The sequence below is a fragment of the Nonomuraea sp. NPDC005983 genome (assembly GCF_040614375.1).
In the GTDB taxonomy this organism is placed as follows: Bacteria; Actinomycetota; Actinomycetes; order Streptosporangiales; family Streptosporangiaceae; genus Nonomuraea.
Window position 1 is genome coordinate 1 of record NZ_JBEXUP010000048.1, and the last position, 56,510, is coordinate 56,510.

51 protein-coding genes and 4 tRNA genes (1 of these 55 running past the window's edge) are annotated in these 56,510 nt (G+C 70.2%); 32 read left to right on the forward strand and 23 right to left on the reverse strand.

Features of this window, described 5'->3' with window-relative positions; all coding sequences use genetic code 11:
• The 12 genes from ABZ297_RS21565 to ABZ297_RS21620 form a co-directional block, all read left to right on the forward strand.
• On the forward strand, positions 1 to 1,460 hold a 1,460-nt coding region (locus ABZ297_RS21565; protein ID WP_355348792.1), incomplete at its 5' end, for a peptidoglycan recognition family protein.
• A 100-nt stretch (positions 1,461 to 1,560) separates the two neighbouring features.
• Positions 1,561 to 1,632: transfer RNA gene (locus ABZ297_RS21570), tRNA-Gly, on the forward strand.
• A 17-nt stretch (positions 1,633 to 1,649) separates the two neighbouring features.
• Positions 1,650 to 1,720: transfer RNA gene (locus ABZ297_RS21575), tRNA-Cys, on the forward strand.
• A gap of 51 nt (positions 1,721 to 1,771) precedes the next feature.
• A tRNA-Gly gene (locus tag ABZ297_RS21580) sits at positions 1,772 to 1,843 on the forward strand.
• A gap of 20 nt (positions 1,844 to 1,863) precedes the next feature.
• Positions 1,864 to 1,938: transfer RNA gene (locus ABZ297_RS21585), tRNA-Val, on the forward strand.
• A gap of 571 nt (positions 1,939 to 2,509) precedes the next feature.
• Positions 2,510 to 3,085 (forward strand): XRE family transcriptional regulator, encoded by a 576-nt coding sequence (locus ABZ297_RS21590; RefSeq protein WP_355348795.1) that lies wholly within the window; start codon positions 2,510 to 2,512, stop codon positions 3,083 to 3,085.
• A 34-nt stretch (positions 3,086 to 3,119) separates the two neighbouring features.
• Complete coding sequence (locus tag ABZ297_RS21595) at positions 3,120 to 4,238, forward strand: ABC transporter substrate-binding protein (RefSeq protein WP_355348798.1); 1,119 nt, start codon at positions 3,120 to 3,122, stop codon at positions 4,236 to 4,238.
• A 6-nt stretch (positions 4,239 to 4,244) separates the two neighbouring features.
• A complete protein-coding gene (locus ABZ297_RS21600; RefSeq protein ID WP_355348801.1) occupies positions 4,245 to 5,117 on the forward strand; it encodes an ABC transporter permease in 873 nt (290 codons plus the stop codon).
• Positions 5,114 to 5,905: an ABC transporter permease gene (locus ABZ297_RS21605; RefSeq protein ID WP_355348804.1), complete on the forward strand. Its 792-nt coding sequence runs from the start codon at positions 5,114 to 5,116 to the stop codon at positions 5,903 to 5,905. The genes ABZ297_RS21600 and ABZ297_RS21605 overlap by 4 nt, the downstream gene beginning before the upstream one ends.
• On the forward strand, positions 5,895 to 6,977 hold the full coding sequence (locus ABZ297_RS21610; RefSeq protein ID WP_355348807.1) for an ABC transporter ATP-binding protein: 1,083 nt from the start codon (positions 5,895 to 5,897) through the stop codon (positions 6,975 to 6,977). The genes ABZ297_RS21605 and ABZ297_RS21610 overlap by 11 nt, the downstream gene beginning before the upstream one ends.
• Positions 6,974 to 8,392: an FAD-binding oxidoreductase gene (locus ABZ297_RS21615; protein WP_355348810.1), complete on the forward strand. Its 1,419-nt coding sequence runs from the start codon at positions 6,974 to 6,976 to the stop codon at positions 8,390 to 8,392. The genes ABZ297_RS21610 and ABZ297_RS21615 overlap by 4 nt, the downstream gene beginning before the upstream one ends.
• Before the next feature lie 28 nt (positions 8,393 to 8,420).
• Entirely contained in the window at positions 8,421 to 8,771 is a 351-nt protein-coding gene (locus ABZ297_RS21620) for a cupin domain-containing protein (RefSeq protein ID WP_355348813.1), read from the forward strand.
• Positions 8,772 to 8,927: 156 nt separating this feature from the next.
• Here ABZ297_RS21620 and ligD read toward each other — a convergent pair whose 3' ends face one another.
• The 3 genes from ligD to ABZ297_RS21635 form a co-directional block, all read right to left on the reverse strand.
• Positions 8,928 to 10,112: a non-homologous end-joining DNA ligase gene (ligD, locus tag ABZ297_RS21625; protein ID WP_355348816.1), complete on the reverse strand. Its 1,185-nt coding sequence runs from the start codon at positions 10,110 to 10,112 to the stop codon at positions 8,928 to 8,930.
• Between the two features lie 160 nt (positions 10,113 to 10,272).
• On the reverse strand, positions 10,273 to 11,013 hold the full coding sequence (locus ABZ297_RS21630) for a crotonase/enoyl-CoA hydratase family protein (RefSeq protein ID WP_355348819.1): 741 nt from the start codon (positions 11,011 to 11,013) through the stop codon (positions 10,273 to 10,275).
• 207 nt (positions 11,014 to 11,220) lie between these two features.
• Positions 11,221 to 12,918 carry an acyl-CoA dehydrogenase family protein gene (locus tag ABZ297_RS21635; protein ID WP_355348822.1) on the reverse strand — a complete coding sequence of 566 codons (1,698 nt, stop codon included), beginning with the start codon at positions 12,916 to 12,918 and terminating at the stop codon, positions 11,221 to 11,223.
• Between the two features lie 31 nt (positions 12,919 to 12,949).
• Between ABZ297_RS21635 and ABZ297_RS21640 the strand changes: the two genes are divergently transcribed.
• On the forward strand, positions 12,950 to 13,666 hold the full coding sequence (locus ABZ297_RS21640; protein WP_355348825.1) for a PaaX family transcriptional regulator C-terminal domain-containing protein: 717 nt from the start codon (positions 12,950 to 12,952) through the stop codon (positions 13,664 to 13,666).
• 12 nt (positions 13,667 to 13,678) lie between these two features.
• On the opposite strand, the gene ABZ297_RS21645 is transcribed toward ABZ297_RS21640, so the two are convergent.
• The 3 genes from ABZ297_RS21645 to ABZ297_RS21655 all read right to left on the reverse strand — a co-directional run bounded on the left by ABZ297_RS21645 (position 13,679) and on the right by ABZ297_RS21655 (position 16,927).
• Complete coding sequence (locus tag ABZ297_RS21645) at positions 13,679 to 14,698, reverse strand: hypothetical protein (protein WP_355348828.1); 1,020 nt, start codon at positions 14,696 to 14,698, stop codon at positions 13,679 to 13,681.
• A 76-nt stretch (positions 14,699 to 14,774) separates the two neighbouring features.
• Positions 14,775 to 16,184, reverse strand: coding sequence for a glutamate--cysteine ligase (locus tag ABZ297_RS21650; protein WP_355348831.1), 1,410 nt, complete (start codon positions 16,182 to 16,184; stop codon positions 14,775 to 14,777).
• A 35-nt stretch (positions 16,185 to 16,219) separates the two neighbouring features.
• The gene (locus ABZ297_RS21655) at positions 16,220 to 16,927 is read right to left on the reverse strand and encodes an SDR family oxidoreductase (protein ID WP_355348834.1); all 708 of its coding nucleotides are present in this window, start codon (positions 16,925 to 16,927) and stop codon (positions 16,220 to 16,222) included.
• A 102-nt stretch (positions 16,928 to 17,029) separates the two neighbouring features.
• Between ABZ297_RS21655 and ABZ297_RS21660 the strand changes: the two genes are divergently transcribed.
• The 8 genes from ABZ297_RS21660 (at position 17,030) to ABZ297_RS21695 (ending at position 27,131) form a co-directional block, all read left to right on the forward strand.
• Positions 17,030 to 17,860 (forward strand): helix-turn-helix transcriptional regulator, encoded by an 831-nt coding sequence (locus tag ABZ297_RS21660; protein ID WP_355348837.1) that lies wholly within the window; start codon positions 17,030 to 17,032, stop codon positions 17,858 to 17,860.
• 1 nt (position 17,861) lies between these two features.
• The gene (locus ABZ297_RS21665) at positions 17,862 to 18,899 is read left to right on the forward strand and encodes a zinc-dependent alcohol dehydrogenase family protein (RefSeq protein WP_355348840.1); all 1,038 of its coding nucleotides are present in this window, start codon (positions 17,862 to 17,864) and stop codon (positions 18,897 to 18,899) included.
• 81 nt (positions 18,900 to 18,980) lie between these two features.
• Positions 18,981 to 19,952 (forward strand): aldo/keto reductase, encoded by a 972-nt coding sequence (locus ABZ297_RS21670; RefSeq protein WP_355348843.1) that lies wholly within the window; start codon positions 18,981 to 18,983, stop codon positions 19,950 to 19,952.
• A 133-nt stretch (positions 19,953 to 20,085) separates the two neighbouring features.
• Entirely contained in the window at positions 20,086 to 21,480 is a 1,395-nt protein-coding gene (locus tag ABZ297_RS21675) for an alkaline phosphatase PhoX (protein WP_355348846.1), read from the forward strand.
• A 142-nt stretch (positions 21,481 to 21,622) separates the two neighbouring features.
• On the forward strand, positions 21,623 to 23,302 hold the full coding sequence (gene polX / locus ABZ297_RS21680) for a DNA polymerase/3'-5' exonuclease PolX (protein WP_355348849.1): 1,680 nt from the start codon (positions 21,623 to 21,625) through the stop codon (positions 23,300 to 23,302).
• 170 nt (positions 23,303 to 23,472) lie between these two features.
• Complete coding sequence (locus tag ABZ297_RS21685; RefSeq protein WP_355348852.1) at positions 23,473 to 24,225, forward strand: hypothetical protein; 753 nt, start codon at positions 23,473 to 23,475, stop codon at positions 24,223 to 24,225.
• 236 nt (positions 24,226 to 24,461) lie between these two features.
• Positions 24,462 to 25,508: a sulfite oxidase gene (locus tag ABZ297_RS21690; RefSeq protein ID WP_355348853.1), complete on the forward strand. Its 1,047-nt coding sequence runs from the start codon at positions 24,462 to 24,464 to the stop codon at positions 25,506 to 25,508.
• 144 nt (positions 25,509 to 25,652) lie between these two features.
• A complete protein-coding gene (locus ABZ297_RS21695) occupies positions 25,653 to 27,131 on the forward strand; it encodes a wax ester/triacylglycerol synthase family O-acyltransferase (protein WP_355348856.1) in 1,479 nt (492 codons plus the stop codon).
• On the opposite strand, the gene ABZ297_RS21700 is transcribed toward ABZ297_RS21695, so the two are convergent.
• Entirely contained in the window at positions 27,069 to 27,611 is a 543-nt protein-coding gene (locus ABZ297_RS21700; RefSeq protein ID WP_350809934.1) for a TetR/AcrR family transcriptional regulator, read from the reverse strand. The genes ABZ297_RS21695 and ABZ297_RS21700 overlap by 63 nt on opposite strands.
• A gap of 124 nt (positions 27,612 to 27,735) precedes the next feature.
• Between ABZ297_RS21700 and ABZ297_RS21705 the strand changes: the two genes are divergently transcribed.
• Genes ABZ297_RS21705 through ABZ297_RS21715 form a run of 3 tightly spaced genes read left to right on the forward strand, consistent with a single transcriptional unit; the run spans position 27,736 to position 30,802 of the window.
• The gene (locus ABZ297_RS21705; protein WP_355348859.1) at positions 27,736 to 28,305 is read left to right on the forward strand and encodes a TetR/AcrR family transcriptional regulator; all 570 of its coding nucleotides are present in this window, start codon (positions 27,736 to 27,738) and stop codon (positions 28,303 to 28,305) included.
• Positions 28,302 to 29,837, forward strand: coding sequence for an MFS transporter (locus ABZ297_RS21710; RefSeq protein ID WP_355348862.1), 1,536 nt, complete (start codon positions 28,302 to 28,304; stop codon positions 29,835 to 29,837). The genes ABZ297_RS21705 and ABZ297_RS21710 overlap by 4 nt, the downstream gene beginning before the upstream one ends.
• Positions 29,838 to 29,872: 35 nt before the next feature.
• Positions 29,873 to 30,802 carry an aldo/keto reductase gene (locus ABZ297_RS21715; RefSeq protein ID WP_355348865.1) on the forward strand — a complete coding sequence of 310 codons (930 nt, stop codon included), beginning with the start codon at positions 29,873 to 29,875 and terminating at the stop codon, positions 30,800 to 30,802.
• An 81-nt stretch (positions 30,803 to 30,883) separates the two neighbouring features.
• Here the strand turns inward: ABZ297_RS21715 and ABZ297_RS21720 are convergent, their stop codons facing one another.
• Complete coding sequence (locus tag ABZ297_RS21720; protein ID WP_355348868.1) at positions 30,884 to 31,858, reverse strand: polyprenyl synthetase family protein; 975 nt, start codon at positions 31,856 to 31,858, stop codon at positions 30,884 to 30,886.
• 625 nt (positions 31,859 to 32,483) lie between these two features.
• On the opposite strand from ABZ297_RS21720, the gene ABZ297_RS21725 reads away from it, so the two are divergent.
• Entirely contained in the window at positions 32,484 to 33,851 is a 1,368-nt protein-coding gene (locus ABZ297_RS21725; RefSeq protein WP_355348871.1) for a cytochrome P450, read from the forward strand.
• Positions 33,852 to 33,907: 56 nt separating this feature from the next.
• Complete coding sequence (locus ABZ297_RS21730; protein ID WP_355348874.1) at positions 33,908 to 35,452, forward strand: prenyltransferase/squalene oxidase repeat-containing protein; 1,545 nt, start codon at positions 33,908 to 33,910, stop codon at positions 35,450 to 35,452.
• Here the strand turns inward: ABZ297_RS21730 and ABZ297_RS21735 are convergent.
• Positions 35,440 to 36,483, reverse strand: coding sequence for a terpene synthase family protein (locus ABZ297_RS21735; RefSeq protein ID WP_355348877.1), 1,044 nt, complete (start codon positions 36,481 to 36,483; stop codon positions 35,440 to 35,442). The two genes, ABZ297_RS21730 and ABZ297_RS21735, sit on opposite strands and share 13 nt — an antisense overlap.
• 245 nt (positions 36,484 to 36,728) lie before the next feature.
• Here ABZ297_RS21735 and ABZ297_RS21740 point away from each other — a divergent pair, with 245 nt between their 5' ends.
• Genes ABZ297_RS21740 through ABZ297_RS21755 form a run of 4 tightly spaced genes read left to right on the forward strand, consistent with a single transcriptional unit; the run spans position 36,729 to position 40,306 of the window.
• The gene (locus tag ABZ297_RS21740; protein WP_355348880.1) at positions 36,729 to 38,954 is read left to right on the forward strand and encodes a nitrate- and nitrite sensing domain-containing protein; all 2,226 of its coding nucleotides are present in this window, start codon (positions 36,729 to 36,731) and stop codon (positions 38,952 to 38,954) included.
• Entirely contained in the window at positions 38,951 to 39,364 is a 414-nt protein-coding gene (locus tag ABZ297_RS21745) for a roadblock/LC7 domain-containing protein (RefSeq protein WP_355348883.1), read from the forward strand. Before ABZ297_RS21740 ends, ABZ297_RS21745 begins: the two co-directional genes overlap by 4 nt.
• Positions 39,361 to 39,738, forward strand: a complete 378-nt coding sequence (locus tag ABZ297_RS21750) for a DUF742 domain-containing protein (protein ID WP_355348886.1) — start codon at positions 39,361 to 39,363, stop codon at positions 39,736 to 39,738. Before ABZ297_RS21745 ends, ABZ297_RS21750 begins: the two co-directional genes overlap by 4 nt.
• Complete coding sequence (locus tag ABZ297_RS21755) at positions 39,719 to 40,306, forward strand: ATP/GTP-binding protein (RefSeq protein ID WP_355348889.1); 588 nt, start codon at positions 39,719 to 39,721, stop codon at positions 40,304 to 40,306. Before ABZ297_RS21750 ends, ABZ297_RS21755 begins: the two co-directional genes overlap by 20 nt.
• 65 nt (positions 40,307 to 40,371) lie before the next feature.
• On the opposite strand, the gene ABZ297_RS21760 is transcribed toward ABZ297_RS21755, so the two are convergent.
• The 8 genes from ABZ297_RS21760 to ABZ297_RS21795 all read right to left on the reverse strand — a co-directional run bounded on the left by ABZ297_RS21760 (position 40,372) and on the right by ABZ297_RS21795 (position 49,314).
• Positions 40,372 to 42,012 (reverse strand): cation acetate symporter, encoded by a 1,641-nt coding sequence (locus ABZ297_RS21760; RefSeq protein WP_355348892.1) that lies wholly within the window; start codon positions 42,010 to 42,012, stop codon positions 40,372 to 40,374.
• Positions 42,009 to 42,338 carry a DUF485 domain-containing protein gene (locus tag ABZ297_RS21765; RefSeq protein WP_355348895.1) on the reverse strand — a complete coding sequence of 110 codons (330 nt, stop codon included), beginning with the start codon at positions 42,336 to 42,338 and terminating at the stop codon, positions 42,009 to 42,011. The genes ABZ297_RS21760 and ABZ297_RS21765 overlap by 4 nt, the downstream gene beginning before the upstream one ends.
• Before the next feature lie 202 nt (positions 42,339 to 42,540).
• Entirely contained in the window at positions 42,541 to 44,838 is a 2,298-nt protein-coding gene (locus ABZ297_RS21770) for a glycoside hydrolase family 95-like protein (protein ID WP_355348898.1), read from the reverse strand.
• Between the two features lie 71 nt (positions 44,839 to 44,909).
• Positions 44,910 to 45,017 (reverse strand): twin-arginine translocation signal domain-containing protein, encoded by a 108-nt coding sequence (locus tag ABZ297_RS21775; protein WP_355348901.1) that lies wholly within the window; start codon positions 45,015 to 45,017, stop codon positions 44,910 to 44,912.
• An 88-nt stretch (positions 45,018 to 45,105) separates the two neighbouring features.
• The gene (locus ABZ297_RS21780; protein ID WP_355348904.1) at positions 45,106 to 45,921 is read right to left on the reverse strand and encodes a carbohydrate ABC transporter permease; all 816 of its coding nucleotides are present in this window, start codon (positions 45,919 to 45,921) and stop codon (positions 45,106 to 45,108) included.
• A gap of 45 nt (positions 45,922 to 45,966) precedes the next feature.
• The gene (locus ABZ297_RS21785) at positions 45,967 to 46,857 is read right to left on the reverse strand and encodes a sugar ABC transporter permease (protein ID WP_355348907.1); all 891 of its coding nucleotides are present in this window, start codon (positions 46,855 to 46,857) and stop codon (positions 45,967 to 45,969) included.
• Positions 46,854 to 48,110: a sugar ABC transporter substrate-binding protein gene (locus ABZ297_RS21790; RefSeq protein ID WP_355348910.1), complete on the reverse strand. Its 1,257-nt coding sequence runs from the start codon at positions 48,108 to 48,110 to the stop codon at positions 46,854 to 46,856. The genes ABZ297_RS21785 and ABZ297_RS21790 overlap by 4 nt, the downstream gene beginning before the upstream one ends.
• A 40-nt stretch (positions 48,111 to 48,150) precedes the next feature.
• The gene (locus ABZ297_RS21795; protein ID WP_355348913.1) at positions 48,151 to 49,314 is read right to left on the reverse strand and encodes a PLP-dependent aspartate aminotransferase family protein; all 1,164 of its coding nucleotides are present in this window, start codon (positions 49,312 to 49,314) and stop codon (positions 48,151 to 48,153) included.
• Between the two features lie 11 nt (positions 49,315 to 49,325).
• Between ABZ297_RS21795 and ABZ297_RS21800 the strand changes: the two genes are divergently transcribed.
• Entirely contained in the window at positions 49,326 to 50,333 is a 1,008-nt protein-coding gene (locus ABZ297_RS21800) for a LacI family DNA-binding transcriptional regulator (protein WP_355348916.1), read from the forward strand.
• Between the two features lie 6 nt (positions 50,334 to 50,339).
• Here ABZ297_RS21800 and ABZ297_RS21805 read toward each other — a convergent pair whose 3' ends face one another.
• The 6 genes from ABZ297_RS21805 to ABZ297_RS21830 form a co-directional block, all read right to left on the reverse strand.
• The gene (locus ABZ297_RS21805) at positions 50,340 to 51,833 is read right to left on the reverse strand and encodes a cation acetate symporter (RefSeq protein ID WP_355348919.1); all 1,494 of its coding nucleotides are present in this window, start codon (positions 51,831 to 51,833) and stop codon (positions 50,340 to 50,342) included.
• Positions 51,830 to 52,279 (reverse strand): hypothetical protein, encoded by a 450-nt coding sequence (locus ABZ297_RS21810; RefSeq protein WP_355348922.1) that lies wholly within the window; start codon positions 52,277 to 52,279, stop codon positions 51,830 to 51,832. The genes ABZ297_RS21805 and ABZ297_RS21810 overlap by 4 nt, the downstream gene beginning before the upstream one ends.
• Complete coding sequence (locus ABZ297_RS21815; RefSeq protein WP_355348925.1) at positions 52,276 to 53,025, reverse strand: LytTR family DNA-binding domain-containing protein; 750 nt, start codon at positions 53,023 to 53,025, stop codon at positions 52,276 to 52,278. The genes ABZ297_RS21810 and ABZ297_RS21815 overlap by 4 nt, the downstream gene beginning before the upstream one ends.
• Before the next feature lie 33 nt (positions 53,026 to 53,058).
• Positions 53,059 to 54,237, reverse strand: coding sequence for a histidine kinase (locus tag ABZ297_RS21820; RefSeq protein ID WP_350809958.1), 1,179 nt, complete (start codon positions 54,235 to 54,237; stop codon positions 53,059 to 53,061).
• Between the two features lie 121 nt (positions 54,238 to 54,358).
• On the reverse strand, positions 54,359 to 54,772 hold the full coding sequence (locus ABZ297_RS21825; protein WP_355348928.1) for an HIT family protein: 414 nt from the start codon (positions 54,770 to 54,772) through the stop codon (positions 54,359 to 54,361).
• A complete protein-coding gene (locus tag ABZ297_RS21830) occupies positions 54,769 to 55,476 on the reverse strand; it encodes a DUF1838 family protein (protein WP_355348931.1) in 708 nt (235 codons plus the stop codon). Before ABZ297_RS21830 ends, ABZ297_RS21825 begins: the two co-directional genes overlap by 4 nt.
• A gap of 62 nt (positions 55,477 to 55,538) precedes the next feature.
• Here ABZ297_RS21830 and ABZ297_RS21835 point away from each other — a divergent pair, with 62 nt between their 5' ends.
• A protein-coding gene (locus ABZ297_RS21835) for an MFS transporter (RefSeq protein ID WP_355348934.1) crosses the window boundary here: on the forward strand, positions 55,539 to 56,510 show its 5' portion. 591 nt of this gene lie beyond the right edge of the window; 972 of the gene's 1,563 nt are visible here — the first part of the coding sequence; the start codon lies at positions 55,539 to 55,541; its stop codon lies beyond the right edge, outside the window.

Below are 56,510 nucleotides of genomic sequence, written 5' to 3' on the forward strand. Positions count from 1 at the left end.
ACCACCCGCGCCGGGGCCTTGGACAGGACCACCACCCGGTCACCCACGTACACGCTCTCGTCGATGCCGCGGGTTACCCGCCCCCACGGGGCCGGACGGCAAGCGAGGGCGCCGCCGAGTGCCCGGCCTCCCTGGCCTGCCAGTGGATGCCCGCCGCCTACCGGCGCTTCGACCACCGGACGGACTACGGCAACCACGACAGGGTCAGCGAGTCCCGGCGGATCGACTACATCGTGATCCACGACACCGAAGGCACCTACCAGGGCATCCGGTCGATGGTCCACGACCCCGAGTACGTGAGCTGGCACTACACGATCCGCTCCCGCGACGGACACATCGCCCAGCACGTACGGACCAAGGACATCGCCTGGCACGCCGGCAACTGGGACTTCAACGCCCGTTCGATCGGGATCGAGCACGAGGGCTACCTGGCCAAGGGCGGCACGTGGTACACCGAGGCGATGTACCGGGCGTCGGCGGAGCTGGTGAAGTACCTCGCGGCGAAGTACGACATCCCGCTCGACCGGGCGCACATCCTCGGCCATGACAACGTCCCGGGCTCGACGCCGGAGACCCTGCCGGGCATGCACGAGGACCCCGGGCCCTACTGGGACTGGGCGCACTACTTCGACCTGCTGGGCAGCCCGTTCGAAGGGACCGGACGCGCGGCGACGGAGTCGGTCGACGACACCGGAGAGGGAGGCGACGAGGAAGCGTCGACGCAGGAAGCCCGACGCGGAACCGCCGCACCGATCAAGGGCGCGCAGCACGGGACGTCCGTGCAGGCCGTGGAGCCGCTGCGCGGGACGTCCGGCCGGGAGGGCGGGGCGCAGCGTCCGGCGTCCGTGCTGATCCTGCCCGACTACGCCGAGAACCGGCCGCACTTCACGGGCTGCTCGGCGAAGCGGCCCTGTGCTGATCAGGGCGCGTCCACGGTGTGGCTGCGCACCGAGCCGCGCGAGGACGCGCCGCTGGTGGACGACGTCGGCAAGCGGGTCGGCAAGCCCAGCACCCGCAGCGTCTACGACCACAGCGCGCGCGCCTCGACGGGCCAGCGGTTCGCCGTGGCGGGGACGCAGGGCGACTGGACGGCCATCTGGTACCTGGGTCTCAAGGCCTGGTTCTACAACCCGCCCGCGCAGCCGACGGCCGCACCCGTGAAGGGCCCGCTGGTCACTCCGCTGAAGTCCGGCGTCAGGGTGTACGGCCGCGCCTATCCCGAAAAATCCGCCTATCGCGGTAAGGGAGTCACCTATCAGGCCCTGACCCCGCTCCCCTACGTGCTCCAGCCCGGCCAGCTCTACTCGCTCGGCTTCACCCTGCCGGCCTCCTACTACTCGGCCAACTCCTACAGCCCCGCCAGGCACGTCATGGTCCGAAGCAGCCTGCGCTACCACCAGATCCAGCTCGGGCACCGCGTCGCGTTCGTCAAGGCCGAGGACGTGCGGGTGATCCGCTGAATTCCGCACCCGGATTTCCCGCCGCCGGACGTTCGCTGCGCACGGGCACTCCGCGAAGACGATATGGTTTTCTCGTGGACCGGTACATCACCGGAAACACGCGGAAGTGGCTCAGTGGTAGAGCATCACCTTGCCAAGGTGAGGGTCGCGGGTTCGAATCCCGTCTTCCGCTCGGAGGTTCAATCTCCTGGTGGAGTGGCCGAGAGGCGAGGCAGCGGCCTGCAAAGCCGTCTACACGGGTTCAAATCCCGTCTCCACCTCGGCCCTGGCGGGATAACCGCCAGGATCCGCTAAAGTAGGTCAAGCGCCACGCGGAAGTGGCTCAGTGGTAGAGCATCACCTTGCCAAGGTGAGGGTCGCGGGTTCGAATCCCGTCTTCCGCTCTGAGTTTTCAACTCAATACGGACGATTAGCTCAGCGGGAGAGCGCTTCCCTGACACGGAAGAGGTCACTGGTTCAATCCCAGTATCGTCCACCACGCTCCACAGCAGACCTGTGATGGTCTGACCAGGCCCCAGCGCACGGCAGATGCCGGGCGTATGGGGCTTCTTTGTTCCGGGTTTGATCACGACAGTTGTCGGCGCCGCTGACATGGTGGGCGACCGGTCGCCGAATTCCACCCGGCGGGCAATTCCCCTGGGGCGAGGCGGAGCGCGGACGGTCACCCAGCAGGGGCAGCGGGTGGGGCTCGGCAGCCCCAGCGGGCCTTCGTGGAACCTACCGGCCCGAGCTCGCCGGCAGTGGCGACGCGGGAGGCGGTGCCCTGCCCTGCCCGGTACGCCGAGCGGGCCGGCCGGGCGCTCGGCGGTGCGGTCGCGGGGCCGTCCGCGCCGCCCACGGCGTGGAGCCGAACGACCGGATCCGCAAGGAGATGGACGCCTTCCCGGCCTCCCGTGCCTGGTGAACGCAGGGGCCGGACCTCACCGCACCCTGGCCCATTGGTTACCCATTCGTTATGTAATGCCCCCTTGCTGGGGTTTCTTATGCGTATATACGGTCCCTTCATTGCCACTTAACAACTTGTTCAGTGCAGCCAACCGAGAGGTTCGATGACCGAGTCGGAGACCGCCCGTTTGGGTGCGCGCATCAGGGCCTACCGGAACATGCGTCACATGACAGTGCGCGGCCTGGCAGGCGAGGCCAAGGCGAGCGCGAGCTTCATCAGCCAGTTGGAGCGCGGGCAGACCAGCGCGAGCATCGGGATGCTCCGGCGGATCGCCGGGGCTCTCGGCATCACGGTGGCCGACCTGTTCAACGAGGACGACGAGGTGGGACACCGGGTCGTACGCCGCTCAGAACGTCCCGAGCTGCATACGGCGCCAGGTACCCGCAAGTATCTGATCTCCCAGCGCCCGCTCCAGAACCTGGAGATGTACGCGGGAGAGTTCGACCCCGGCGCTTCCACAGGAGACGAGCCGTACACCCACGGCGACTCCCAGGAGATCTTCCTCGTACTCCGCGGCCAGGCCACGCTCTGGCTCGGCCCCGCCGAGTCGGCGACCCCGCGGGTGCTCGCGCCCGGCGACAGCGTGGAATACCGCACCTCGATCCCCCACCGTGTCGTCAACGACGGTGACGAGACCACCGAGGTGCTCTGGGTGGTCAGCCCACCCACCCCAGCCTGAACAACACTCAATCCCGCTACCAGATGGGGTAACCATGCTGAAGCACCCCAAGCGACTGGCCGGTATGGCCGGCCTCGCCGCATCCCTGCTTCTCTCCGCCGCCTGCGGCGCCGGAGCCGGCGCGCCCGCCGACATCGACCTCGGTTCCGGCCCCGCCAAGTCCGGCACCATCAAGAAGGACGCCCTGAGCGGCCTCAACATGACGTTCGTCTCCTACGGCGGCGCCTACCAGGAGGGCCAGCAGAAGGCGGCGGTCGACCCGTTCGCCCAGGAGTCGGGCGCGAAGATCCTCCAGGACGGCCCCACCGACTACGCCAAGATCAAGGCCCAGGTCGACTCGTCGAACGTCACCTGGGACGTCATCGACAGCGACTCCATCTGGGCCGAGGCGCAGTGCGGCAAGCTGCTCCAGCCGCTCGACTACTCCATCATCGACAAGTCGAAGGTGCCCGAGGGGCTCGCCACCCAGTGCAGCGTCCCCGCCATGCAGTACGGGATGGTCCTCGTCTACAACAAGAACAAGTTCGGCGCGAACCCGCCCACGGGCTGGAAGGACTTCTTCGACACGGCGAAGTTCCCCGGCAAGCGCGGCATCTCCGGCAACCCGGGCGACTCGGCGCCGGGCCCGTTCGAGGGCGCGCTGATCGCCGACGGTGTCGCCCCCGACAAGCTCTACCCGCTGGACGTCGACAGGGCGACCAAGAAGCTCCAGTCCATCCGTCCGAACCTGGTCTTCTGGAAGACCGGCGCGGAGTCGCAGCAGCTCCTGGAGTCGGGCGAGGTGGACATGGCGATGATGTGGAGCGGCCGTGCGTACGCGGCCGTCAAGAACGGCGCCCCGTACGAGGTGACGTTCGACCAGTGGATGCCGATCATGGACTCGCTGGCCGTGCCGAAGAACGCCAAGAACCCCAAGGCGTCCATGGCGCTGATCAACTACTACCTCGGCGCGCAGCAGCAGGCCAAGCTCACCGAGCTGACCTCGTACTCGCCGATCAACACCGACGCCAAGCCCAACCTGGACGCGAAGGCGCAGTCGTTCCTGACGACCAGGCCCGATGCCGCACAGAAAGCCCTCAAGATCGACTCGAAGTGGTGGGCGGAGCACCAGACCGAGATGATCGAGAAGTGGTCTGCCTGGCTCGGGGGCTGATCCGCGATGGCCTCGACGCTGCAAGCGGTCTCCCTGCCCACGACCACGGGCAGGGAGGCCGGTGACCGGCGCCCGGCACTGCTCCTGCTGCCGGCGCTGGTCGTGCTCGCCGTCTTCTTCCTCTTTCCGCTGATCTCCATGGTGGTCAGCGCGTTCACCGACCCCGCCCCCGGGCTGGGCAACTTCACCTGGTTCTTCGGCGAGCCGCAGAACCTGAGGGTGCTCGGCCGGACGTTCACGACCGGGCTGTGGGTGACGGTGGTCGCGCTGGTCGTCTCCTACCCGTACGCGTACGCGATGACGATCGCCGGGCCGCGCGCCAGGGCCGTGCTGACGCTGCTGGTGCTGCTGCCGTTCTGGACCAGCCTGATGGTGCGCACGTTCGCCTGGGTGATCCTGCTGCAGGACACCGGCGTGGTGAACGGCGCGCTGCAGGCGATCGGGCTGGGCCCGTTCAACCTGATCCGCACCCAGACGGGCGTCGTCATCGGGATGGTGCAGCTGCTGATGCCGTTCATGGTGCTGCCGCTCTACGCGGTGATGAGCGGGATCGACCGGCGGCTGCTCACGGCGGCGGGCAGCCTGGGCGCGCATCCGGTCAAGGCGTTCGCCAAGGTGTACGTGCCGCTGTCGCTGCCCGGCGTCTCCGCCGGCTGCCTGACCGTCTTCATCAGCGCGCTCGGCTTCTACGTCACGCCCGCGCTGCTGGGCTCCCCCACCGACGCGCTCATCTCGCAGCAGATCTTCACACAGGTGAACGGCCTGCTCAAGTGGGGACGCGGCGGCGCGATGGGCGTGGTGCTGCTCGGGCTGACGCTGGCCATGATCGCGCTGCTGGCGCTCACGCTGCGCCGCACCGGGAAGAAGGTGACGGGATGACCGCCCGTCTCGGACGCGGCCTGCTGTGGGCGTTCTGCGCGCTGGTCGGTCTGTGGCTGGTCGCCCCGGCGCTGATCGTGGTGCCGCTCAGCCTCACCTCGAAGGCGTCGCTGAAGTTCCCGCCCGACGGCTACTCGACCCGCTGGTACGAGCACTTCTTCAGCGACCCGGCCTGGACGTCGGCGCTGTGGACGTCGATCGAGGTGGCGCTGCTGGTCACGGTCGTGGCCACGGTGCTCGGCACCGCCGCCGCGCTCGGCCTGACCAGGGCGCGGATGCGCGGGCTCGCGCTGGCGCAGGGGTGGATGCTGGCGCCGATGATCGTGCCCGGCGTGGTCCTGGCCGTCGGCACCTACGCGGTGTTCCTGAAGCTGCAACTCGTCGGGACGCTGGCCGGGTTCGTCATGGCGCACACCGTGCTGGCGCTGCCGTTCGTGATGATCCCGGTGACCGCGTCGCTGCGCGGGTTCGACCGGCGGCTGGAGAGCGCGGCGGCCAGCCTGGGCGCCGGGCGCCTGGCCGCCTTCCGCAGCGTGACGCTCCCGCTGGTCGCGCCGGGCGTCGCCTCGGGCGCCCTGTTCGCCTTCGTCACCAGCTTCGACGAGGTGGTCGTCTCGCTGTTCATCCAGAGCCCCTACCTGCAGACCCTGCCGGTCAAGATGTACGCGAGCGTCACCCGCGAGACCGACCCGACCATCGCCGCCGCAGCCACGATGATCATCGTGCTGACCACCTCCCTCGTCCTCGTCGCCACCTTCTTCGTCGCCAGGAGGTCCCGTGCCAAGTAGCATCGAGCTCACTCGGCTCACCAAGCGCTACGGCGACTTCGTCGCCGTAGACGACGTCTCGCTCACCATCGAGCCGGGCGAGTTCATGACCCTGCTCGGCCCCAGCGGCTCGGGCAAGACGACCACGCTCAACATCATCGCCGGGTTCGTCAGGCAGACCGGCGGCGAGCTGACCCTCGACGGGAACCCGCTCGGCTCCACCCCCGCTCACAAGCGCGACATGGGCATGGTCTTCCAGCACTACGCCCTGTTCCCGCACATGACGGTCGCCGAGAACATCGCCTTCCCGCTGAGGCAGCGCAAGGTGCCCAAGTCGCAGCGGGCCGAGCTGGTCGAGGCCGCGCTGGCCACCGTCCACCTGGGCGAGTACGGCCACCGCTACCCGCGCGAGCTGTCCGGTGGTCAGCAGCAGCGCGTCGCGGTGGCCCGCGCGATCGTCTACAACCCGCGCGTGCTGCTGATGGACGAGCCGCTCGGCGCCCTGGACAAGAAGCTGCGCGACTGGCTCCAGCTGGAGATCAAGCGCATCCACGGCGAGCTCGGCACCACGTTCGTCTACGTCACGCACGACCAGGACGAGGCGCTGGTGCTGTCGGACCGCATCGCCGTGTTCAACAACGGCCGCATCGAGCAGGTGGGCCCCGCCGACGAGCTGTACGAGCGGCCCGCCACCCTGTTCGTCGCGCGCTTCCTCGGCGAGTCGACGATCCTGCGCGGCGACGTCTCGGCCGGTGGCCTCGGCGTCTGCGCCCGGCTGGTGAAGGCCCCCGGCTCCGTTGACGGCGGGCCGGGCGCGCTCGTCGTCCGTCCGGAGCGGCTGACCGTGCGGCAGGCCGAGCACGAGCCGCAGGACGGCTGGAACGCGCTGCCCGCCACCGTGACGGGCGAGATCTACCTGGGCTCCAGCAGGAAACTGGAGCTGAAGTTGCCGGACGGGTCGCCCGCACTGGTGCGCGAGCAGGCGGGTAGCCTCAGCGACGCCCGGCGCGGCGACGAGGTCACGCTGACCTGGCGCGTGGCCGATTCCGTCCTTCTCCCTGATGAGCCCGATGTGGAGGCTGTGCTTACGTGAAAGGCATCCCGCTGACCGGAGACTTCGCCAACGGCGGCGTCTCGTTCTGGTACCGGCAGATCGGCATCCCCGACCGCCGTGCGGGGCTGCCCGGCTCCCGCGAGTACGACGTGGCCATCGTCGGCGGCGGCTACACCGGGCTGTGGACCGCGTACTACCTGAAGAAGGCCCAGCCCGATCTGCGGATCGCGATCCTGGAGAAGGAGTTCGCCGGGTTCGGCGCGTCCGGGCGCAACGGTGGGTGGCTGTCGGCCGAGTTCGCCGGGTCGCGCAAGCGGCACGCCAAGGCCCGCGGCCGGCAGGCGATGATCGACCTCCAGCACGCCATGTTCAAGTCGGTGGACGAGGTCATCGGCGTGGCCCGCGAGGAGGGCATCGACGCCGACATCCACAAGGGCGGGCTGGTCCACGTCGCCACCAACCCGGCCCAGCGCCGCCGCCTGCGCGCGGAGCTGGAGGACCTGCGCACCTGGGGCTACGGCGACGACGACCTCAGGCTGATGGACCGCGACGAGCAGCGCGAACGCGTGCAGGTCGCGGGCACCCTGGAGGCCACGTACTCGCCGCACTGCGCCCGCATCCAGCCCGCCAAGCTGGCCGTCGGGCTCGCCTCGGCGGTCGCCGCGCTCGGCGTGGACATCTTCGAGAACACCACCGTGACCGAGATCCGCCCCCGGCAGGGCGGCGGCAGCGCGTCCGCTGTCACCACGCGCGGCGTCGTGTCGGCCGAGTACGTCATCCGCGCCACCGAGGGCTTCACCGCCAGCCTCGCCGGGCAGCACCGGCAGTGGCTGCCGATGAACAGCTCGATGATCGTGACCGAGCCGCTGCCTGCCGAGGTGTGGAAGCACATCGGCTGGTCCGGCAACGAGCTGATCGGCGACGAGGCGCACGCCTACATCTACGCCCAGCGCACCGCCGACGACCGCATCGCGATCGGCGGGCGCGGCGTGCCCTACAGGTACGGTTCGCGCACCGACGACCGGGGCGCCACCCAGCCGCAGACCGTGGCGCTGCTCTGGCGGATGCTGGTCAAGCTCTTCCCCGCCGCGGCCGACTCCCGTGTCCAGCACTCCTGGTGCGGCGTGCTCGGCGTGCCGCGCGACTGGTGCTCGACCGTCCACCTCGACCACGCGACCGGCCTCGGCTGGGCCGGCGGGTACGTGGGCAGCGGTGTCACCACCACCAACCTCGCCGGACGCACGCTGCGCGACCTGGTGCTGCGGCGCGACACCGAGCTGACGGCGCTGCCGTGGGTCGGCCGCCAGGTGCGCCAGTGGGAGCCCGAGCCGCTGCGATGGACCGGGGTGCAGCTCATCTACGCCCTGTTCAGGGCCGCCGACCGGCACGAGAACGACCGCGGCACCACCACCTCGCCCTACGCCCGGCTCGCCAACCTCATCTCCGGCCGCTGACCGGGAAACGTGTAGAAAGGGACGACTGTTGACCTCGCTGGCACACCTGGCCTCCGCCCCCGACGTCCGGCTCCCCGCCGCGCAGCCCAAGCCGACCAGCCTCACCGGGCAGTCGGAGGCCGCCCTGGAGGTGTGGTCGGACGAGCGGACGGAGACCGGGATCTGGGAGTGCGAGCCCGGCTCGTTCACCGCTGTCAGGGACGGCTTTCACGAGATCTGCCAGATCCTCGCCGGCCGCGCCACGCTCACGGGCGAGGACGGCCAGGTGGTGGAGCTCGCGCCGGGCTCCACGGTGGTGCTCCCGGACGGCTGGAGCGGCACCTGGGACGTCCACGAGACGATCCGCAAGACGTACGTGACGATCAGAACCGCGCGCTGACATCCGCGGCCGCGCTCGCCGTCCGGGAGCGCGGCCAGGAGCGCGGCCGGCCCTCCGGGAACCGTCCTGCCTCGCGCCCGGGACCGCCAGCACCGTCGCGGGCGCGGGGCGGGACACCCGGGCCGGCCCAGGCGCGGCATCTCCGGGCCCGTGCTGTCAGGGGCGCCAGGGGTCGTAGTCGGCCTCCAGCGGCTCCTGCGCGGGGCGCTTGTCCTCCGGGACGTGCTGCAGGTTCACCCTGATCCGGTACCAGACGCTGCTCCTGCCCCGCATCCCGTCGACCAGGATGTCGGCCGGTTCGAGGAGCTCCGCGACCTCCGGGTGGCGGGACCTCCACCGGTCGAGGCCCGCCATCGCCTCGTCCTTGTGCTCGGCCCGGGCGATCTCGATCAGCGGCATGGTCTGCTGCCTGCGCCCGCTGCCCTTGGGCGGCTTGGGCGCCGGGCCCAGCGTCTCGGCCAGCGCCAGCAGGGCGTCGAGGGAGCCCGCGTGCAGATCCATGTCGGCCCAGGGGTCGCCGAGCTCGGCCAGCCGCTTGGGGACGGTGTCGACGGTGTGCGTCTCGGGCCGGCAGCCGGGCACTTCGTCCCAGGTCAGGGGGGTGGACACGCGGGCGTCCTGAACGGCTCTGACGGAGTAGGCGGAGGCCACGGTGCGGTCGTAGGCGTTCTGGTTGAAGTCGACGAACACGCCGTGCCGTTCCTCCTTCCACCACCGGCTCGTGGCCAGGTCGGGCGCCCGCCGCTCGACCTCCCTGGCCACCGTCTCGGCGGCCTTGCGCACCTGTGCGAACGTCCATCGCGGCTCGATCCGGGCGTACACATGGAACCCTCGCGACCCGGACGTCTTCGGCCAGGCGGCCAGCCCGTGGTCGGCGAGCACCTCGCGCGCCACCTGCGCCGTCGCCAGCACATCGGACCACTCGACGCCGGGCACGGGGTCGAGGTCGATGCGCAGCTCGTCGGGGTGGCTGAGGTCGGCGACGCGCACCGGGTGCGGGTTCAGGTCGACGCACCCCAGATTGACCACCCAGGCGAGCTGGGCCAGATCGTTGACCACGGCCTCCTCGGCGCTGAGGCCCGACCGGTAGCGCAGCTCGGCCACCTCGATCCAGTCGGGGCGCTTGGCGGGCGCCCGCTTCTGGAAGAACGCCTCCTGCTCGATGCCGTGGACGAACCGCTTCAGGATCATCGGCCGCCCGGCGACCCCCCGCAGCGCGGCGTCGCCGACGGCCTGGTAGTAGCGGATCAGGTCGAGCTTGGTGTGACCGCTCCGAGGAAAGATCACCTTGTCGGGGTTGGTGATGCGCACCTGGCGCCCCGCGACCTCGATGTCAGGCATACGGACCAACATACGTGCCGCCCCCGACAATCCCGCCGACCAGCCCGAACGGCCTCCGGCACACTCGCCGGGCCCGGCATGGGCCGCCGAACCGGCCCCGCGCGGGCTCACAACGCGCCGTGGCGGATCGGCAGGCGCCGCCGAACCGCCGCGCGCGGGCTCAGAACGCGCCGTGGCGGCCCTCGCCGGCGGTGAAGCGGGCGGCGCCGGCCGCCGCTTCCGGCAGTGCGAGGAGGCCGTGGCGCAGTTCGTTGCGGAGCGCGTCGGGCTCGGCCAGGCCGTACTGTTCCAGCGCCGACAGCCGGTCGCCACGCAGGCAGGTCTGCGGGAAGGCGGCGAGGTCGCGTCCCAGCGCCTCCGCCGCCGCCCGCGACTCTCCCCTCGGGACGACCCGGTTGGCCAGCCCCATCTCCAGAGCCTCGGCCGCGCCGACCGGCCTGCCGGTGAGGATCAGGTCCATCGCGCGGGAGAGCCCGATGAGCCGCGGCAGCCGTACGGTGCCGCCGTCGACGAGCGGGACGCCCCAGCGGCGGCAGAACACGCCGAACACCGCGCCCTCCTCCGCCACCCGCAGGTCGCACCAGAGGGCCAGCTCCAGGCCGCCCGCGACCGCGTGCCCGGCGACGGCGGCGATGACCGGCTTGGTCAGGCGCATCCTGGTGGGGCCCATCGGCCCGTCGCCCTCCTCGCCGACGTGGTTGTCGAGCGCCTTGAGGTCGGCTCCGGCGCAGAACGTGCCGCCCTCCCCCCACAGCACGGCCACGGCGGCGTCGGACGCCTCGAAGTCGCGGAAGGCGCCGGCCAGCGCGTCGGCGGTCGCGCGGTCGACGGCGTTGCGCGCTTCCGGCCTGCTGAGGACGACGGTGGTGACCGCCCCGTCGCTCTCGACACGAACGGTCATCGCCACCTCCGTGCCCCACGCCGAGCCCGTACGATCATCGCCGTCGCCTTTCTCCGGCCGGGATACACCCGATCATCATCGCTGTTCACTCTGACGGAACAGCGACGGAGCGGCGTCGTCAAGGATCTTACGGTCGAGCCGTCCACGTTTCCCATGAAGTCGCTCTCGGCCGTCCCCGGGGGGCCTTCCTGGGCATCGGGTTCGGAGTCACCAGGTGAGCGCTCCCGAAACAAGATCATCGAAGCGTTCGAGCTCCTCCGCGGGGCGGTCGATTCCCCGCAGCGGACCATGGTCGGCGAGGTGGGCATCGGCATGGAGCCGGGCCACCAGGGCCTTGCGATCGGTTCCGAGCTCGCGCCGTTCCCAGCCCGCCTGCTCCAGCAGCAGCGCCGCCGCATAGACGTCGGCCATGAGCTGGGCCAGCGGATACAGCCGAGCCTCGGCCGCGACCGGGTCGAGCGAGGACCAGACGGTGATCGCCTTACGGAGATCGTCGATCCGCCCCCGCACGAGGTCCACCGTCGCGGAGTCGCCCGGCGGTGACTGGTCGACAGCCGCCAGCAGGCGGTCGAGGAACGGCTCGTGGGCGCTCTCGCGGAGCATGGCGCGCCGCACGTCCAGGCAGAGGATGTTGTCGCCGCCCTCCCAGATCGGGTTGACCTGCGCGTCGCGCAGCAGCCTGGCGACGGGCCACTGTTCGATGTAGCCGTTGCCGCCGTGCACCTCGATCGCGTCGCTGGCGGCGGTGACACCGAGCCTGGCCGCGCGCAGCTTGACCAGGGCGGGCGCGAGGCGCAGCCGGGTCCCGACGAGGCCGTCGAAGACCAGCGCCTGGGCGGCCTCGACCTCGACGATCAGCTCGGCGAGCTTGCGGCGCATCAGCGGCTGCTCGATGAGCGGCCTGCCGAACGCCTCGCGGGCGCGGGCGTAGCAGAGCGACTCCACGAGCGCCCGCCGGGCCACGCCGACGCCCATCATGGCGACGCCGAGCCTGGACGCGTTGGTGAGCTTCATCATGGTGCCGAGGCCGGAGCCGGAGCCGCCGCCCGCCAGCAGGAACGCCTCCGCGCCGGCGAACTCGACCTCGGCCGAGGCCACCGAGCGGGTGCCGAGCTTGTCCTTGAGCCTCCGGATGCGCACCCCGTTGCGGGTGCCGTCGCGTCGCTCCCACAGGACGAGGAACGGGGCGACGGCGTCGTCGGGAAGCCTGGCCAGGACGACGAAGGCGGAGCCGTTGGCGTTGGAGGCGAACCACTTGAAGCCGGTCAGCCGCCACGACTCCCCGTCGGGGACGGCCGTCGCCTCCAGGGCGGCAAGGTCGGAGCCGCCCGTCCTCTCGGTGAACATCTGAGCGGCTTCGCCGGAGTAGAAGCCGTTGGCGAAGAGCTTCCGGACCCGTTCCTTGACGTCCTCGGGCGCGTGCTTCTCAGCCAGGGAGACCACCATGTCGCCGCCCGTGCCGAGCGCGCAGCCCATCCCGACGTCGGCCTGGTCGAGCAGGTACGTCCAGGCTGCTGCGAGGGCGACGGGGTTCGCGCCGTTCGCGCGGGCCTCGGCGGCGAACGCGGGCGCGGTGAAGTTGTTCTCCATCAGCGCCTGTCTGGCAGCGTGGAAGGACGGCGGCATGACGACCTCGCTGACGTCCCTGCCCCACTTGTCGTACTTCTCCAGCCGCGGCGGGTTGCGGTCGGTCTCCTCCGCGCTCGCGGCGACCAGCCCGCCCATCAGCGCGCCCAGCTTCTCCAGATGCGGCTCGGCCCAGGCGTAGCCGTCGCCGAGATGGCGCCGCATGAGCAGGCGCAGCGTGGGATCGCAGCTCCACCAGTTGCGCCCGGCCGCGCCCTGGTAGCGCTCGGTCGCGTAGCGGTCACTGCCGTCGAACGGTTCGATGAGATAGCGCCCCATACTCCGGAGTGTTACATATAATCAACACGCGATGGAAGAGCGTAACACCCTGAGTGCCAGATCGGCCGTGCTGAGCGCGCTGCTCGGCAGCCATCCCCCGAGCCTGCCCGCCCGCCACCTGGTGCGCATCGGGGCGCTGTTCGGCATCGCCGAGGGCACCGTGCGGGTGGCGCTGTCGCGCATGGTGGCCGCGGGCGACCTGACGCAGGCCGGGGGCCGCTACACGCTCTCCGAGCGGCTCGTCGAGCGCCAGGCCAGGCAGGACGAGAGCCGCGACCCGCACACCAGGGAGTGGGACGGCAGCTGGGAGATCGCCGTGGTCACCGCCGAGCGCCGCGCCCCCGCGGACCGGGCCGCGTTCCGGCACACGATGACCGCGCTGCGCCTGGCCGAGCTGCGCGAGGGCACCTGGATGCGTCCGGCCAACCTGCTGCGCGCCTGGCCGCGGTCGGTCACCGCGCAGTGCACGCTGATCGACGGCCGCCCGCACGGCGACCCCACCCCCCTGCTGTGGGATCTCGACGGCTGGGCGGCCGAGGCGCGCGGCCTGGAACGGGCCCTCGACCGGGCCGACGGGCTGGCCGAGGGGTTCCTGGTGTCGGCGGCGGTGCTGCGCCACCTGCTGGCCGACCCGCTGCTGCCCGAGGAGCTGCTGCCGGAGGGCTGGCCGGGCGGCGAGCTACGCGCCCGCTACGACGCCTTCGACCGCCGCTACCGCGAGCTGCTGCAGGTCCATCTCAGGGACTGACCTCCGGAGAGCTCACAGGGCGACGCCGAAGACCATGCGCTTGTTCCTGAACTCGGTGACGCTCCAGAGCTTGCCGCCCTGCACGGTCAGGTCCTCCGGCCCGATCGGGTAGGGGCGGGTGGTCAGCTCGCCGTCGGCGTAGACGTGCAGCTTGCCGTTGGTGGCGCCGTCGGCGGCCTGGCTCAGGTACCACGCGCCGCCGTGCGAGAGCGCGCCCTGGATCTTCATCTGGCCCATCACGAAGGCGTCCCTGGGCACGCCGTCGCTCAGCTCCAGGTCCCAGCGGGCGACGCGGCCGTTGGGGCTGTCCTCCAGGTACTCGCCGGAGATCAGCGTGTGCGGGCTGGTGCTGCGGTCGACCGACAGGAACGAGAAGCGGGCGCCGCGCTGGGCGACACGCCAGGAGTCGGTCTGCGGGATGACGTACCGGTAGCCGAACGCGTGGAACTTGCCGTCGTGGCGGCCGAGCAGGTCGGAGTCGCCCAGATCGTTCTGGGCGGTGCGCAGGTCGAGCACGTGGTTCAGGTCGAAGACGCGCAGCCCCGCGGTGGTGTCGGCGACGAGGAGCAGGCCGCCGTGGCAGGCGATGCCTCCCGCGTGGATGTCGATCGCCGCGTACGAGCCGTCCGGCTCGGCCTCGACGAGCAGCGCGTGCTGGTACCTCAGCGTCTTCGGGCTCAGGAAGGTGACCCTGATGCCGCGCTCGGTCCTCGGCGGGCCCGGCTTGAAGTACCAGCTCACGAGGAACGCCGGCACGCCCACGGAGCCGGAGTCCTCGGCGCAGGTGAGCCCCTGCGGGTACCAGTCGGCCGTGTCCTGGTCCTTGACGTCGAAGGCGTACCAGTCCGCCGGTTTGGGGTTCATCGAGCCCATCGCCCCTGACGCCGCCTTGTGCGTCCCGATCCTGTTGGCGTGGGCGAGCACCGCCTCGACGCCGGTGCTGCCGATCTCCCCCGCCAGTTTCGCGGCACCCTCGGCCAGCGTGCCCGTCTCCCGCCGCAAGGTGAAGGGGGCCTTGTCAGTGGGAGCCATCCCCGTCGGAGCCATACTCTCCTCGCTTCGCCGTCGTTTGATCTAGTTTGACGAGGAAAGCGCGGCCAAAGTTGGCTTACTGCCACATATGGACGGGCTGATCGGAGAGCGCCAGCTCGCGGTACCTGCGCACCAGCCGCTCCCTGTCGCCGTCGAAGCAGACCAGCGCCTCCCGCTGCCAGACCGCGCCGGTGCGGCGCAGCCGCGCCCGCTGCCTGATGATGTCGAGCATGGGGTCCGCGTCCGACGCCGCCACCCCGTGGGCGAGCAGCGCCTCCCTGGCCTCCGGCAGCAGCTCCAGCACCAGTTCCGCGGCGTCGAAGTCGCCGTGCCTGCCCGGCCAGGACAGCCTGGCGCCCAGCCCGTACCTGGCGGCCCGGTAGAAGTTCTGGTACGCCTCGCCGAAACGGTAACCGGTCAGGTCCCGCTCGGACTGCGAGAGCGTGAGCCCGAGCAGGAACGCCGCATTGGCCGCCATGTCCACGGCCGAGGGCCCCGCCGGGAGGGCGCGCATCTCGACCCGCAGGTGGCCGCCCTCGGCGGGGTCGTAGACGGCCCTGTTCCAGTGCCAGACCGTGCCCTGGTGCAACCGCAGCTCCGGGACGTCCTGCCGGGCGGCGCCGTCCGACAGGTCGGGGAGCACCGGGTCGTAGTCACGCACGCACTGCTCGAACAGCTCGTACGCGCCCTCGCGCACCCAGTCGGAGCCGAAGGTGACCCGGCCGTCCCTGCGGAAGCGGCGCTCCACGTCCCGGTCGTCGGCGGCCTCCTCCATCAGCGCGATCCTGGTCTCCTCCCACAGGTGCCTGCCGAGGAAGATCGGCGAGTTGCCGCACACCGCCAGCACCGGGCCGATGGCGAGCTGGGCCGCGTTGTAGAGCCGGGCGAAGCGATCGGGCGGGGTACGCATGTGCACCTGCCAGGAGGTGTTGGCGCTCTCCAGGATCACGTCCTCGACCGACAGCTCCAGGTCGTCGATCGCGACGATGAACGGCTCCAGCCGCAGGCGCCTGAAGCCCCTGCTCAAGGCCCGGTACCGGTTCTCGCCGGTGATGGCGTCCACGGTGAAGTCCTCGGTGTCGAGCGTGGGCAGGATGCCGATGGGCACGGCGCCCCCGCCCTTGAACGACTTCTCGACCCCGCAGTCCACCTGGGCGAGCGCCTCCTGGACCTCCCTCTCCAGCTCCTCGAACGGCCGGCCCGCCAGCGGCAGCGGCGTCAGGTTGACTTCCAGGTTGTAGCGGCCCAGCTCGGGCACCACGCGGGGGTCGCCGAGCCTGTCGCGCACCTCGGTGTTGCGCGGCAGCGGGCGTCCCCTCTCGTCGATCAGGAACAGCTCCAGCTCGGCTCCGATCGTCGTCGGCCCCTCGCCGAAACCGGGCCTGTCGAGCAGCTCGCGCAGGACCACGAGCTGCTCGTGAAGGCGTTCACCGAAGCGGAGGAACTCAGCCTCGGAGAACCGCTCTTTGTCCAGATCTCGTCCCATCACTCCCTTCTGTCCTATCGAATCGGAATAACACCTCACCAGCTCACGGGACCGTCGTCCTGGAGGTAGGCGCCGGTCGGGCCGTCGGCGTCGAGGGTGGCGAGCCGCACCGCGATCTGGGCTCCCTGCTCGGCGGTGCGGAAGCCGGTGTGCGCGTTCAGGTCGGTGGCGCAGTAGCCGGGATTGGCGGCGTTCACCTTGATCGGGGTGTCCATGAGCTCCTTGGCGTAGGCCACCGTGACCATGTTGAGCGCCGACTTGGACGAGTTGTAGGCCAGGTAGGTGTGCGGCCAGAACGGGCTCTCCGGGTCGACGGCCATGCTCAGCGAGCCCAGCTCGCTCGACATGTTCACGATCCGGCCCGCCGGTGACCTGCGCAGCAGCGGCAGCATCGCGTTGGTCACCGAGACCACGCCGAACACGTTGGTCTCGTAGACCTCCCGCATCTTGTCGGCCGGGGTCGCGCTGGGCCTCGGGTCCTGCTGCCCGCCCGTGATCCCCGCGTTGTTCACCAGGATGTCGAGCGTGCCGTACTCCTCCTCCAGGCACTTGGCGGCGGCGTGGACGCTCTCCACGTCCGTCACGTCGAGCCGCACGAACGGCTGGCCGAGCTTGGCGGCGGCGGCCCGGCCGCGTTCCTCGTCCCGCGCGCCGACGACGGCGGTGATGCCCCGCTCGCCGAGCAGCCGCGCGATCTCGAAGCCGATTCCCTTGTTGGCGCCTGTGATGAGAGCTGTCGTCATGGGTCCAACGCTGGCCGGAGCCGCGCCGGAGCGGGAGAGACCTCCCGAAGCTGGGATCAGCGGTACCACCCACGCCACGGCGACATGCCAGAAGATGTACCTATGAACCGCGTTGAACTGGCGGAATTCCTCCGCAGCAGGCGCTCCCGCGTCACGCCCAGGGAGGTGGGCCTGCCCGAAGGCGACCGCCGTCGCACGCCGGGGCTGCGCCGGCAGGAGGTCGCCCAGCTCGCCGGCATGTCGATCGACTACTACATCCGGCTGGAGCAGGGCAGAGGCCCGCACCCGTCGCGGCAGGTGCTCAACGCGCTGGCCAGGGCGCTCATGCTCAGCCAGGACGAGCGCGCCCACCTGTTCCACCTCGCGGGCCAGCCGGTGGAGACGAGCAGGCGCACCAGCGACGTGCCCGACAGGATGCTGCACCTGATCGCGTTCCTGGAAGAGGTGCCGGCCTACGTGCTCGACGCCAGGTACGACATCCTCGCCTGGAACCCGCTGGCCAGCGTGCTCATGGGCGACCTCGACGCCCAGCCGCTCGACGACCGCAACGTCATCCGCTGGGTGTTCCGCTCCCCCGACCTCGCCGAGCGCCTCAGCGACGAGGCGAGGAGCCGCTTCGCCCGCGCCTCGATCGCGGACCTGCGCGCGGCCGCCGGCCGTTACCCGGACGACCCGGGGATCCAGGCGCTGGTCACCGAGATGCTCGCGCTCAGCCCCGAGTTCGCCGAGCTGTGGGCCAGGCACGAGGTCGGGATCCGCAGGGACCAGCGCAAGCGGATCGTCCACCCGCTGGTCGGCACGATCGACGCGATCTGCCAGGTGCTGCCCGTGCCCGACCGCGACGACCTGCGGCTCGTCCTCTACACGACGGAGCCGGGCTCCCCCTCCCACCAGGCCTTGCGCGAGCTGCGGCAGTTGACCCTAAGCTCATGAGATGCGAGCCGTAGCCTTTGACATCTTCGGTGGAGAGCTCGACCTGCGCGAGCTGCCCGACCCGACTCCGGCGCCGCACGGAGCGGTGATCAGGGTCGAGGCCACCGGCCTATGCCGTAGCGACTGGCATGGCTGGCAGGGCCACGACCCCGACATCCGTGTGCTCCCCCACGTCCCCGGGCACGAGCTGGCGGGCGTGGTCGAGGCGGTCGGCTCGGAGGTGCGCGACTGGCAGCCTGGCGCCCGGGTGACCGTCCCGTTCGTCTGCGCGTGCGGGTCCTGCCCGGCGTGCGCCACCGGCCAGCAGCAGGTGTGCGAGCGGCAGACCCAGCCCGGCTTCACCCACTGGGGGTCGTTCGCCGAGCTCGTGGCCGTAAACCACGCCGACGTCAACCTGATCGCGATCCCCGAGGACATGGCCTACGTCACCGCCGCCGGGCTCGGCTGCCGCTTCGCGACCGCCTTCCGCGCCGTGGCGCAGGTCGGCGAGGTGCGGCCGGGCGAGTGGGTGGCCGTGCACGGCTGCGGCGGGGTCGGGCTGTCGGCTGTGATGATCGCCACGGCCGCCGGAGCGCGCGTGGTGGCCGTCGACATCAGCTCCGACGCGCTGCGCCTGGCCGAGCAGGCGGGCGCCACGCACTTCGTCAACGGCTCGGCGGGCGACGCTGCGGCCCAGGTCAGGGAGCTGACCCGGGGTGGCGCGCACGTCTCGATCGACGCTCTGGGCAGCCCCCGGACGTGCGCCGCGTCCATCGAGAGCCTGCGCCGCCAGGGGCGGCACGTCCAGGTGGGGCTGCTGCCCGGCGGGTCGACGGCGGTGCCGATGAGCCGGGTGATCGGCCAGGAGCTGCGACTGCTCGGCAGCCACGGCATGGCCGCGCACGCCTACCCGCCGATGCTGGAGATGATCAGGGCCGGCATCCTCCACCCCGACCAGCTCGTCACCAGGACGATCGGGCTGGCCGACGCGGGCAAGGCGCTGGCCTCCATCGGCTCGGTTCCGGGAGTGACGATGATCGCTCCTCGCCTGCCGCTCTGAGCACAGTCGCCAGACCGGCCTCGCGGGCGTGCGCCGGGAAGCACTCCACTTCGCGACAGAACGGGTCATAGTGTGGGCCGCATGGATTACACGCGTCTTGGTGACACCGGCCTGAAGGTCTCCCGCATCTGCCTCGGCATGATGAGCTTCGGCGACCCGTCCAAGCAGCAATGGGCCCTTCCGGAGGACCAGGCGGAGCCGGTCATCCGGCGCGCGGCGGACGCCGGCGTGACCTTCTTCGACACGGCCGACGTCTACAGCGCCGGCGCCAGCGAGGTCGTGACGGGCGACGTGCTGCGCCGGATCTTCCCCCGGCGCGAGGACTACGTGCTGGCGACCAAGGTGTTCTTCCCGATGGGCAGGGGCGTCAACGACCGGGGGCTGTCACGCAAGCACATCCACGCCGCGATCGACGCCTCCCTTGACCGGCTCGGCACCGACTACGTGGACCTCTACCAGATCCATCGCTGGGACGACGAGACGCCCATCGAGGAGACCATGGAGGCCCTGCATGAGGTGGTCAGGTCGGGCAAGGCCCGCTACATCGGGGCGTCCAGCATGTGGGCGTGGCAGTTCTCCAAGGCCCAGCACGTGGCCGAGGCGAACGGCTGGACCAGGTTCGTCTCGATGCAGAACCACTACAACCTCCTCTACCGCGAGGAGGAGCGCGAGATGCTCCCGCTCTGCGCCGACCAGGGCGTGGGCGTGATCCCGTGGAGCCCGCTGGCGCGCGGCATCCTGGCCCGGGCGGGCTCGTCCGTCACCACGACCACCAGGACGGGCTCCGACGGCCGCATCGACTTCCTCTACGAACCCGGCAACGACCAGATCATCGTGGACCGGCTGGCCGAGGTGGCCCGCGAGCGCGAACTGCCCGCGGCCCAGATCGCGCTGGCCTGGCTGCTGCACCAGCCGACGATCACCGCCCCCATCGTCGGCGCCTCCAAGGACCGCCACGTCGACGACGCGGTCGCCGCGGTGAGCGTCACCCTGTCGGACAAGGAACTGTCGTACCTGGCCGAGCCGTACCGGGCGCGCGAGGTCCGCTTCTGACGCTCGCCCGCGGCGGAGGCGGCTCGGGAATTCGCCGCGGGTTCACCCGGCGGTCAGAAGCAGACGTCGGGGACGTTTCCCGGGCACACTTGGGTCGGCTGGTGTAAGCGTTCTGAACTGGAGACGATGCCCCATGTCAGTGTCACGTCGTGGTTTCCTCAGCGCTGCCGGAGGTCTCGGCATCGCACTCGCAGGCAGTGTCGAAGCGATCGCCGGGCCGGGAGTCGCCCGGGCCGCCACCCGCGCGGTCGCCGGGTACGGGCCGCTCGTCGCCGACCCGGCCGGGCTGCTCGCCCTGCCCTCCGGATTCTCGTACAAGGTCGTCGCGCAGGCGGGCAAGACGCTGCTGGAGAGCGGGGAGCCGACGCCCAGCGACGCCGACGGCACCGCCTGCTTCACCAGCCGTACTGGCGCGACGCTGGTCAACAACCACGAGATCGGCGGCGGCGAGCCGTTCCGGGTGCCCGCCCTGCCCGGGCTGACCTACGACCCCGGCGCGGGCGGCGGCACGACCAACATCGAGGTCGACGCGCACGGCAACCGGATCAAGGAGTACGTGAGCCTGGCGGGCACGCACAACAACTGCGCGGGCGGCAGGACCCCCTGGAACACCTGGCTGACCTGCGAGGAGACCGAGCAGCGGGCGGGCGGCCGCTACCAGAAGGACCACGGATACGTCTTCGAGGTCGACGCCTTCGACCAGCAGGCCAACCAGAACCCGGTGCCGCTGAAGTTCCTGGGCCGCTACTCGCACGAGGCCGTGGCGGTCGACCCCCGCACCTCGACGATCTACCTGACCGAGGACGCCAACGGCCCCCACGGGCTGTACTTCCGCTGGACCCCGCCGAAGGGCTTCACCGGCGGCAGGGGCGCGCTGCGCGAGCTCGCCACGTCCGTGGGCGGCAACACGGCGGGGCAGCTGCAGGCGATGAGCTGCTTCCACGGCAGCCGGCACATCGCCGACCTGTCCGAGGCGACCAAGCCCGGCACCAGGTACAAGGTGCGCTGGGTGGACGTCCCCGACCGCGACGCCCGCACCGTCTCCGTGCGCTCGCAGTTCACCGACGACCAGGTGACCCGCTCGCGCAAGCTGGAGGGCGCCTACTGGGGCGACGGCGGCGCCTACTTCGTCGCCAGCTACGCCCGCTCCAGCGACGGCAGCGTCAACGAGCACGACGGCCAGGTGTGGTTCTACGACCCGCGCACCGAGTCGATCACGCTCACGACCATCTTCGGCGTCAACCCCGACCCCTCCAAGGACACCGACTACGACGGCCCCGACAACATCACGGTCTCCCCTGACGGCGGGCTCATCCTGGCCGAGGACGGCGAGGGCCTCAGCCACCTGGTGGGCGTCACCAAGCAGGGCAACCCGTACCCGCTGGCGCGCAACGAGCTCAACGACAGCGAGTTCACCGGGCCCACCTTCAACGCCGACGGCTCGATCCTGTTCGCCAACATCCAGACGCCGGGTTACGTCTTCGCGATCACCGGCCCCTGGCGCCGTCCCAGCAACGCCGCGGACTGACGCTCCTCCCCTTCGGGCTCGACCCGACGGGCCACGCCGCTCTTCGGCGCCCGCGGCACACTGCCCGCGGGCGCGCCCGCCTTCCACGTCGTGCGCGGCACACCCACCGCAGACTGTCAGAGGAGAACTCTAAGGTGGGAGCATGCGGGCTAATGAGGAGGCGGCCACCGCTCTCCAGGAGTATGCGGAGCTGTTCGCGCTGACCGGGGGCGATGCGTTCCGGGTGCGGAGCTACCAGAAGGCGGCCAAGGCGATCGCCGGGTTCCCCGAGGACATCTCGGTGGTGGACGTGCGAAGCGTCCCCGGCGTCGGTGAGGCGATCGCCAAGAAGATGGAGGAGTTCCTGCAACGCGGCAGCTTCCGCCAGCTCGACGACCTGCGTGGGCGCGTCCCCGAGGGGGTCCGGCGGCTGACGCGGGTGCCGACGCTGGGCCCGAAGACGGCGATCATGCTTTTCGAGGACTTCGGCGTCGACTCCCCCGCGGCGCTGGCCGAGGCGATCTCGTCGGGGCGGCTCGACGGCGTCAAGGGGCTCGGCCCGAAGACCCTCGCGAACCTGCTCAAGGGCGTCGAGCAGCTCGAGCAGTCGGGCCGCAGGGTGCACACCGGCGTCGCGATGGCGCTGGCCGAGCAGGTGATGGCGTCGTTGAGCGCCGAGCGCATGGCGTACGCGGGCTCGCTGCGGCGGATGAAGGACACGATCGGCGACATCGACATCCTGGCCGTGGCCGACGAGTCGATCATGGCCGGGTTCCGCGCCCAGCCGTACGTGTCCGAGGTGATCGCGGCGGGCGAGAAGAAGACGTCGGTGCGCACCACGTCCGGCATCCAGGTCGACCTGCGTGTGGTGCCCGCCGCGTCGTGGGGCGCGGCCATGCAGTACTTCACCGGCTCGAAGGAGCACAACGTCGCGATCCGTGAGATGGCGGTGAAGAAGGGCTGGAAGCTGTCGGAGTACGGGCTGTTCGAGGGCGAGCGGGTGATCGCCGCCGAGTCGGAGGAGGACATCTACGCCGCGCTGGGCATGCAGTTCGTCCCGCCGCCGTTGCGCGAGGACGGCGGTGAGGTGCAGGCGGCGCTCCGCGGCGAGCTGCCCGAGTTGGTGCGGCTCGACGACCTCAAGGGCGACCTGCACACGCACACCAACCTGACCGACGGCATCGCCTCTCTGGAGGACATGGTGGCGGCCGGGTGCGCCCGCGGCTACGCGTACTACGCGGTCACCGACCACGCCCCCGACCTGGCGATGCAGCGCATGACCTTGGACAAGGCGCTCGACCAGCGCGGGCAGGTGCAGGCGCTGCAACGGAAATATCCCGACATGCGGATCCTGCACGGCACCGAGCTGAACATCGCCCCCGATGGGTCAGTCGACTGGCCCGGCGAGGTCCTGCGCGGGTTCGACGTGTGCGTCGCGTCGGTGCACTCGCATTTCAGCATGTCCCGCGACGAGATGACCCGCCGGTTCATCACCGCCTGCGAGAACCCGTACGTGGACATCATCGGCCATCCGACCACTCGCAAGATCGGCAAGCGCTCTCCGGTCGACGCCGACTGGGACGCCGTCTTCCGCGCCGCCGCCCGCACGGGCACCGCCATGGAGATCGACTCCTTCCCCGACCGCTCCGACCTGCCGTCCGACCTGGTACGGCTGGCCAAACACCACGGGGTGAAGTTCTCCATCGACAGCGACTCCCACGCCATCCCGCACCTGGCGAACCAGCGCTTCGGCGTCGGCGTCGCCCAGCGGGCCTGGCTGACCGCCGAGGACGTCATCAACACCTGGCCCCTCGACCGGCTCCTCGCCTTCCTCGGCCGCTGACCACCACCGGCCGGGCGCGCATGGCGTGCCCTGCTCATGGGTGGACGCGGGCGGGCGAGGCGCCCTCTGTAGCTCAACCCAGGGAATGACCACCCGTGGGCCGATGTGCCGGACCCGGAATCGCGGGAGAGTGTTCGCGGCCGTTGTCACACAGACGAAGGAGGTCGGCGATGCCCGAGGGGCGCGGCGGTAAGGCAGGGGCGAGGAAGATCTGGGCGCGGGTTCTCGCGGCGCTGGCCGTGCTGCTCGTCGCCGGGGTGGCCGGGGTGGCGGTGGCCTATCCGTCCGTCGCCGCGACGACGTGCCCCGGCTGCTACGGCCTCACCGAGCTGCGGCCCGGCGTCTACACCGAGGAGGGCCTGTCGGCTGGGCAACGGTCCCAGGTCGCCCAGGTGACGGAGGCGGCCACCGAGCGGGTCGCCGGCTTCTACGGCTCCAGGCGGAGCTCTCCCCGGCTGCTCGTGTGCGTGACCGACGAGTGCTACCGGCACATCGGCGGCGGCCGGGAGCGTGGCATCGCCGTACTCGACCGATCGGTGATGCTCTCTCCGAGGGGCGTCGACGCGGTGATCGCCTCGCACGAGATGTCCCATGTCGAGCTACATGCCCGGCTCGCGTCGGGGGTCGAGGTCCCGCAGTGGTTCGACGAGGGGCTGGCGGTGGTGGTCTCCGACGACCGCCGCTACCTCGCCCCGCCGTCCGCCCCCGACCGCTGCCTCGCGGAGCCGGGCACCGCTCTGCCCGTCACCCTGGACCAGTGGCTGCACGCGGCGGGCGCGGACGTGTCCACGTACGCCAAGGCGGCCTGCGGGGTCAGCCGCTGGCTGCGGAGCAACGGCGACAGGGATGGCTTGCTCGAACTGATCGATCGCCTCAACGCCGGCGAAAGTTTCGCCTCGATGGTCACCAACAGACGGTCATGATGGAGGTGCGCACCTCCCTGCGAGGTCTGGCCGACCGGCCCGCCTTTCCGGCGTATCACCTGGTAGGCCGGTTCTCCCCCTTTCGCATGGGGTCTTCGTCCGGGAGCGGGGTCCTTCGCCGGACGTGCGTTCGTCGCGAATAATGGGCATGAAGTAGCGGCGAGGATCTGGAGATAAGCAGAGAGTCACGATTAAATGGTTTCCCGGTAGGAAATAGTCATTAAGGAGGTGTCGTCATGGGGCAAGCTCTCGCCACCATCGTCAAGCCGCTGCCCGACAGCCTGTTCACCCTGCATGACGGCAGCGCGGAGATGCGCTGGGAGGCCATGGCAGGGCAGGGGTTCCACACCCCCAACGACCGGTTCTTCGTGAGGAACCACACCTTCACTCCGCTGATCGATGCCGGTACCTGGCGGCTGCGGTTGCATGGCCCCGGCATCCGGCATCCGGGCGCGTACAGCTACGACGAGCTCCGTTCCATGCCGTCCAGAACCATGGACGTGGCGATCGAGTGCGCGGGCAACGGCCGCCGGTTCTACGCGACCCAGCAGCACGCACCCACGCCGGGCACCCAGTGGGGGCTGGGCGCGGTGGGGGTGGCGCGCTGGCGCGGGGTGCCGCTGCGGTACCTGCTCGAACAGGCCGGGCTCCGGCCCGAGGCGGTGGACGTCCTCCCGACGGGCCTCGACGCGCCGTTCGAGGACTACGGGCACGTCCGCAGGCCGCTGCCCGTGGAGAAGGCCCTGGGCGACGTCCTCGTCGCCCATGAAATGAACGGGCGCCCCCTTCCGCCCGACCACGGATTTCCGGTGCGGCTGGTGGTGCCGGGATGGGTGGGAGTTGCGTCGATCAAATGGCTCGGTGATATCGAGGTCGCCACCCGTGAACTGGCCACGCCGTGGAACACGGTCTTTTACCGCGAGGTCACGACGCAGCCGGTGAAGAGCGCTTTCGAGCTCCCCTGGGGCGCCGTGTTAAAGGCGGGGGCGCGTCACGTCCTGCGTGGCAGGTCGTGGTCCGGACGCGGGCGGGTCGTCAGGGTGGAGGTCAGCGTCGACGGCGGGCACACCTGGAAGAGGGCGGAGCTGCAGGGAAGACCCCTGGTCAACGCCTGGATCCGGTGGCACGTCGGGTGGGCTCCGCGCCGTCCGGGGCCCGTCGTCCTGATGGCCAGGGCCACCGACGAGAGCGGCGCGACACAGCCGCTGGCGGCCCCGCGACATCCGCTCGGTTACTGCTTCGGCGCTGTCGTGCAACACCCCATTACCGTTGTCGGCGGATAGGAAATTGTCACCCTTCCAGGCTGAGCTGCACTTTCGCTGAATCAATGTCAGAGGCGGCCGAATTCATCTGAAAGACTCTCGCGGAAACGTTTCGGAAATCGCCGTATGTGATCCTGTCCGTACTCTAGGGAAAGAGGAGACGAGATGCGCCAGCTGACCGCGCTCGACGCGCAGTTCCTCAACGTCGAGTCCGCGACCACTGCCGCCCATGTGGCGGGGCTGGCGATCCTCGACTCGTCCGACGGCTTGATCACCAGGCAGGCGCTCGCCGACCTTCTGCTGGACCGCCTCCACCTGTCGCCGGCGCTCAGCCTCCGGCTGGCGGAGGTGCCGCTCGGCCTCGACCGTCCCTACTGGGCCGCCGACCCCGACTTCGACCTCGCCAACCATCTGTTCGAGAGCACGCTGCCCAGCCCTGGCGACGACTGGCACCTCGCCGACGCGGTGGCCCGCATCCACGCGCGCAGGCTCGACCGCGCCCACCCGCTGTGGGAGATGCACCTGATCAACGGGCTGGCCGGGGGCCGGGTGGCGGTGTACACGAAGGTCCACCACGCCGCCATCGACGGCGTGTCGGGGGCCGAGACGCTCGCCGCGCTCCTCGACCTGTCACCCGACTCGTGCCGCCTCGGGCCTCCCCGCACGGTCAGCGACCAGAAGGTGCCGGGGGTGGCCGGGATGCTGGCGGGCGCGGCCGTCCGGGCGGCGGCGCAGCCCGTGAGCGCGGTGCGGTCCCTCCTCAGGGCGGCGGGCGACCTGGACGCGATCCCGCTGGCCGCCGGCCTGCCCGGTTCACGCCTGATCGCCAAGGCGGTCAGGCGCGCCAGCGGCGACCGGCACCGGCGGCCCGAGGTGCCCGGCCTGAAGGTTCCGCGCACCCCGTTCAACGGGCCCATCAGCGCCGGCCGTCATGTGTCGTTCGGCTCGCTCTCACTCAAGGACGTCAAGGCGGTCGCCAAGGCCAACGGCATGAGCGCCAACGACGTCGTGATGGCGCTGTGCACGTCGGCGCTGCGCTCGTGGCTGGAGGAGCGCGACGCGCTGCCCGACGAGCCGCTGATCGTCGCCGTCCCGGTGGCGGTGCGCACGGGCAGCGCCAGGGAGGTGGTCGGCAACCAGATCTCGGCGATGGTCGCCCCGATGCCCACCAACCTCAGCGACGCCAAGGAGCGCCTCCAGGCCGTGGGCGCGACGATGAGGGCGGCCAAGCGCCGTTTCGCGCTGGCCCCCGCGAGCTGGCTGTCCGAGCTGTGCTCGGTGCTGCCCGCCCCGGTCACCACGCTGGCCACGCCGGCGCTGTTCCGGCTGGCGTCAGTGGCGTTCCCGCCGATCAACCTGATCATCAGCAACGTCCCGGGGCCGCAGTTCCCGCTGTACCTGTGCGGCGCACGGATCCTGTCGTACTACCCGATGTCGGTGCTGACCGACCTGAGCGGCGGCGTCAACATCACCTGCTTCTCCTACGACGGCATGCTGGACTTCGGCGTCGTGGCCTGCCCCGAGCGCATGGACGACGTCTGGAGCCTGCTCAAGCACATGCGGACGGCCCTGGACGAGCTGCTAGACGAGCGAGTGAGCGATGAGTTCCGCGACCGCGTCGGGGTCGATCTGATGGCCCGTTAGCTGGCACAGGTTCTCCTGGTAGAGCAGCACTGCGGCGAACGTGGCCGCCGCCACCTCCAGCCTGGCCGCGTCGCCCCGCGCGCCGGGCAGCGCCAGTTCCAGCGCGAACCTGGCCCGCCTGATCAGCTCGCCGTTGAGCCGGCCGAGCCGCTCCTTGACCGAGCCGTGCGTGTCGGCCTCGCGGAACAGGATGCGCCGCATCGCGGGCGAGGCCCGCAGCGGCAGGCCGCGCGCCAGCCGGGACAGCGTGCCGGCGGGGTCGCCGGGCACGGCGTCGACCTCGCGCCCCTCCTCGACCAGGGTGCGCTCGTCGACGAGCGCGACGAGCACGTCGATCTTGCGCGGGAAGTAGTGGAAGACCAGGCCCTTGGGCACACTGGCGAGCCTGGCGATGACCGCGGTCGGGGTGGCCTCGTAGCCGCCTCCGGCGAACAGTTCCTCCGCCGCGTCCAGGATGCGCGTCCGCGCGTCACCGATCACAGCCGAACCATAGCCCCCCGCAGGACGCGCCTGCCATGACGGCGAGGCGAGAGCCCGGTGCACGCGATGAGTCTGTCGTGTATTGTTTGCGACACATTTGTCGCAAATGGTACGGGAGTGTGTGATGGCGGTCGGCCGGGAACAGCTCATGACCGCGGCGATCCAGCACCTCAACCGCGATCCGACGGCGTCGATGGCGGAGCTGGCCGAGGCCGTGGGAGTCAGCAGGGCCACCCTGCATCGGCACTTCACCAGCCGGGAGGAGCTGATGGTCGCGCTCGGCCAGCGCGCCTACGACCAGTGGGAGCGCGTCCAGCTCGCCGCCGGCGTGACAGAGGCGGTCTCGGGGAGCCCGCCGGAGATCGAGCGGGCGCTGGCCGCGCTGCTGACCGGCCTGATCGAGATCGCGGACGAGTACGGCTTCGGTCTCACCGACCACGCGATGCTCCTCCACGAGGAGCTGGGCCGGCGCGCCGAGGCGCTGGAGGAGCGCGAGCTGGCGCTGTTCGCCGCCGCCCAGCGCGCGGGCCTGCTCCGCGCCGACCTGCCCGTGCGCTGGGTGAGCAGCACCGTGTACGGGCTGCTCGTGGCCGTCAGGGAGAGCCTGCGGCGCGGCGACATCGCCCGGCGCGACGCGCCCAGGCTGATCATCGAGACCTTCCTGCACGGCGCCTCCTACCGGAGTGACTCGTGAACGGCCGCCAGGTGAGCAGGCCCGGCCGTCCCGCGCCGGGAGCGGGCGTGACGTCCCGGCGGCGGTGGGCGGGGCTGGCCGTCCTGTCGGCGAGCTTGCTGCTGGTGGTCATGGACATGACCGTGCTCAACGTCGCGCTGCCCGCGATCTCGGCCGCCCTGCGGCCCGACGCCATCCAGCTCCTGTGGATCGTGGACGTGTACGCGCTCGTCCTGGCAGGGCTGCTGGTCGCGGTGAGCGCGCTCGGCGACCGGTGGGGGCGCAAGAAGATGCTGCTCGGCGGCTTCGCGCTGTTCGGCCTGGCCTCCGCGGCCGTGCTGTGGGCGGACAGCGCGGAGGCGGTGATCGCGCTGCGGGCGCTGCTGGGCGTGGGCGGCGCCATGATCATGCCGTCCACCCTGTCCATGATCCGGAGCCTGTTCCCCGATGGGCGCGAGCGGGCGACCGCACTGGGCGTGTGGTCCTCGATGGCCGCCGTCGGGGCGGCGCTCGGGCCGATCCTGGGCGGGCTCCTCCTGGAGCACTTCAGCTGGCACGCGGCCTTCCTGGTGAACGTGCCGGTGATGGCGGTGGCGATCGTCGCGGGGGTGTTCCTGCTGCCCGAGTCGCGCAACCCGCGCCCCGGCCGGTGGGACGCGCTCGGCACCGTCCTGTCGATCATCGGCATGGCGGCGCTCGTCTACGCGATCAAGCATGTCGGCAAGAACGGCCTGGCCGACCCGTCGGCGCTGCTGGCCGCGGCGGTGGCGGCGCTGGCGTTGGGCTGGTTCGTCGCGCGCTGCCTGCGCAGGCCCGATCCGCTGCTGGAGTTCAGGCTGTTCCGCAGCGGGCCGTTCAGCTCGGGCGTGGTGGCGGCGCTGGCGACGTCCATCGCGATGGCGGCGATGCTGCTGTTGCTGGCGCAGTGGATGCAGCTCGTGCAGGACTACTCGCCGCTCGAGACGGGCGTACGGCTACTGCCGGCGGCGCTCGCCGCGCTGGTGGCCTCGCCGCTCGCGCCCGCGCTGGCGGCGCGGATCGGCGCCCGCACGGTGCTCGCGGGCGGGCTGGCGGTGGCCGGGCTGGGGCTCCTGGTGCTGTTCCTCGCGCCACTGGGGTACCCGTCGGTCGCGGTGGCGCTGTTGCTGATCGGGTTCGGTGAGGGCGCGCTGGCGATCGCCTCCGCGGTGATCATGTCCGGGACGCCGTCCGAGAAGTCGGGCAGCGCGGCGGCCATCGAGGAGACCAGCTACGAGCTGGGCGGCGTACTCGGCGTGGCCGTGCTGGGCAGCGTGGCCGCGGCGGTCTACCGTACGGGGCTCGACTACGGCGGGCCGGCGGCGGCGGTCGTTCGTGAGTCGCTCGGGGGTGCACTGGACGTCGCCACGGAACTGGGCGCGTCGGGCGCGCGGCTGGCCGAGCAGGCCAGAGAGGCGTTCACCGACTCGCTGGCGGTGACGTGCGGGGCGGGGGCGCTGCTGATGCTGGCGGGGGCGGCGGCCATCTGGCTGCTCACCCCGCGCGAACTCGACCTGTCGGCAACCCACCACTGAAGGCCCTGTGTGGTGGCCGGACGGATAATGGCGTAGTGAGACCGATAAGCGCCACGGACCTGTCCGTTTTCCCGATATGCCTCGGCACCAACGTGTTCGGCTGGACCGCCGACAAGGAGGCCTCGTTCGCCGTCCTCGACGCCTACGTGGAGGGCGGCGGAAACTTCGTCGACACCGCCGACGTCTACCCGTACTGGGCCACCGGCGAGTCCACGTCGGAGATCATCATCGGCGAGTGGCTGGCCGAGCGCGGCAACCGCGACTCGATCGTGCTCGCCACCAAGGTCGGCATGTTGCAGGGCTTCGAGGGGTTGTCGCGGCGAAACATCCGGACGGCGGTGGAGAACTCGCTGCGCAGGCTCCGTACCGACCGGATCGACCTGTACTGGGCGCACCGCGACGACGAGGACACGCCGCTCGCTGAGTCGCTGGCGGCCTTCGACGAGCTGATCCGCGAGGGCAAGATCCGTTACGTCGGGGCTTCCAACTACACCGCCGACCGGTTGGCGGCGGCGCTGCGGGTGTCCGACGACGAGGGGCTGGCCAGGTACGTCGCCCTTCAGCAGCCGTACAACCTGGTGGAGCGCGGTTACGAGGGCGAGCTGCGGGACGTGGTGGCCAAGGAGGGGCTGTCCAGCACGCCGTACTACTCGCTGGCACGCGGCTTCCTGTCGGGCAAGTACCGGCCGGGCGTGACGATCGACAGCCCGCGGGCGGGCGCGGCGAGCCAGTACCTCGAGACCAAGCACGGCCCGCGGACGGTGGAGGCGCTCCTCAAGCTGGCGGCGGCGCACGACGTCGAGCCGGCGGCCGTCGCGCTGGCCTGGCTGGCCGCCCAGCCGACGGTCACCGCGCCGATCGCCAGCGCCCGCTCCGTCGACCAGCTCCGGCCCCTGCTCGCCGCGGCGGAGCTGACGCTGAGCGCCGACGAGCTCGGCCTCCTCGACGCGGCCTCCCGCTCCTGACGATCGCCCAGGACCTCCGGCGTCCGACCGTCGGGGCGTGCCCGACCACGGGGAGGTCCTGGGTTTCGGGCAGCCGAACCGTCAGTGGGTGCGGTCGATGACGGCCAGGCACAGCTCACGCAGTTCGGTGGCGCCGGGCAGGCACTCGTCGATGATCTCCATGGCCGTCGCCAGATGCCGTCTCGCCAGCTCCAGCGCCACCTTCCTGCCTCCGGCCTCCTCGATCAGCAGGGCCGCCCGCCGCACCGACTCGTCGTCCAGCACGCCCGAGTCGAGCAGGTCGGACAGCTCACGCGCGGCCAGGCCGCCGCCCGCGAGCAGGTCGGACAGCTCGCGCGTGGCCGCGTCCTGACCGTCCACGGCCCCCGCTGAGGGACCGGCCGCGGCGAGGACGGCCAGGACCGGGAGGGTCTTCTTGCCGCGCCGCACATCGCTGTGGACGGGTTTGCCGGTGACCGCCGGGTCTCCCCAGATGCCGAGCAGGTCGTCCGCGATCTGGAACGCAATGCCCAGTTCCCGCCCCATCACCCACATGCGCTCCGCCAGCTCGGGCGCGCCGCCCAGCACGACGCCGGCCGCCGCGGCCGCCCCCAGCAGGCTGCCGGTCTTGCCCGCGGCCATCTCCGTGTACTCGGAGGCCGTCACCTCGTCGGGGCCGCGCCACGGGCGGGTCTCGAAGGCCATGTCCTCCATCTGGCCCTGGACCAGCTCCATCAGCGCCCTGGAGAGATAGCTCATCGCGACCGCGTCGCCCGCCAGCCGACTGACCGCCAGCGCCAGCAGCGCGTCGCCGACCAGCAGCGCCGGGCCCACGCCGTACGCCTTCCAGAGCGCCTCGCGATGCCGCCGCCGCTCGTCCAGGTCGATGATGTCGTCGTGCACCAGCGAGAACGCGTGCACCAGTTCCACGGCCACCGCCCCCGGAAGCGCGGCCTCGGCGGACGCTCCGACCGCCTCGGCGCAGAGCATGGCGATGGCGGGCCGCAGGCCTTTGCCTCCGCCGCCCTCGTACGGCCTGCCCTCGGCGTCGAGCCAGCCCAGTGTGAACGCCGCCATCCTGGCACCTTGTGGGTGCAGCTCCGAGACTGCGTCGCGGAGGGCTGGGTCGAGCAGACGCCGGCAGCGGGTGATCGTGTCGCCGCCTGGCCGGGGCGCCGGATAGCTGAAGTTCAACAGTGCTCCTACCCGAGTGCGATCTTGAATCTACATGCAAGATCATGCAATACTTCACTCTTAGCATTACCAATGTCACGATATGTCCGTCACCTGAGACGGCTGAGGCGGAGGACTCACGTGTCGCTCGGGAGCGCCTCGGCCCGTGAAGCCAGGACAGTCCCCTTCCTACGCTCGCCGGTCAGGCACGCGCGCACCCCAGCACGGCCGGGGTTGGCCGCGGGAGCGGGGACACGGAGGCACAGCTGGGTTGGTCGCGGCGGATGCCCGTAAGCGGGATCCAGTGACCAAGGAGGCGGACAGGATGCGCAGGTCCGTCGCGTACGACAACACGGGCAGCCATCGATCCCCCGAGTGGCGATCTATCACCTCTGCCCCATCTTGATCAGAAATATACGATCATGTGATACTTAACGTAAACAGTTACATATGTCGGAAGAGTGAGCTCTTCGGCAGTTGATGCTTGACTTGTCAGCCGCATATCCCATCTGCATGGGGGATCGTCGTCATGTCCGTTGCCACGGAACCCGCCGTGACCAGGCCCCAAGTCCTCCCCTTTTACCGAGCTATCCCCCGGCTTGTGAAAGACCCGGTCACCGAACTGGCCAAGATGGGGACTGAGGCCGGAGGGCGGATCGTCCGGCTCGACATCGGCCCTTTCCGCCCCTACCTGATCTCCCACCCGGACCACGTCCAGCAGGTGCTGAAGACCGACGCCTCCAACTTCGTGCGCGAGGGCATGTTCTGGAGACCGTTGCGGCGCGTGATCGGTCAGAGCATCCTGGGGGAGGGTGAGGCCTGGGAGTCCAGCAGGAAGATTCTTCAGCCGCTGTTCACCGCGAGGTACACCGCCTCGCTGGGCGACGCCATGGCCGACATCATCGCCGACTGCATCCTCGAACTCGACGAGTACGCGCGGACCGGCCGACTGGTCGACGGCGGCTACCAGATGACCACGATCGTCAATCAGGCCGTCATCAAAGTCCTTTTCGGGGGACGGATCTCCCGCGACGTCGCCGAGCGGCTCGCACCCGAGTTCGCCACGTGCGCCACGTCGATCGGCTTCCGGTTACTCGTTCCCTTCGCCCCCTACTCCATCCGGGTTCCGGGCGACCGCGCGTTCCTGGCGGCCTCGAAGAAGATCGACGAGATCGTCTACCCGTTGATCGAGCAGGCGCACCGGGACGGCCCTCGCAGCAACGAAGTCGTCTCGGCGCTGCTCAGCGCCAGGATGGAGCAGGACGGCAAGGCGGACCTGCGGCAGGTGCGCGACGACCTGGTCAGCATCTACGGCGCGGCCTCGGAGACCACGGCGATGTCGCTGACCTGGCTGTGGTCCGTGCTGCACGACCATCCCGACGTCAACGCCAAGCTACGGGAGGAGATCGACCAGGTCGTGAGCGACGGCCCGATCCGCTCTGCGGACGTGGCCAAGCTCACCTACCTCCGGATGGTCCTGCAGGAACTGCTGCGCGTCTACCCATCGGCCTGGATCATCCCCCGCCAGACGGTGGCGGACACGGAGATCGGCGGTGTCCGGATCAAGGCGGGTTCGCAAGTGCTCGTCAGCCCGTACACGACCCACCGGCTGTCGGAGTTCTGGGACCGGCCGCTGGAGTTCGACCCGGAGCGCTGGGCTCCCGAGCGGAACGAACGCCGTCACCGCTACTCCTTCATCCCCTTCGGCGCGGGCCCGCATGTCTGTCTGGGCCAGCACCTGTTCTACGTCGAGGCCCCGCTCGTGATCGCCAATCTGCTGAGCAGGTACGAGCTGGTGCTGACCAACCCACAGCGGCTCACCCCCGTACCGGGCGCGTCTGTGCGTCCGAAGGAGAAGCTGATGCTGAAGCTGCTCCCGACCCAGCGGATGAGGTAGACCATGCGCAGCGAGACCAAGCGGATCAGGCAGGCAGGCCGGACGGTGGAGTGCGAGTGAGCGTCGAGGAGATCACCGCCTCCGGCACGGAGAACGTCGCCACGGCCGCGGACGAGTTACTGGCGGATCTCATGTTCAGGCCCTGGGGCCAGGTCTCGCCATCGGTCTACGAGACAGGCCGGCTGGTCACGCTGGTTCCCTGGCTGGCCGGTCACCAGGAGCGGATCGACTATCTGATCGCCTCCCAGCGGGAGGACGGCTCATGGGGCGCGCCGGACGGATACGGACTGGTGCCGACCCTGAGCGCTACCGAAGCGATCCTGTCGGCGCTGCGCGGGAACGACGACGGCATGGATCATCCCAGCCTCAAGCAGGCCGCGGACCGCGGCCTGCGCGTGCTGGCCGGCTGGCTGGACGGGGGGCAGGAGCTCCCCGACATGCCGGCGATCGAGCACATCGTGCCCTCGCTCGTGGCCCTCATCAATCGGCACCTCGATGGCCTGGGCGAGCATGTGCCGTTGGTGCTGCCCGAAGGCATGAGCTACGACACGCTCGAACTGGTCCGCTCGTGGATCCAGTCAGGGGCAGACGTCCCGGAGAAGCTGCTGCACGCTCTGGAGATCGCGGGCCCCGCGGCCAGCGGGGCGTCGGCGGTGCAGCCGACGGCCATCGGCACCATCGGCGCCTCGCCCGCGGCCACCGCCGCCTGGCTGGGAGATCGAGGGGCACGCGACGGGCACAACCCGGCCCGGGGGCACCTGGAGGCCGTCGCCCGTCGCCACGGCGGCCCGGTCCCCGTCGGGCTGCCCATCACGGTGTTCGAGCGGGGCTGGGTGTTGAGCTGGCTGATCCGGGCGGACGTGCCGGTTGACGTGCCCCCGGAGATGACAGCGGACCTCAGGGCGGCCATAGGCCCTGCCGGGACCCCTGCTGGGCCAGGGCTTCCCGCCGACGCCGACTCGACCTCCGTGGCTTTGTACGCTCTGGCGCTGCTCGGCATGCCGCTCGAGCCGGACAGCCTGTGGGCGTTCCACTCGGGCACGCACTTCTCCACCTGGCTCGGCGAGCAGGGCTCCTCGGTCAGCGTCAACGCGCACGTGCTCGACGCCTTCGGCCAGTACGTCGTGTGCAGGCCCGACGCCGCGTCCCGCTACGCCGGGACGATCGCCGAGCTGGCGGCCTGGATTCGCGATCGGCAGGAGCCGGACGGAAGCTGGGCCGACAGATGGCACGCCTCCCCTTACTACGCCGCGGTCAGCTGCGCGCTCGCGCTCGACGAGTTCGGAGGCGCAGCCTCGGCAGGTGCGGTGCGCGCGGCCGTCGATTGGGTGCTGGACACCCAGCGGCCGGACGGCTCCTGGGGCCGCTGGGAGGGCACTGCCGAGGAGACGGCCTACGCGATGCAGATCCTGCTGCTGACCCAGTGGCGAACGGACCCACGGTGCGTAAAGGCCGCCGCGCGGGGCCACGCCTATCTGAAGCGCTCGCCGGGCGGGAACCAGGACCATCCCCCTCTCTGGCACGACAAGGATCTCTACACGCCGGTCGCCGTGGTCCGCGCCGCGGTGATCGCCTCGTCGCACCTGGCTCAGCGGGACTGACCGTCATGCGAGTCCACGTCGCCGGCCAGCTCCTGAACGGTGTACGCGTGGGTGTCCCTGGCCATGTACCAGCGGCCGTTGAACGACACGCTCCTGCGCTGCCCTGCCGCGATCTCGGCGAGCTCTGTGGGCAGGTCCGCGAGCGCGGTGTCGAAGGCCGCGTCGAGCTCATCGATATGAGCGGAGACCCGCAGGATCGCCGCCTCCGTGCTCATGCCCGTGCTCTCGAGGATGCTCACGGCATTGGGCTTGCCCTCGACCCTCTCCCGCTCGAACGACCTGATGTCGTTGGCCAGTCTCAGACACGACGCGCCGAGATGCGTAGCCGGTTCGATCGACGCCCAGTGCCCGGCGTCGGCGGGGGTGGGGCCGCAGATGCCGAGGGCGGCCGTCCACCAGCTGTGGTAGAGGATGGTGAGCATTCCGTTCGCGACATAGTCCGGGTACGACGGCCACGGCTCCCGTCCCGCGGCCCAGGCGCGCTCGCGGGCCATGGCCGCGCTCGCGAGTTCCAGCTGGCGCGCCAGGTGCGGCAGGTGGACTGCGGCGCCCGGGCGGCCATGGAACCGGGCGCACCACTGCTCCCAGGCGGTCAAGATCTGGCCCACCGGGCTGTCGGAGGTGTCCGTGGGGGCACGGCCCGAGAGGATCGCGGGCAACTCCGCGAAGAACGCCGCGAAGTCGTCCTCGGACCACTCGCCGGCGATGCTGTCGGCGATGTCGTCGACGCCGAACAGGATCGTGGTCAACGCCCCGAGGTCGGCGATCTGATCGCGACGCGCGCGCGGGAAGGTGGCCGCGGCGGACAGGCAGCTGAAGGCGAGCCTGCTGGCCGAGCTCTCCCCGTCGGCGTACAGGGCCGGATAGGGACGCAGGAGCTCGGCCGCCTTGGTGACGGTGACGAGCGCGGTCCGCAGGACGAGGCCGCGATCTTGTTCAGGGACGCCTGCCAGCTGGTGCGATCCCTTGAGCAGGCTGTCGGCGAGGTCATTGCGGATGTCGAAGTACGCCCGCTGGCTTGGACCACTCATCCATTAAGCATAGTGGTTTTGGATCTTATCCCACGAAGTTTGGTGACAAAAGGGTATAACTCGCCGCAAAGCAACTCGGTAACTTGAGTGAAGATCGCCCGCCTTGCTAAGGTTCCCAGGTTGTCAGCGCCGGTATGCCACTGCTTGTCCCGGTGGTCAGCCATTCAAATGACTTCACAGGGATTGGTACTATGCGTCTCCGCAATTCTAGTCTGCGGACCAAAGTCACGGCTTTGCTTGTCTCCTTGACAGCCCTCTGGGCGTTCGCGGCCTGGGTCACGCTACGTGAAGGCGTCAACCTGCTCTGGGTCGCACAGGTCGACAGCAGCGTGGTCGGGCCGAGCGAGCCGTTGCTGGTCGACCTTCAGCGGGAACGCAGGGCATCGGTGATCCGGTTGGGAGACAGCTCCCTCCGCACGCGGAAGGATCTGCAGGTCCAGCGGCAGCAGGCCGATCGGACGATGACCGCCTTCGAGGAGGCCGCGCGAGCGGACATCGTCGACTGGGCCGTCGACGAGGACGGCGCCAAGCGGCTCGCCGAGGTGTTCAGGCGGCTTGACGGCATCAAGACGATCCGGCAGTCCATCGACGCCGGACGCATAAGCCGGATCGAGGCGAGCAACGCCTACGCCGACGTCATCGACTCCTTCTACAGCATGTACGGCTCGATGGTGACCCTCGATGACAAGACGGCCGCCAAGGACGCCCGCACCCTCCTGGCGCTCAGCAGGGCCCGAGAGCTGCTGGCCAGAGAGGACGCGCTACTGGCCGGACCACTCGCCGAGGGGCGGTTGAGCGCCGAGGAGCGTGCGGAGTTCACCCAGACCGTGGGCGCCTGGAGCACCCTCGCCGAGCAGGCCGCCGCCGACCTGCCCGAATCCGAACGGGCCGCCTACGACAAGCTCGCCCAGGGCCCGGCGTTCACCCGGCTGCACAGCCTCGAGAAGCTTCTCGCGGAGAGCAGCGGCGACATCGAGATCATCCCGTTTGATACCGAGCAGTGGAAGACCGCGGCCGAACGCGCTCTCACCGACTTCAACAGCATGGTGCTGAGCGCTGGGGACCGCGTCGTGGACCGCGCCGCGCCCATCGCGGTCGGCGTCATCGTGCGACTGGCTCTGGCCGGTGGTCTCGGACTCATCGCGGTCGTCGCGTCGATCATCCTCTCCATCACCACGGCCCGCGCCCTCGTCGCGCAGCTGCAGAAGCTGCGCGACGCGGCACACGAACTCTCGGATGAACGGCTCCCCCGAGTGGTCGAGCGGATCGGCCACGGCGAAGAGGTGGATCTGGCACGCGAGGTGCCACCCCTGGACTTCGGTGACGACGAGATCGGCCAGGTAGGCCAGGCGTTCAACACCATGCAGCGCACCGCGGTCAGCGTGGCCGTCGAGCAGGCGGAGCTGCGGCGCAGCATCCGCGACATCCTGCTCAGCCTGGCCCGCCGCACGCAGGGCCTGGTGCACAGGCAGCTCACCGTCCTGGACGTGATGGAGCGGCGCGAGACCGACCCCGAGGAGCTGAAGGAGCTCTTCCGCCTGGACCACCTGGCCATCCGGATGCGCCGCAACGCGGAGAACCTCATCGTCCTGTCGGGCTCCTCGCCCGCCCGTACGTGGCGGCGCTCGGTCCCGATGGTGGACGTCGTGCGCGGCGCGCTGGCCGAGGTCGAGGACTACACCCGGGTGACGCTGATGCCGATGCGCGACGTCGTGCTCGTCGGCCGGGCCGTCGGTGACGTCATCCACCTGCTCGCCGAGCTGATCGAGAACGCGGTGTCGTTCTCCCCGCCCTACACCGACGTCCAGGTGAGCGGGCAGCTGGTGGCCAACGGCTACGTCATCGAGATCGAGGACCGCGGCCTGGGCATGAAGCCCGAGGACCTGGACGCCGCCAACGAGCGCATCGCCGACCCGCCCGAGTTCCGCATCTCCGGCACCGCCCGGCTGGGCCTGTACGTGGTCAGCCGGCTGGCCGAGCGGCACGGGATCCAGGTGGTACTGAAGTCCTCGCCGTACGGCGGGACGACGGTGGTCGTGCTGCTGCCACAGGAGCTGGTCGAGCTCGACGAGACTCCCGACCCGGAGGAGCACGAGCCGACGGTGACCATCCTGCCGCGCAGGACCACCACGGCGACGGCGGTCCGGCCGGCGACGCGGGAGAACGTCCGGACCCTCAAGCCGGCCCGGCCGATGCGTCTCCCAGAACCCGAGGAGCCAGAACAGGAGACCCCTGTGACGCCCGCCGCCCCTGAGTTCACACCTGGAGGCCTGCCACTGCGGGTCCCGCAAGCCAACCTGGCCCCCGCCCTGCGCGAGGAGGCCCCCGCCGCAACACCGGAGGAGGACGATGACGAGCGCTCGCCGGAGGAGATCCGCGCGATGATGGGCTCCCTGCAGTCGGGTACCCGGCTGGGCAGGACGGAAGCTGCCAAGTTGATCGGCGATGACCAGTCTGGAGGCGACACGTGACACCGGGTTCCGGCACGGATCTGAACTGGCTCCTTGACGACCTGGTGAACCGCGTCAAGGATGCCGATCACGCCATTGTGCTGTCGTCCGACGGGCTGCTGATGGCCTCGTCGGCCAGGTTGGAGCGAACCGACGGCGAGCACCTGTCGGCCGTGGCGTCCGGGCTGCAGAGCCTGGCCAAGGGCGTCTCTGAGCAGGTCGGCGGCGGCTCCGTCAGGCAGACGGTGGTGGAGTGGAAGTCGCAGTTCCTCATCGTCACCGTGGCCGGCGAGCGGGCCTGCCTGGCCGTCCTCGCCCAGCAGAACGCCGACATCGGGCTGATCGCGTACGAGATGGCCATGCTGGTGGCCCGCGTCGGCCAGTACCTCACCTCGGGCGCCCGCACCGCCGTGGCGGGGAGCGAACGGTGAGCAGGACGGACGATCCGACAGACGAGCATTGGGTCGATCCCGAGATCATCCGCCCCTATGTCGTGACGCGGGGGCGAACCCAGCCCGTGCACGGCAAGTTCGATCTGATCTCCATGGCCCTGGCCGTGGGGCCTCCGCCCGGTCCGGACGCCGGGCTGGATCCCGAGCATCTCCGGATCCTCCAGCTCTGCCGTGAGCCGAAGTCCGTCGCCGAGATCGCCGCACACCTGAACCTGCCCGCGGGCACGATCCGGGTGCTGCTCGGCGACCTGTTCGACAGGGAACTCGTCCAGGCGCAGGAACCCCAAACCGAGGTGGACATGCGTGACATGAAGTTGTACAGGGCGGTGCTCGATGGCCTTCGATCGCTCTGACCGCCAGCGCCTGCCGACGGCGCTCAAGATCCTGATCGCGGGCGGCTTCGGCGCCGGGAAGACCACGATGGTGGGCGCGGTGTCCGAGACCCGGCCGCTGCGCACTGAAGAGGTCCTGACCGATCGGGGCGTCGGCGTCGACGACCTCACCTCGGTGGAGGCCAAGCGCACGACCACGGTGGCGATGGACTTCGGCCGCATCACCCTGAACAACGACTACGTGCTGTACCTGTTCGGCACGCCCGGACAGGAGCGGTTCTGGTTCGTCTGGGACGAACTGGCCGAGGGCTCGCTGGGCGCGGTCATCCTGGCCGACACCCGCCGGCTGGCCGACTGCTTCCCGTCCGTCGACTACTTCGAGCGGCGCGGCACGCCGTTCGTGGTGGCGGTCAACTGCTTCGAGGGCTCGCCGACGTTCGAGCTGGACGAGGTGCGGATGGCGCTCCAGCTCAACCCGTCGATCCCGATCGTCCTGTGCGACGCCAGGAAGCGGGATTCCAGCCGCGAGGTGCTCATCACGCTGGTGAAGCACTCGGCGCGGCTCCGCGCGGAGCCCGTCGGCACCTAGGCGCCGACGACACCCCAGAGACAGCGAAAGGCCCGGCGTCAGCCGGGCCTTTCCTGTGAGGTACGTCAGTGCTCGGCGGCCTTCTCGGCGCCGACGCCCGTGAGGGAGCGGACCTCGATCTCGGCGTACTTGGCCGCGTTGTACTCCTTGCTCAGCACGGTGCCGAGCCAGCCGCACAGGAAGCCGAGCGGGATCGAGACGATGCCCGGGTTGCTCAGCGGGAACCAGTGGAAGTCGACGCCGTGGATCAGCGCCGTCACCGCGGCGCCCGCAGGGGGCTGCGGAGCCGAGACCACCGGGGAGAAGATGACCAGGATCAGCGCGGAGCCGAGGCCGCCGTAGATCGCGCTCACGGCGCCCACGGTGTTGAACCGCTTCCAGAAGAGGCTGTACAGGATCGCGGGCAGGTTGCCGGAGGCCGCCACCGCGAACGCCAGCGCCACCAGGAACGCCACGTTCTGGCCCTGCGCCAGGATGCCGAGCCCGATCGCGACCGCGCCGATGACCAGGGCCGAGACCCGGGCCACCACGACCTCCTGGCGCTCGCTGGCCTGGCCGCGCTTGAACACGTGCGCGTACAGGTCGTGCGCGAAGCTGGAGGAGGACGCCAGCGTGAGCCCGGCGACGACCGCCAGGATGGTCGCGAAGGCGACGGCGCCGATCAGCGCCAGCAGGAGCGTGCCGCCCACCGAGCCGAAGATCTCCTCGCCGATCTTCTGCGCGAGCATCGGGGCGGCCGTGTTGCCCGCCTTGTCGCCCTTGACGATCGCCTCCTTGCCGACCAGGGCCGCCGCGCCGAAGCCGAGGACCAGGGTGAGCAGGTAGAAGACGCCGATGATGCCGATGCCCCACAGCACCGACTTGCGCGCGTCCTTGGCGGTCGGGACGGTGTAGAAGCGGATCAAGATGTGCGGCAGGCCGGCCGTGCCGAGCACCAGGGCCAGGCCCAGGCTGATCAGGTCGATCTTGCCCGCCAGCCCCTGCGCCTCCGTGCCGTACTTCTGGCCGGGGATGAGGAAGTTCTCGGGGTTGGCCTTGGGGCCGCTGGTCGCGGCCGCCTGGCCGAGCAGCGACGACAGGTTGAAGCCGAACTTGCCGAGCACCAGCAGGGTGATGAGGGCGGCGCCGCCCATCAGCAGCACGGCCTTGACGATCTGCACCCAGGTGGTGCCCTTCATGCCGCCGAACACCACGTAGACGATCATCAGCGCGCCCACGCCGATGATCGTCCACATCTTGCCCGCCTCGCTGGTGATGCCGAGCAGCAGGCCGACCAGCGCGCCCGCGCCGACCATCTGGGCCAGGAGGTAGAAGATGCTGACGACGATCGTCGACACGCCCGCCGCGGTGCGCACCGGGCGGGGGCTCATCCGGAAGGCCAGCACGTCGGCCATGGTGAACTTGCCGGAGTTGCGCATCAGCTCGGCCACCAGCAGCAGCGCGACCAGCCACGCCACCAGGAAGCCGATGGAGTACAGGAACCCGTCGTAGCCCGACAGCGCGATGATGCCGGCGATGCCGAGGAAGGAGGCGGCCGACATGTAGTCGCCGCCGATCGCCAGGCCGTTCTGGACGCCGGTGAAGGACCGGCCGCCCGCGTAGTAGTCGGCCGCCGTCTTGGTCTGGCGGCTGGCCCAGAAGGTGATGCCGAGCGTGAGGGCCACGAACGCGAAGAAGAGGATCGTGGCGAGGGTGGTGGAGCTCACTGGGTCTTCTCCTCGACCTCGTGGCGGAGCTTGTCGGCGATGGGGTCGAGCTTCTTCTCGGCGTGCCGGGCGTACGCCCAGGCGATCAGGAACGTCGAGACGAACTGGAGCAAGCCGAAGACCAGCCCGACGTTGATGTCGCCGAGCAGCTTGACGCCCATGAAGTCACGCGCCCAGCCGGACAGCACCACGTAGAGCAGGTACCACACCAGGAACGCCACGGTCATCGGGAACGTCCACGCGCGGAAGCGCCGCTTCAGCTCCTGGAACTCCGCGCTCTGTTGGACGTCCTCATAGACGGACGCGTCATGTTCTTTAGTTGTCACCAGACCTCCACTGTGATGCCCATCACGTTCAAGGTAGGAGCGCAACCTACCCGCCGTGGAGGGGCCTGGTGGGGTTGTTCGGCGAGTCGCCGCCGCACGGCGCTTAGTTGGAGAGGGCTTGCGGTGAATGGTCCCATCCGCACGACGAGCGGTCGGCGCTCGCCGCGCGGCTACCGGTCAACGCCGCCGGGTTCGTCCGCCGTTACGGCAGCCCCCACGCGGGAGCCGCGCCGTCCTGGGGGACGTCGCGCGGCCCGGAGGGGCGGGCACCCTGACGGGTGACCACCGCGGTCGAGCCCTTGCGCAGGGGGACCTCGATCGTGTCCGTGCCCTGGTAGGGCAGGCGCCTGCCGTGCTGGTCGCGTACCTCGAACGGGCCGTCGATGCCGTGGCGCAGCCGCAGCGGCTCACCCGCCTCGCTGCGGACCCTGATCCAGTCGGTGCGGCCCTGGCTGCGGGAGGCATCCACGAGGAAGGCGCCCTGGGCGCGCAGGCCCTCGACCGACGCGTCCGCCCAGGTGGTGGAGAGGGCGGGGAACACCTTGAGCACGCCGCCGTGGCTCTGCAGCAGCATGTCGAGCACCGACTGGGCGGCGGCCAGCGGGCTCTCGATCGCCAGGTTGGAGCCCTCGCGGTACATGGTGTTGGGGGTGATCGCGCAGTTGTCGACCACGTTGCCGTCGATGAAGAAGCGCAGGTAGGCCAGGGCCTCCTCGGGGTTGCCGAACAAGGTCTCCATGGAGGAGGCGGCGGCGAAGCTGTAGCCGTGCCAGCGCTCGCGCATGCTCGCCCAGTGCTCGAAGCTGCGCCGGTCGAGCGACTCCTGCAGCGGATAGAGCCACAGCAGGTGGGAGTAGTGCCGGTGGGAGTCGGCGAGCGGCACGTCCGCGCCGATCATGACGCCCTGCTCGTTCCTGTGGTACGGGACGAGCCGCGCGAGGACGTCCTGCCATCTGGGCCTGAGCGGGTCGTCGACCTTCAGCCGGTCCGCCGTTTCGAGCAGGGTGCGGCAGCCCCAGCGGATCAGCGACAGGTCGTAGGTGGCGTCGGAGGCGTTGGCGTACTCGGGCGAGCGGGTCTCGGGCAGGTGCAGCCTGCCGTCGGAGCCCTCGGTGAGGAAGCGGGCGTAGTAGGTGATCGCGCCGGTGAGGATCGGGTAGAGGACGTCGCGCAGCACGCCGGTGTCCATGCTGTGCCGGTAGGCGAGCCAGACGTTGTGCATGCCCCAGGTCAGGTTGCCGGTGTGGTCGTTGGGGCTGACGCCGGGGACTCCGACGTAGCGCGGGCCGGGCCGCAGCATCCGGTCACCGGGGTGGCAGAGGGCGTAGGACTTGCCGTCGCGGTAGTCGGGATGGACGTTCGACTCAAGATTCTCGTGATATTTCCGGAAAGTCGCCGTCACCGCGTCCAGCTCGGGATGGTTGGAAGCGTTGATCATCGGGTATGCGACCTGGACGTTCAGGTTCCACCAGATGTTCGTCCAGCTGTTGCCCACCTCAGGGAACCACGGCCCCCACTCGGTCAGCACGGGCGCGGAATCCCTGGTCGCGGAGGCCATCTTGTAGAGCTGGATCCAGTAGAAGCGTTGCAGCTTCTTGTCCGGGATCGAGACCAGGCTGCGCCGGTAGAACCGCTTCCACCAGTGCCTGTGCACCCGGACCTGCGCCTCCGGGTTCCCGTCGAGCACCTTGGACACCGCGCCGACGGCCTCCCGCACGCCGGTCGAGTCGGGGTAGCCATAGGCGACGGTGGCCGCGAGCAACCTGGTCGTGCCCTGCCTGACCTCCCGCCAGGCGGTGGTGTAGCCGCCTCCGGCGTGCATGGTCTGCTCGACGTACCCGTCGGAGACCAGCGGGTCGGGATTGGGGGTGTAGTCCGGGGGGCGGCGGATCGTCCTGGTCGTGGCCGACTGCAGTGGCGTGAACCCCCAGGCGACCGCCTCCTCCCCCTCGCTCGGCGTCATCGAGACCAGCAGCACGCCGCGCTGCTCCAGCACCAGCGCGGTGAAGCGGACGCCGCCCCGCGTGGTCGTCACCGTGCCCGACAACTCGGCGTGCTCCAGGTCGAGCCGCCAGTCCACGCCGGTGATCGCGCCGGCTAACGTCAACGTGAGGTAGCCGATGGGCAGCCGGGAGTACCCGATCGCCGCCTCCCACTGGCCGCGCTGGTCCTGCACCAGGGAGTGGTTGAGCATGAACCGCAGGACGTCGCCCTCGCCGCCCTTGTTGTAGACGTGCACGCCGAGCAGCCCGTTCCCCAGGAAGGGCGCGTTCTGCCACCCGCTCGGCAGCCGCTTCCACACCATGGCCGCGTCCCGCAGCACCTGCGCGTGCGCGTCGTCCCCTTCAGTGCCCGCTTCAATGCCCGCTTCAGTGCCGGCTTCAGTGCCGGTTGTCTCCGCGCCCGGCTCCGCCCAGGCGACGGGCGATCCGGCCAGGACCGCCGCGCCCCCCGCTCCCGCCACGAACGCCCGCCTCGACAGACCATCTCCCGTGTTCATCGGCTATCGCTCTCTTCCTGCGGCCCTGTACGGAACATCTCTTCTGATGCGGCCGCGCGGGCCGCAGGCGGTCAGCCCTGCTTCTCCGCGGACACGGCGAACAGGTGCAGCGCAGCAGCGGCCCCGCCTAAGGCCAGACCTCCGAGGAATGTACGCCGAGAAGACGGATTTTCCGGCATGGCGACTCCGAAAGTGGGGGTGCTATCGGGCGAGTCATCTGATGAATAGCAAGATCTAATCGATGACCGCCCTCTGTCAAGCCCCCTCTCACCCCTTGACTGCCCCCGCGGTGAGCCCCTCGACGATGTAGCGGCGGATCGCGGCGAACAGCACGAGCGTGGGAATCACCGAGACCACCGTGGCCGCGGCCATCGAGCCCCAGTCGATGTCGTACTGGGTGATGAAGGAGTTCATCGCTACCGGGATGGTCTTGGCGTCCTCGCTGTCGATGAACGTGATCGCCAGGAACAGCTCGTTCCAGCACTGCACGAACGCGAAGATGAAGGTCGCCGCGATCCCCGGCAGCATGACCGGGATCACCACCCGCACCATCGCGGCCAGCCGCGACGCGCCGTCGACCTGCGCCGCCTCCTCCAGCGCGACCGGCACCCGCTCGTAGAAGCCGCGCATGATGATCGTGGCGAACGGCACCAGCATGGCGACGTACACGAGCATCAGCCCGGCCAGCCGGTTGAGCAGGTCCAGGTCGGACATCAGCAGGTAGAGCGGCCCGAGCGCGATGAACAGCGGGATCATCTGGGTGACCAGGAACGCCAGCATCAGCGCGCCCCTGCCGGGGAAGGAGAAGCGGGCCAGCGTGTAGCCGCCGAGCACGCCGATCGCCGTCACCACGCCCGCCGACACCAGCGAGACCGTGAGGCTGTTCAGCAGGTACGCGCCGAAGTCGGCGAACGAGAACAGCTCCGTGTAGTGCTCGAACGTCACGCTGCCCGGCCAGTACCTGAGTGGTGTCGAGAAGATCTCCGCCTTCGGCTTGAGCGAGGTGACGACGACCCAGTAAAGCGGGAAGAGCGTGATCAGCAACCAGAGCGTGAGCACGGTCACCTTGGCGAGACGTCTCATCGAGACTCCTTGAGCGTGCAGACCCCCGTCATCCGACGGGCAAGGTCAACGGGCCTTCTCGAATCTGGTGGCGTTGAGGTAGAAGACGCTGAAGGCGAGCAGCAACCCGAGGATGAGCAGCCCGACCGCGCCCGCCCGGCCGTAGTCGCCGCCGATGACCTGCTGGATGAGGAAGGTGGTGATGATGTCGGTGCTGCCCGCCGGGCCGCCGCCGGTCATCGAGTAGATCAGGTCGGGGAAGTTCAGGATCCAGATCACCCGCAGCAGCACGATCAGCGCCAGCGTGGGGCGGATGTGCGGCAGCGTGACGTGCCAGAACTGCCTGAGCCGCGAGGCGCCGTCGACCGACGCCGCCTCGTACAGCTCGCGGGGGACGGACTGCAGCGCCGCCATGATCATGATGGCGAAGAACGTCACGCCGTACCAGACGTTGGCCACGATCACCGAGGTCATCGCCCATCCGGGCGTGGCGAGGAAGCCGATGCGGTGCTCGATGATCCCCGTCTTCAACAGCAGGTCGTTGATCACGCCGAACTGGCCGTTGAACATCCACCGCCACAGCAGCCCGATGAGGAAGCCGGACATGGCCCAGGGGAAGAACACCCACGCCTGGTAGAGGCCGCGCCCGCGGAAGTGGCGTCGCAGCAGCAGCGCCAGCCCGAAGCCGAGGAAGAACTGGAAGAACAGCGAGACGACGACCCAGGTGCCGGTGTTGCGCAGCGCCGTCCAGAACCGGTCCTCGGCGAGCACCGCCCGGAAGTTGTCGAGCCCGACGAACGGGGTCGAGGTCAGGTCGAACAGGTTGTACTGCTGGAAGGCGATGACGCCGCCGCGGATCATCGGGTAGTACGTGAAGACCGCCACGAAGGCCACGCCGGGCAGCAGGCAGAGGGCGACGAAGGCGGCCTTGCGCGCGGTGAAGGCTGAACGGGTCACGAAACCTTCTTCGCCTGGTCCTGCCAGAAGGCGTCCCACGACCTGAGCACGTCGGCCACCGTCTTCTTGCCGGTGATGAGGGCCTGGACGTCACGGTCGGAGTCGACGATGAACTGGCTCCAGCCCGGGTAGTCGACCGGCCTGATCGTGATCACCTGCTTCGGGTCCTGCTGCGCCTCCAGGTACGCCTTCCAGGCACCCTGGGAGAACTGCGGGTCGCTCTGGGCCTGCTTGGAGATCGGGATCAGCGAGTTGCCCTTGGCGAAGGCGATGCTCTGCTCGGCCTCCGACAGGAACTGCACCAGCTTGACCGCCTCCTTCGGGTGCTTGCTGAAGGCGGTCGCGCCCCAGCCGGCGTAGCCGACCGGCTGGAAGGCGTAGCCGGTGGGGCCCTTGGGAATGGGGGCGGTGGCCCAGGCCTTGACCGAGCTCTCCTGGACGGTCTTGATCACCTCGGGGTCCTGGATGAGCATGCCGGTGACGCCGCTGGTGAAGCCCTGCACCATCTCGGGGTAGGCCCACGAGACGGAGTCGGGCGGCGACGCCTCCTTGAAGATCTTCACGAACAGGTCCATGGCCTGGGTGGCCTCGGGGGTGGAGAAGATCGTCCGCTTGTCCTTGAGGAAGAAGGACTTCTCGGGGTCCAGGGCTTCGCCGTTGTAGGCGCTGACCATCATGACCGCGTAGTCGGCGCCGCCCTTGCCGCCCCTGAAGGAGTAGCCGAACCTGTCGCCCGAGGTCATCTTCTTGCCGGCCTCGTAGAGCTCCTGCCAGGTCTTCGGTGGCTGGGTCAGGCCCCAGTCGGTCCGATAGAACAGGGTGCGCTGGTAGAAGCCGTACGGGATCAGGTACGCCTTGCCGCCGACCTCCACCGCCTTCTTCTGGGCCAGCTCGGTCAGGTCGGCCCAGCCCGGCCAGCCGGTGGTCGGCAGTTCGGCGAGCCAGCCGTTGTTGGAGAAGGACTTGGCCGTGTGGTCGCGGACCTCCAGCACGTCCAGGTCCTTCTTCGTCTGCAGGATCTGGGTGATCTTCTGGTCGGCGCTGTCGAGCGGCGGCGAGATCAGCTCCACCTTGACTCCCGGGTTCGCCTTCTCGAAGTCGGCGAGCAGGGTTTTGATCAGCTTGGTGCGTTCCGGGCTCGTCAGGCTTTCGATCATGCGCAGCCGCACCTGCCCCGGGGACGACGAGCCGGAACCACAACCGGCCAGCACGAGCGTGGCGGCGGCCGCGGCCGCCAGGAACGGTGATCTCATGTGCGCCTCCTGAGGGAGCGAGGGGTGACAGCGCTGTCAGTCACGCTAGGCGACGCACCCCCTCCAGCGCTAGACCAAGGTCCTTGATCAATGTCTCGGCCGACTCCAGCCCGACGGACAGCCGCACCAGGCCGACCGGGATGCCCATCGTGGCCCGCACGCTCTCCTCGATGGTGAGCGCCGGGGCGTTGACCAGGCTCTCGAACCCACCCCAGGAAACACCGATCCTGAAATGTTGCAACTTGTCGAGGAACGCGCTCACCTCGTCCCGCGACTCCGTGTCCAGCTCGACGCTGAACAGGCTGGAGAAGCCGGACATCTGCTGCCTGGCCTGCGCGTGCCCCGGGTGCGAGGCCAGCCCCGGATGGTTGACCACCCGCACCGCCGGATGGTCCTCCAGGAACCCGGCCACGGCCAGCCCGCGCTCCTGGTGGGCCGCCATCCGCACGGGCAGCGTGCGCAGCCCCTTGATCACCTTGGCCGCGTCGTGCGGCGACATGGCCGCGCCGTAGAGTTGGTACTCGGTCAGCGCCAGCGGGCGCACCAGCCGCGACGAGCCCACCACGACGCCGCCGACCAGGTCGCTGTGCCCGCCGACGTACTTCGACAGCGAGTGCACGACCAGGTCCACGCCGAGCGTCAGCGGCTTCTGGAAGATCGGCGTGGACCAGGTGTTGTCCATCACCGTCACCAGCCCGCGCTCGCGCGCCCACGCGGTGACCGCGGCGATGTCGAAGACCTCATAGCGCATGTACGACGGCGACTCGAAGTAGAGTAGGCGAGTGCTCGCCTTGATAGCGCTGTCACAAGCCCCGAGATCGCCGACGTGCGTATGTGTGACTCCGAACTTCTCCAGGTAACGCAGGAACTGGGTGGTCGGCCCGTAGACCGCGCCCAGCACCAGCACGTGGTCGCCCGCCGACACCAGCGAGGAGATCGTCGCCGCGATCGCGCCCATCCCCGAGCCGAAGCACTTGGCCCGCTCCCCTCGTTCCAGCGCCGCCAGCTTGCGCTGGACGAGGTCGACCGTGGGGTTGGTGCCGCGCCAGTAGACGTAGCGCTCATCCTCGTTCCTGATCGCCTCGCCGAGCTCGACGGCCGATTCGAAGGTGAACAGCGAGTTCTCGAAGACGGGCGGGTTGACCGCGCCGAGTATCCAGGGCTCGTCCTCACCCAGGCGGCCACAGATCCAGTCATCATCCATGGGGGCACAATATGACATTGCGCGGCAAGCCGACCATGGCCGACGTGGCCAGGCACGCGGGAGTGAGCCTGAAAACCGTCTCACGGGTGGTCAACCAGGAGCCCCACGTCAGCGCGGCGCTTCAGCGCAGGGTGCAGGAGTCCATCGGCGCGCTCGGTTTCCGGCGCAACGAGGCCGCGAGCCGGCTCGCGCGCGGCGCCAGCATGCTGACGCTCGGGCTGGTCATGGAGAACATCTCCAACGAGTTCTACTCCCGGCTGGCCAAGTCCGTGGAGGCGGCGGCGGCCGAGCACGAGGCGCTGGTGGTCTTCGGCTCGTACGAGGAGCGCGCGGAGCGGGAGCGGATGCTGATCGAGTCGATGTACGCCCGGGGGGTCGACTCGCTGATCATCGTCCCGTCGGGGGCCGACCACAGCTGGCTGGCCGAGTACGGCGGGCTGACCTCGGTCTTCGTCGACCGCGTCCCGCCGGGGCTCGACGGCGCGGACGTGGTGATGCTCGACGACGCCCACGGCGGCAGGGTCGCGACCGAGCACCTGCTGGCGCGGGGCCACCGCCGCGTCGCTCTCATCTCCGACGACGAGCGGCTGAGCTCCGTGCACGACCGCGCCCTCGGCTACCGCGCGGCCCTGCGCGACGCGGGCCTCACCCTGGACGAGTCGCTGGTGGTGCGGGAGGTGTTCGACCCGTGGCGGGCGGCGCACGAGGTCGGCAGGCTGCTGGACCTGCCCGACCCGCCCACGGCCTTCTTCGCCACCAACAACCGCGCCGCCATCGGCATCCTGCAGGCGCTCAGAGATCGCCCCGAACGTCCCGCCTATGTGGGTTTCGATGATTTCGCGCTGGCCGACGTGTTCAACCCGGGAGTGACGGTGGTCCGCTACGACACGTCCCGGCTGGCCACGAGCGCGGTCGACCTCCTGCTCCACCCGGCTTCGCCCGAGGCGGGCACGCCGCGCCGGGTCAGGGTGCCGGTCGAGCTGGTCGTCCGCGGTTCCGGAGAGATCCCCCCTGCCTGAAGGGCGTCAGGACGAGCGGGGCCGCCAGTCGCCGCGGTCGAGGTCGAGGTCCTCCGGCGTGTGCAGGCGCACCATCGTCCTGGCCACGCCCGGCGGCACCCGGTGCGGCGTGAGGAACGACACCGACACCATCACCGTGAACGCGATCGGCACCGTCCACGCGGCGGGCTGGGCGAGCAGCGCGCCCGCCACGCCCTCGCGCGGGCCGCCGACGATCGTCACCAGCACCGCGCCGCACGCCAGCCCTCCTCCGACGAACAGCCCCGCGAGCGCGCCCGTGGTGCTCAGCCGGCGCCACCAGATGCCGAGGACGAGCAGCGGGCAGAACGACGACGCGGCCACCGCGAACGCCAGCCCCACCACGTCGGCCACCGGCAGCGCCCGCGACCACAGCGCCAGCGCGAGCGCGAGCGGCACCACGACGGCCATCAGCGTGGCGATCCTGAACGAGCGGACCCCGCCCTTGAGCAGGTCCTGGGCGATCACCCCCGCCACCGACACGGTCAGCCCCGAGGACGTGGACAGGAAGGCCGCGAACGCCCCCGCCGTCACCAGCGCCGTCAGCAGGTCGCCGAGGGTGCCGCCGACCATCCGCTCCGGCAGCGAGAGCACGACGGTGTCGGCGCGGGCCACGTCGGGGACGTAGAGCCGGCCCAGCCAGCCGTACAGCGCGGGCAGCAGGTAGAACGCGCCCAGCAGCGTCAGGACGACGAGGGTGGTGCGGCGGGCGGCCCGTCCGTCGGGGTTGGTGTAGAAGCGGACCAGCACGTGCGGCAGCCCCATCGTGCCCAGGAACGTGGCCAGGATCAGCGAGTATGTCGAGTACAGCCCGTACTCCTTGCCGCCCGACAGCGGCGTCTCCCAGGTGGCGGCGTCCACCGCGCTCAGGCCGGGGGCGCCGTCGGCCTTCCACGCCATCAGCAGGAACACCAGGGGCACGGCCAGCGCGGTCAGCTTCAGCCAGTACTGGAACGCCTGCACGAACGTGATCGATCGCATCCCGCCGGACAGCACGTTCACCGCGACCACGACCGCCACCAGCAGGCCGCCCACCCAGACCGGCGCGCCGGTGATCGTCCGCAGGACCAGGCCCGCGCTCTGGAACTGCGGCATCAGGTACAACCAGCCGATGAGCACGACGAGCACGCTCGCCGTCCGGCGCACGGCCATCGACTCCAGCCTGGCCTCGGCGAAGTCGGGCAGTGTGTACGCGCCGGAGCGGCGCAGCGGCGCCGAGACGAGCACGAGCAGCACCAGGTAGCCGCCGGTCCAGCCGACGGGCAGCCAGAGCATGTCGGCGCCGAACGACAGGATCAGCCCGGCCACGCCGAGGAAGGAGGCGGCCGACAGGTACTCGCCGCCGATCGCGGAGGCGTTCCACAGGGGGCTGACCGTGCGCGAGGCCACGTAGAAGTCGGAGGTGGTGCGGGAGACCCTGATCCCGAACGCGCCGATGAGCACCGCCGCCACGACGACGACGAGGACGGCCGTTAGGCTCATCGACGCTCGACCAGGTCCGCGAAGTGCCGTTCGTTGCGTTCGGCGTGCCGGACGTAGAGCCAGGCCCCGGCCACGAAGCCGGGGTAGATCAGCCCGCCGAGCACGGCCCAGGCCAGCGGGACGCCGAGCACGTCCACCTCACGCAGCTCGGGGACGATCAGGAACAGCAGCGGCAGGCCGCCCACCACGCACGCCAGCACCGTGCAGACGAAGATCGCGAGCCGGAACTGGGTGCGCACCAGCGAGCGCATGTAGACCTCGCCGAGGTGCGTCTGCTCGTCGATCTCCCGGGTGGCCGGGTAGCGGGGGCGGCGCGCGGCGGCCGTCCGCGGGCTGGTCACGCTCACCCTGCGCGGCGCGTCGGGGCGGACGAGCGGCAACCGGCGGCCAGCACGCGGCTCGGCACGTCTGTCCGGCAGGTTGTCGGGCTGGTCGATGGGGCTCACTCGGGCCTTCCCTTCCTGGCCCTGCGCACCAGCAGGTCGCGCAGCTCGCGCGTGTGGCGGCGGCTGACCGGGATCTCGGTGTCACCGACCCGCACCGTGCACCTGCCGGAGTCGATGTGCAGCTCCTCGATGTGCTTGACGGCCACCAGATGGCTGCGGTGGACCCGGACGAACCCGGCGGAGGACCAGCGCTCCTCCAGCGTCGCCAGCGGGATGCGCACCAGGTGGCTGCCCGCCCGGGTGTGCAGGCGGGCGTAGTCGCCGTGCGCCTCGACGGAGAAGACGTCGGCGGTGGAGATGAACCGGGTGACGCCGCCCAGCTCGACCGGGATCGTGTCGGTCTCTCCGCTCTCGACAGAGATGTCCGCCGAGACGGCCACCCGGCGGATCGCCTCGGCCAGCCGTTCCGGGCGCACCGGCTTGAGCAGGTAGTCCTCCGCCTTGATCTCGAACGCGTCCACCGCGTGCTCCTCGTAGGCGGTGACGAAGACGACCCGCGGCGGGTTGGCGAAGCGCGACAGCAGCCGCCCGAGCACCACGCCGTCGAGGCCGCGCATCCTGATGTCGAGGAAGACCGCGTCGATGGGCCTGCCGTCGGCGATGGCACGGTCGAGCAGCCGCAGCGCCGCGGAGCCGTCCCTGGCCGTGGCCACCTCGCCGATGCGGGAGTCGGCGCGCAGCAGGTAGGCCAGGTCTTCCAGGGCGGGCAGCTCGTCGTCGACGGCGAGGACCCGAAGTAGTGCCATAGACAGTGATGAAACCGACAACAAAGACCGGGGTCAACGGGCCGAGACGCCTGGGTGATATTTCGGCAACCTGATGTTGACTTTCGTGCCGACGCCCGTGCCCGTCTCGACGACCAGCCCGTACTCGTCGCCGTAGACCTGGCGCAGCCGCTCGTCCACGTTGGCCAGCCCCACCCCGCCCGCGGGAGTGATGTCACCTGCAAGGATGCGGCGCAGCCTGTCGGGGTCCATGCCGAGGCCGTCGTCCTCGACGCTGATCCGGCACTCGGCCCCGGCGTCCTCGGCGATGATCGTGATGCGTCCGACGCCGTTCCTGCTCTCCAGCCCGTGCCGCACGGCGTTCTCCACGAGCGGCTGCAGGCACAGGAACGGCACCGCCACCGGCAGCACCTCCGGCGCGATCCGCAACGTCACCTGCAACTGGTCGCCGAAGCGGGCCCGCTCCAGGGTCAGGTAGCGGTCGATCGAGCGCAGCTCCTCGGCGAGCGTGGTGAACTCGCCGTGCCTGCGGAAGCTGTAGCGGGTGAAGTCGGCGAACTCCAGCAGCAGCTCCCTGGCCCGTTCCGGGTCGGTGCGGACGAACGAGGCGATCGTGGTGAGCGAGTTGTAGATGAAGTGCGGCGAGATCTGCGCCCGCAGCGCCCGCACCTCGGCCTCCATCAGCAGCGTCCGCGAGCGATGCAGCTCGGCCAGCTCCAGTTGCGAGTCCACCCAACCGGCCACCTGCTGCGCGGCCCTGACGAGCCCGGCCGAGGAGTAGGAGCCGTACGCCGTCAGCGACCCCACCACCCGGTCATCGGTGGTGAGCGGCACCACCACGGCGTGCCTGATCGGGCACTCCAGCAGCTCGCAGTCGATGCTCAGCACCTGGGTGCGGCCGTCCTTGAGGGTGGCCGCCGCGTGCTCGAACGCCTGGTCCACGTGGTGGTCGCCGTCGCCGTCGTAGACGAGCAGCCGCTCGCCGTCGGTGATCGCCAGCGCGGACGAGCCGAGCAGCGCGCGCAGGTGCCGCGACGCCTTCTCCGCGCCGTCGACGGTGAGCCCGGCGCGCAGCGGCGGCCCGGCGAGCGAGGCGGTGTGCAGGGTCTCGAACGTGGCGCGCTCGGCCGGGCTGGTGCCCAGCTCGCGCCGACCGCGCAGCACCCGCCACAGCACGATCGCGGGCACGCCTACGAGGGCTGCCACGACGACGGTTCCGACCAGGTACTCCATCGCCGGAGCCTACTGCCGCTCCCCCTGCCGGTGACAGGCAGCGCCTCGACGCCTTCCCAGGGCTTCCGTCGTTTCCCGGGCCTGCGTCGTTCCCGGGGTTCTCGTCGTTTCCCGGCGCCGGTCAGTGTCCGGGGAGCGCCTTGGCGATCCTCTCGGCGTAGCTCTCGGCCTCCTCGGCCGACGCGTAGGTGGTGCGCGGCCAGAAGAAGCCGCGCAGCCCGTCCTTGCGGGTGCGCGGCACCACGTGCACGTGCAGGTGCGCGACGCTCTGGCTGACGCGGTTGTTCATCGCCACGAACGTGCCGCCCGCCTCCAGGCCCTCCTCCACCGCCCTGGCCATCGCCTGGACCCGCTCGAAGAAGGGGCCGACCTCGACGAGGTCGGCGAGCGTCTCGACGTGCACCCTCGGCACGACCAGGACGTGCCCCTTGAAGACCGGCCGGGCGTCGAGGAAGGAGACGGCCACCTCGTCGGAGTGCACGATGGTGGCGGGCCGCTCCCCCGTGATGATCTCGCAGAACAGGTCGGTGCTCACCGGCCGACTTTATCCGCGAACGCGGTCCAGCTCGTCATGTTGGGCGCCGTCCACTCGGTCGGGGCGTGCAGGAACCGCTCGCCGACGTGCGCGCGCAGCCGCTCGGGCACCTCGGACGTCTTGTGCCCCCGGCAGTGGTAGACGAGCCCGCCCTCGCGCTGCCCCATCGCCATCCAGGGCAGCCACGGCGAGACCCGGCACCAGGAGAACACGGCCGGGACGTCGGGCATCCCCGAGTCGAGCTCCTTGGCCTGGACGAAGAACTGGAACAGCTCCAGGGCCCGGTAGGTGTCGCCCGCCGAGTTCCGGGGGTAGTCGGCGACCTTGAGGGGTGAGGGGTAGGACAGGCGGATGTCGGCGTTGAAGACCACCTGGTCGCCCAGGCGGGTGGTCGGCACGGGATAGCCGCCGAAACGCTGGTTGACGGGGTCGTTGAAGACGTGCTGCACCTCGACGGACTCGCCGGTGATCGGGTTGTCCCAGGTGTCGATGATCTCGCGGGAGCGCGGGTCGAGGTAGGCGGCCGCCTCCCTGGTCAGCAGCTGCCAGCCGCCCTCGACCTCGACCGCCCTGGCCACGTTGACGCCTTCGAAGCCGAACAGGTGGTGCGGGCCGTCGTCGTGCTGCCACCCGTACACGTCACCGGTCCACCACGAGATCGTCTCGGCGCCGTCGGAGGACGCGCGCACGCGAATGAAGTCCATGGGAGGCAGCCTCTCGGACTCACGGGCTTGTTTCAAGACACTCTGTTGCTATCGTTAGCGACATGGTGTCGCTAAATGGCCGGACCCGGCAGGGCTGGCTTCCCCTCTTCGTCCTCGGCGTGGGAATGTCGATGATCGTCGTCGACGCCACGATCGTGAACGTGGCGGTGCCGGCGATCATCGCCGACCTGGGCCTGACCGCCACGGACGTCGAGTGGGTGAACTCGATCTACTCGCTGACGTTCGCCGCCCTGCTCATCCCGCTCGGCCGCACCGGCGACGCGCGGGGCAGGCGGCGGACGTTCGTCACCGGGGTCGCGCTCTTCCTCGGCGCCAGCGTGCTGGCCGCCGCGGCGGGCAGCGGCGCGATGCTGGTCGGTGCCCGGGTGGCGCAGGGCGTGGGCGCGTCCATGGTGGTGCCGATGACCCTGGCGATCATCAACTCCCTCTACACCGGCCCGCCCAGGACGGTCGCGTTCGCCGTGTGGGGCTCGATCATCGGCGGCATGGCCGCGGTCGGGCCGCTGCTCGGCGGCTGGCTCGTCACCGACTTCGGCTGGCGCTCGGCGTTCTGGGTGAACCTGCCGATCGGCCTCCTCGTCCTGCTCGGCGCGGCCAAGGTGCCCGAGTCCCGCGACCCACGGGCGGGCGGGCTCGACCCGCTCGGCGTGCTGCTGTCCGTCGTCGGCATGTCCTGCCTGGTGTTCGGGCTGATCGAGGGCCAGCGCTACGGCTGGGGACGGCCGACCGGCCAGGCCACCGTCTTCGGCCGGCCCTGGCCGCTCGACGCGGTCTCGCCCATCCCGTTCGCGTTCGCCCTGGCCGCCGTCGCGCTGACGGCGCTGGTCCTCGTGGAGCGGGCCAGGTCCCGCGCGGGCCGCCCGGTCGTCCTGGACCTGTCGCTGTTCGCCATCCCGTCCTTCCGGTACGGCGGAGCCGCCGCGATGATCGTCTCGCTGGGCGAGTTCGGCCTGATCCTCGTGCTGCCGCTGTTCCTGCAGACGGCCATGGGCTACAGCGCCTTCCAGACCGGG

Coding starts and splice junctions, on each gene's coding strand:
- ABZ297_RS21590 (WP_355348795.1), top strand. CDS start 2,510: ATGACCGAGTCGGAGACCGCCCGTTTGGGTGCGCGCATCAGGGCCTAC.
- ABZ297_RS21595 (WP_355348798.1), top strand. CDS start 3,120: ATGCTGAAGCACCCCAAGCGACTGGCCGGTATGGCCGGCCTCGCCGCA.
- ABZ297_RS21600 (WP_355348801.1), top strand. CDS start 4,245: ATGGCCTCGACGCTGCAAGCGGTCTCCCTGCCCACGACCACGGGCAGG.
- ABZ297_RS21605 (WP_355348804.1), top strand. CDS start 5,114: ATGACCGCCCGTCTCGGACGCGGCCTGCTGTGGGCGTTCTGCGCGCTG.
- ligD (WP_355348816.1), bottom strand. CDS start 10,112: ATGCCTGACATCGAGGTCGCGGGGCGCCAGGTGCGCATCACCAACCCC.
- ABZ297_RS21630 (WP_355348819.1), bottom strand. CDS start 11,013: ATGACCGTTCGTGTCGAGAGCGACGGGGCGGTCACCACCGTCGTCCTC.
- ABZ297_RS21635 (WP_355348822.1), bottom strand. CDS start 12,918: ATGGGGCGCTATCTCATCGAACCGTTCGACGGCAGTGACCGCTACGCG.
- ABZ297_RS21640 (WP_355348825.1), top strand. CDS start 12,950: ATGGAAGAGCGTAACACCCTGAGTGCCAGATCGGCCGTGCTGAGCGCG.
- ABZ297_RS21645 (WP_355348828.1), bottom strand. CDS start 14,698: ATGGCTCCCACTGACAAGGCCCCCTTCACCTTGCGGCGGGAGACGGGC.
- ABZ297_RS21650 (WP_355348831.1), bottom strand. CDS start 16,184: ATGGGACGAGATCTGGACAAAGAGCGGTTCTCCGAGGCTGAGTTCCTC.
- ABZ297_RS21655 (WP_355348834.1), bottom strand. CDS start 16,927: ATGACGACAGCTCTCATCACAGGCGCCAACAAGGGAATCGGCTTCGAG.
- ABZ297_RS21660 (WP_355348837.1), top strand. CDS start 17,030: ATGAACCGCGTTGAACTGGCGGAATTCCTCCGCAGCAGGCGCTCCCGC.
- ABZ297_RS21665 (WP_355348840.1), top strand. CDS start 17,862: ATGCGAGCCGTAGCCTTTGACATCTTCGGTGGAGAGCTCGACCTGCGC.
- ABZ297_RS21670 (WP_355348843.1), top strand. CDS start 18,981: ATGGATTACACGCGTCTTGGTGACACCGGCCTGAAGGTCTCCCGCATC.
- ABZ297_RS21675 (WP_355348846.1), top strand. CDS start 20,086: ATGTCAGTGTCACGTCGTGGTTTCCTCAGCGCTGCCGGAGGTCTCGGC.
- polX (WP_355348849.1), top strand. CDS start 21,623: ATGCGGGCTAATGAGGAGGCGGCCACCGCTCTCCAGGAGTATGCGGAG.
- ABZ297_RS21685 (WP_355348852.1), top strand. CDS start 23,473: ATGCCCGAGGGGCGCGGCGGTAAGGCAGGGGCGAGGAAGATCTGGGCG.
- ABZ297_RS21690 (WP_355348853.1), top strand. CDS start 24,462: ATGGGGCAAGCTCTCGCCACCATCGTCAAGCCGCTGCCCGACAGCCTG.
- ABZ297_RS21695 (WP_355348856.1), top strand. CDS start 25,653: ATGCGCCAGCTGACCGCGCTCGACGCGCAGTTCCTCAACGTCGAGTCC.
- ABZ297_RS21705 (WP_355348859.1), top strand. CDS start 27,736: ATGGCGGTCGGCCGGGAACAGCTCATGACCGCGGCGATCCAGCACCTC.
- ABZ297_RS21720 (WP_355348868.1), bottom strand. CDS start 31,858: ATGGCGGCGTTCACACTGGGCTGGCTCGACGCCGAGGGCAGGCCGTAC.
- ABZ297_RS21725 (WP_355348871.1), top strand. CDS start 32,484: ATGTCCGTTGCCACGGAACCCGCCGTGACCAGGCCCCAAGTCCTCCCC.
- ABZ297_RS21735 (WP_355348877.1), bottom strand. CDS start 36,483: ATGAGTGGTCCAAGCCAGCGGGCGTACTTCGACATCCGCAATGACCTC.
- ABZ297_RS21755 (WP_355348889.1), top strand. CDS start 39,719: ATGGCCTTCGATCGCTCTGACCGCCAGCGCCTGCCGACGGCGCTCAAG.
- ABZ297_RS21770 (WP_355348898.1), bottom strand. CDS start 44,838: ATGAACACGGGAGATGGTCTGTCGAGGCGGGCGTTCGTGGCGGGAGCG.
- ABZ297_RS21775 (WP_355348901.1), bottom strand. CDS start 45,017: ATGCCGGAAAATCCGTCTTCTCGGCGTACATTCCTCGGAGGTCTGGCC.
- ABZ297_RS21780 (WP_355348904.1), bottom strand. CDS start 45,921: ATGAGACGTCTCGCCAAGGTGACCGTGCTCACGCTCTGGTTGCTGATC.
- ABZ297_RS21790 (WP_355348910.1), bottom strand. CDS start 48,110: ATGAGATCACCGTTCCTGGCGGCCGCGGCCGCCGCCACGCTCGTGCTG.
- ABZ297_RS21795 (WP_355348913.1), bottom strand. CDS start 49,314: ATGGATGATGACTGGATCTGTGGCCGCCTGGGTGAGGACGAGCCCTGG.
- ABZ297_RS21800 (WP_355348916.1), top strand. CDS start 49,326: ATGACATTGCGCGGCAAGCCGACCATGGCCGACGTGGCCAGGCACGCG.
- ABZ297_RS21805 (WP_355348919.1), bottom strand. CDS start 51,833: ATGAGCCTAACGGCCGTCCTCGTCGTCGTCGTGGCGGCGGTGCTCATC.
- ABZ297_RS21815 (WP_355348925.1), bottom strand. CDS start 53,025: ATGGCACTACTTCGGGTCCTCGCCGTCGACGACGAGCTGCCCGCCCTG.
- ABZ297_RS21820 (WP_350809958.1), bottom strand. CDS start 54,237: ATGGAGTACCTGGTCGGAACCGTCGTCGTGGCAGCCCTCGTAGGCGTG.
- ABZ297_RS21830 (WP_355348931.1), bottom strand. CDS start 55,476: ATGGACTTCATTCGCGTGCGCGCGTCCTCCGACGGCGCCGAGACGATC.